The organism is Elusimicrobiota bacterium, assembly GCA_028718185.1.
In the GTDB taxonomy this organism is placed as follows: Bacteria; Elusimicrobiota; UBA8919; order UBA8919; family UBA8919; genus JAQUMH01.
The window spans coordinates 173014-225942 of the sequence record JAQUMH010000004.1; the positions used below are offsets into that span (position 1 = coordinate 173014).

Genomic DNA, 52929 nt, shown 5'->3' on the forward strand with positions numbered 1-52929 from the left:
ATCAATAGGTATGCGAGATGTCTCTACTATAGTTACCATAAAAAGAGCAGCCCCTGCAACTAAATGCGAAAGATTAAAAGAAAATTCCGTGCTTAAAACGTTTAAATCGGTAGTACCTGTTCCAAGACATAAAGCAAACACAGCAACAAAAAATGCGGGCTCAGTAAGTGCCGAGATGAACATCTCTCGTGAAGAACCCATACCGCCGAAAGAACTTCCTGCATCCAGCCCGGAAAGTGCAAGAAAAAACCTGCCAAGCGACAAAAGAAAAATCAAAGCAAAAAAATCTCCTACGTGATTTAAAGATATTCCCGGAAAAATACCGGGAACAAGCATTAGAGCAGTTAGCAATGACGCTAAAACTATGTAAGGTGTGAAAGAAAATATCCACGATGTGTGTTCCGAAACAATTTCTTCTTTTCCAAAAAGTTTGATAATGTTAAAATACGGCTGAAATATGCCAGGACCTTGACGCATCCGGAAGTTATTTTTTATTTTTCTTATAATCCCGCTAACAAGCGGTGCTATAATAATTAAAACAACAATTTGCAAAACAAATAATGTTATCTTCATAATTAAAAGTGACTCATAAAAACAATAAGTCCTACTATTGCTATAAAAATATATGCGATATAAAGATGAATGCTTCCTGCCTGTAAACGCCTGAACCTTTTTGCAAAAAATAAAATAGCTTTTAACAGGTTACCATACAAATAGTTCTTAATAACCGGTGTGGTGAAAAGCTCATATTGCTGGGTATGCAGGTGATAGACAGAATCCATTGTTTTTTTTGTTTTAATATACGGCTGTAAAAAGAAGCTGAATGCTATACGGAAAGGTTTAGAAAACCCGGTTGCACTGTATTCTGTTTTTGGACCTAAATTATAGTAACCGCAATCCCATGTTCTGCCAAAAGATATCTTTCGTTTCCCTGCCAGAATAATTACAGCAAAATATGTTAATGCCCCCACACAAATCAAAAACGCCAATAAAAGCGGGACAGAAATATGCGAGCCATTGGATGGTGTAAATGATAAAGAAAAATTGGTTAAACCGAAAGTCATTTGTGAAACATCAATAGATAAAACATTTCCGGATATTTTTACAAGGTATTTTAAAACCGGAGCAAAACCAAGTCCAAGCACTACCACCAAAAACGAAAGAAAGAGCATAGGACCGGTCATTGTAGCAGAAACTTCTTTTGCTTCAGCTGCTTTTTGACTCCTGGGCATTGCAAGAAAACTTATACCGAAAGCTTTCACGAAACATGCCGCTGCAAGCCCGCTTGTAAGAGCCAGAGCCCCGGTACATAGTCCAAAAAATATCTTATTAGTCCCGGAACTGCTAATAGCAGCGATGAAAAACGACTGAAAAGTGAGCCATTCACTTACAAAACCATTTAAAGGCGGCACCGCAGAAATTCCCAGAGCACCAATCAGGAAACAGACTGCTGTAACAGGCATTTTCTTGATAAGCCCACCAAGTTTTTCAATATTCAGCAAACCCGTCGCTCTTTGGATACTGCCAGCCCCTAAGAAAAGCAAACTTTTAAATACTGCGTGGTTAATGAGATGGTAAATCGCTGCAGATAACGCCAAAACTGATACGACACCAGACCCCTGATTAAGAAATATCATTGAAACACCGATTCCCAAAAGAATAATTCCTATATTTTCAACACTGTGATACGCAAGAAGCCGTTTCAAATCATGCTCCATCAGAGCATAGATTACGCCCACAAGACAGGAAACAATCGCAAATATTATTATTGTATATCCCCACCACGCCGGTCCCTGTCCGAGCATTATAATAACAAACCGCAGGATTCCGTATATCCCCATTTTTATCATTATTCCGGACATTATGCTTGATATATGACTTGGTGCTTGCGGATGGGCGTAAGGAAGCCACAGATGCATCGGCACCGCACCTGCTTTGGTTAAGAAGCCTATGATAAATAGAATAAATAGGGTGTTTTTTAGAGTAGCGGGCGCAGTTGTTAATACCGCCTTTATAGAAGATATATCCATACTGCCGCAAATATGATAGGAATAAACAAATCCTAATATCAGAAACGCTGTCCCGATATGTGTCATTACAATATAAATTATTCCAGCTTTTACTGACTTTTCTTTTTCAAAATCAAAAATTACAAGAAAAAACGAAATGAGCGACATCAACTCCCATGCAACCAGAAAAAGAAGTATGTTTGAGGAAACAACAACAAGGAGCATTGAAAGGATAAACCCAATAGATAACACCCATCCATAGCGCAAAGTAGCGGCATTATACCTTCCACGCATATATCCTATTGAATATATGAGCGATGGCAGCGATACAATTAGAATTAAAGCAATAAATAGTAACGATAGCGGGTCAAATTGCACCCACGAGTGAGGTATATCCATTTTTGTATTTTTTTAACGGGTAAGAAGGACACGTTTTCAATGAGGAACTAATTTGAAAACGCGGTTAAGCCTATGCTCGTCATTTTTGTTAATAATATATTCTACAAAATATTTTAAGAAAAATCAAACCTAAATTAAATCACAAGCTTCGGGGGGCATCCAGTGGGCTTCCTGACCTACCCATTTGACATTACAACCTATTGGATTTGTTTTGGTAATACTCACGGGTTTTCCTGAAGTAACTTCTTCAAGAGCTTCTTCAAGATTATTGGCAGTCATTTTGCCGGTTTCTCTCGGATTATCAACGCCCCTGCCGGTATATACTAATTCTCTTTCTTTGTTAAAAACATAAAAGTGAGGTGTCCGTAACGCTCCGTATGCCTTTGCAACACTCTGTGATTTATCCCGAAGATAAACCCAGGGAAACTTATTTTGTTTCATCCGCTCAACCATAGTAAAAAAATCATCTTCCGTATGTACTTGCTCACTGTTTGAATTTATACCGACAAACACGACCCCTTTCCCCTTATATTTCTCAGCAGTTTTTCTGGTAACCTCATCCGACCCGGTTACATAAGGACAATGATTACAAGTGAAAAACACAACAAGAACATTCGCATCAACAAAATCCGATAGCTGATAATTCCTACCATCTGTGGCAGATAAGTCAAAATCAGGTGCCTGTTCCCCAATTTGTAATGTAAAAGGCATTGTTTAAACTCCGATATGCTACGTTTTACTACCTCGGCATAAGTCAACCAATTAAATACTGACTCTAACCCGCCATATGTTCCCTAACTTGCTAAAAAAGAGTCAATTATTTCAATGAGTTTACCCAGATTCATAACTTTATTTTTTAAAGATAAATATATTTGATTATAGTCAAGTGCATTAATTGTTCTAACACAATTGTTTTTTTTCTTTGTATACGCAAAACCAACTGTATGATATATATTGTGTAAATCATCTGATGGTTTATCTCTATCTTCTACATTCTGTATTGTTGGGTCAAAGTTTATACAATTTAATATTTTTTTCAATGAAAGAGTAGTATCAATTTTCTGGAAATGTGTAGTTTCTGCTAGAAACCAAGCTTCAATTTCCATTATTGCTAATATTATATCTACTTTTATAGGCTTAGTTTTTACCTTATAGTTTAAATACTTTTGTAACTCAGGTAAATTAATACGTTTTGTTGGATACACATCTCTTAATCCTACTATTTTTTCATGACCTTTATTTACTAAAGAGTCATAATTGTCTCTAATATCCGATTGCACTTTAGAATCTCCACTACTATTATAAATTATAACATAAAATTTAGCATTATTTACTTTCCTTGATGATGCATTAATAATAGTAAACGAGCGATATCCTTTAGAACTTATTGTTTCTTCCATCTCTTTTATTATTATGTTGTTTTCTCCAGCAACTTCACGTAATAATTTAGCAACAAACAATTGTTCAGTTTGTCCTTCTACGAAAATTGCCATTTTTTTCATTTTTTGTTACTTCCTTTTGAATAAAATTCAGTTGACAAAAAATCAAAATTATTAAGGCCAGTATATGAAAACTCATCAAATATTTTTTTTGAATTTTGATAGTTGTAGACTTTACACAATTGACCTTTTCTTTGAATTAGACACCAATATTTAAGAGGCACATTATTCATTACAAATCTATCATTTGTTGACATAATTAGTTGAACAGAAGAAGATTTTGCTTTATCTATAAGAATTTTTATTAATGTTGAAGCTCTTTCATAATCCAATCCTTCACCTATATCATCAATAAGAATACAACTAGGCTTAGTTTCTAATTTAGAATAATTTAACTGTATTAAAAGAGAAAGCGCTCTAAACATACCTTGCGATATCTGATTCTGCTCTGTATCTACTGAAATATCCGATTCTTTAACAATTAGTCCAATTAAACCTGCCCCTTGCAATTTAATACTGTTTATCTGATTAACTTTAATGTCATCAATTTTATAACCAATTTCATTCATGTCATTAACTATGGATTTTTTATATTTATCTCTATATTTTCCTAATCCTTGTTTAAAAATACTAACAACTCTATGTGTATCTTTTAAATTAATTTCTGCTTTAATGTTTTCATCTTTTAACGAAGCATCAAAAATATCCTTTCCTAGTTGGGTGCCAAATAAATAATGAAACGTAGTTTTCCCCCATTGATATATATCATCAAAAAATGGATGTTGTAATGTGTCTCTTCTAACAACACAAGCTAATTCATTAGTAGGTGCTTGAAATTTCATAAATTTATGGAGCTGCTCAGCAAATATTTTGCTTTCCCCTTTTTCTTCTCTATTTAATAATAATCTACTATCAATTCTCAGTTTTTCAGTATTTACCTTCTTATTTTCAATAATAAGTGTATATTCTATGTTTTTCCTATCTTTATCATAAATTAATTTAAAATTCGCAGAATCATAAGTTGGTTTAATTTCTCCTGTAATTAAACGTGAAAGATTATTGATGACGTTAAGTGTTTTAGTTTTACCCGTTGCATTTTTACCAACAATTAAATTTATTTTATTAAGCATTAATTTCTCTAAAGACCATTCGGCAGGCTTTCCAATAAATTGACTGAACTCTAATGATTTTAAAAACATTATTCCTCCTTACTTCTCATATTATTAAATATACGACAGTTCCGATTTAACTAACATCTCTACTTATGGATTAAAGTTTTATTATTATCTATTTCCATTTTAAACTTGAGTAATCAGACAAAATTATAATTATATATTACTACTTTTTATGTAATGGGTTTCTCTTCTTTCTATGTGCTGTTATGTGATGTGCTTCTCGCTTTGCTTGATACTTTACTTTTGGTTCAAATAAAGTCATCTGTTGTTCTTCGGGTAATTGTTTCAAATAGTTTGAGATGAAAAGTTCTTTCCCTTTTTTGTCAGAACCTTTGGTTACGTTTCTCATTCCATAGGTTAAGTTCCAAGGGATTATGTTAGCAAAGGAGAATAACTCCCTGATATATTTACTATCATCATAAGTTATGAGCCATTTATGTTTGCAGTTACGCATTGTTTCTGCAAATCTCTTATGATCAAATGATTTATGCATGTTTCCATTCTTTCCGTATAGTGCAGATTTTGTCGCTGAAAAATAAGGTGGGTCAAGAAAAATAAAAACATTTTCCCCATCTTTTTTAACTAATTCTTCATAGTCAAGATTAGTGATAGTTGAACCGTTAATTACTTTGGCAAATTGGTTAAGTCGCTGAATACTACTTTTGGTAAAACGTCCCGTAAACGCTCCTTCACTGAAACCACCGCTTAAACTTGTTCCTGAAAATGTTATTCGATTGTAAATAAAAAAAGCTGCTGCTCTTTCCAAATCGTTAAATCCTTCTATGTTTTTATTTAAAAATTTATGCAATTCTTTCCCAACAGGATATTTATTCCGCCATTCATAAACTTTGTCAATTAAAACATCTACATCTTTTTGGGCCATTTCCCAAAACTTAAAAAGTTCTAAATAGAGGTCGTTAATCCAAAACTTTTTATTTGGAAATCGTTGTTTGACATAAATAAAAATAGAACCACCACCTAAAAATGGTTCTCTAAATTCATCAAATGCCGGCAAAAGAGTTGATATTAACTCAACTGCTCTGCTTTTTCCTCCCGGATATCTTAATGGACTTTTTATCATTTTGAGTGTTGTATTTTAATAATAAATTTATTTTGTTTAGCTTCTTTTATTACCGCTTCGATAAGAAGAATTTGAGTTTTTGAAAGATTATTAACCTTGAAGAATTTAGTCAGCTCAGTTTTTGTGCTATTAGATGAAATGGTTCCTTTAAGTTTTGAAGATGTCAAACATAGTCCTGCTTCACTTTCAATTTTTGTTCCGTTTGCTGTTACATCAGTTAGATTGCAATACAAAATCATTTTCAGCAAACCGTCTTTGATGTCACCTATACTAGGAAGTATTGCATTTTTACTATGTTTTCCTTCTAATAAACTTACTTTTTTCTTCGTAATTAGTATCTCATCAACAGTCCAAAAGTACTGTCCACCTAAATAGTTTGTTATTGTAATTTTTGCTTTTGTGAGTGTTGATAAGCTTTCTTTGGGTTGAAGTGTTACAAATTCTCTTGATTGTGCTTTTTCTGCTTTTCCTCTTGAAAATGCCATAAACAATGAAACATCTTTTCCAATCTTATTTTTAAAATTCCCCAAACCTCTTGAACCGTGAAGTTTTACGCCTGTTGATTTTTCAATTTTAGTGTAGAAAGATTTTACTTTATTAATAACGTTATGTAAGTTAGTATTGAGTTCGTTTAAATTCCAATGCAATGCCGAACTATGATATTGTTCAATTTCTTTGATTTTAGAAATGACATATTTATTGTCAAATTGTTGGTTGGTTATTTTTTGGTCTGCTTTTTCTGCTTTTGTATAATAAGCAAAAATTACAAACACGTCTAACAATGACATTAAAGAAACAGTGTCCCACTGTATAAAATCTCTGTCTCCTTTTGCTCCTTCGTCTTTTACAATTGGTATGACCGTAATTTTTTTTGAAATGTGTAGAGTATTAAAAACACGTTCAAATGGATATGAACGTGTGCGTTTTGGTGAAACCCATTTTGAGATAGCAAAACAATGTTTGTTATCTGTAATGAGACAAGATGACGGTGCTTCGTTGATATCAAAATTTTTGATGTCAACTTTCTTCAAGTTCTCGGATAGAACTATTTTATATTTTATACCTGTTATTTTACCTATTATATTCATTTTGTGTTTACCTATGCTTTTAATCATTTTTTGAACAACTTTTGTTCAAACCTTAAATAATCATGCAAATCCATAACCAATGACTTACTACAATTATATATTACTACTTTTTGCGCAATATTCAATTAAAATGTTTTAACTAAAAACAAATACATTCAAGTTAAGCACGCCAAGGGCGTGCAACTACAAAAATTGAAATTCCTATATGTAAATAAATAGATGCTGAAACGAGTTCAGCATGACAAAGTAGAGGTGTTATTCTAAAACATGACTTAAAAAGTCTTGTAGTCCCCCCTCATCTTTCATCTTCTCCCCTTTGGGGAGAAGAAAATATTGAGGAGATATTACTTAGCTTTTCATTGATTACTTTTATAATGAAAACTGAGAGTTTTAGGATTCTTGTGATTCGCCAGGGTTGTTGGATTAGACGGAATAGCCATTCTATTTGTAATTTTATCATCCAGATTGGTGCGCGTTTTAAATTGCCGGAGAATACGTCATAACTGCCTCCGACACCTACTGCAATCTTTGCACCGAGTGATTTCAGATTTTTATTAATCCATTTTTCCTGGAATGGGATGTTCAGACCGACGAAAAGGATATCTGCTTTTGATGTTTTTATTTTTGAAATTATCGATTCTTCTTTGTCTGAAAAGTATCCGTTATTATATCCTGCTATTTTCAGCTCAGGGAACTTTTCTTTTATATTTTGAACAGCTTTTGTTATAACTTCTTCTTTTGCACCGAGGAAGAAAACTGAATGGTTGTTTGCTTGTGCGTAATTCAGAAGAAAATTCATAAAATCTATGCCGGGGATTTTTTCTTTTAATGGGGTGTTTGAAAATTTGGATGCCCAGAATATACCTGAACTTTCAGGTAGGACAAGCGACGCTTTATCAAAGACATTTTTTAGAGCACTGTCTTTTTGGGCTTCTAAAAGCATTAACGGGTTTGCTGTTATTAGCTGATGCTGGCTACCATCGGTTAGGAAAGTATGTATTAGAGGAAGCGTTTCGTCAAAGGTGACTCTGTCAACTCTTATTGACAGTATTTTTATTGACTGCATTATGCGTTGGTACTAACGGTACTGAGAACCGGCTCCCGGTCTCCTTCAAGCTGAACAGATATTATTTTGGAAATTCCCAACTCTTCCATAGTTACGCCATAAAGAACATTTGCCGACTCCATTGTGCGTTTATTATGGGTTATAACAAAAAACTGAGAATTCTTTGCAAATTCTTTCAGCATTCTTGTAAATCGCAAAACATTTGCTTCATCAAGCTGACCGTCTATTTCATCAAGGATACAGAACGGCGCCGGTTTTACAAGATATAATGCAAACAGGATTGCAATTGCTGTAAGTGTTCTTTCACCGCCTGAAAGCAGAGAGATATGTTGTAACTTTTTTCCCGGCGGTTGTGCAATGATATCAACTCCTGTTTCAAGTAAATTACCCTCATCTGTTAAAATCAGGTCTGCTTCGCCGCCTTCAAAAAGCTGTTTAAATATATTTCTGAAATTTTCCTGGACTATTGTAAACGTTTTCTGGAAATACTGGCGTGTCATCAGGTTTATTTTGTTTATAGTATCGTGAAGGTCTGTTCTTGCTTTTTCCAGGTCTTCTTTTTGTTTTGAAAGGAAATTATACCGTTGTTCAAGCTGTTCATATTCCTCAGGTGCTGCAAGATTTACTGTGCCGAGCGATTCAATTCTTTTTTTAAGCCGTTCCAGTTCTTCCGGAGAAATCGCTATTTCCTGATAAGCGTTTATGGCATCTTGTATTTCTATTCCTTTTTCTTCTTTGACACGGGCTTCAATTTGTCTTATTTCAGATGATGTTCCCGACACGTGACGTTCAACGCTTCTGACTTCATCCTGGATTTTTTGCTGTTGAAACCTTAAATTTTTCAATTCGTTTTCAATGTCTAATATGGAGGTTTTTATATCGTCCCGTTCTTTTTCAATTTTTCTGAGGACATCGTCCATTGTGTCTTTTGAAACAACAATCTTATTGATTTCTTCAGATGAATCTTTTATGGTTTTTTCAAATTCCGCTAATTTTTCATTTGAGTTAACAAGCCATTTTTCGGCTTTTTCAACTTCAAAATTTGTAAAATTAATCTTATTGGAAATATCTTCTGCTTTTTCTTTTAGATGTTGCACTTGTGAATTTTTAACAGAAAAGTCAACTGTCATATCGGTAGTTTCATTTGAAACCTTTCTGAGTTCTTCCTGATATTTCTGGATTTGCTCTGTCATCTTAGATAATCTTTCTTTAACTGCTTTCTCAACATTAGCTTTTTCATCAAGCAGGTTATTTACTTCTATTGTGTTTTGCTCCATCCCTGCTTTCTGTTTCTGAAAATCATCAAATTCCGTAGAAAGAACTTCTAAGAAGTTATTGGTTGTCTTTAATGATTCGTCTGTTATCGATAAGTCCTTTGTCGTTGTGAATAAATCATTTTTATATGTTTCCACCAAATCAACATTACTTTTCAATGTTACATCAAGATTTGAAATTTCTTGTTGTAAATCATTGATTACTTTTTCTGACTTTGATACATCTTCATTAACGTTTAATATTTCTTTTTTCAGATGTTCGATTTCATTAGTTATTTCTATACCGCCTTTTTTCAATATTTCTTTCTTTCCGCCCTGGACTATTCCGGGGGTATAAATTATCTCATCCTGAATAGTAGCATTGCTTAAAAGGAACTCTATCACCTTTTTATATTTAGGGTCTTTAAACTCTATAAAATCAGTAAGTAATTTACCGGTGAAAGCACTGGGATAAGAAATATTCATTTTTTCAATATCGGATAATATCAAAAATGAAGCCCAGCCTTGATTTTCATTTTTTAACCAGTTTATTACTTCTAATGCCGTATTCTGGGTGTCGCAGATAAGATAATCGCTTTTTTCGCCAAGTACCGACTGGACAAACGGAATATCTTCCGGTTTCACTGAAATAACATCACTTACTGTTCCCTTAATTTTATCCCCGAATACTTCTTTTATTTTGGAAATTAATTCGTAATTAGAACTGTTGATAACTGTTTTTAACTGCACGCCAAGCTGAACAGAACTATTTTTCTTTTCAAAAAGTTCACTCTGGAGTTTATCAAATGTCTGTTTTAATTGTTCTTTTCTTGCATTTTGTTCACTTATTTCTTTTGTTTTCGCATCCAATAATCTCTCAGTTTCAGCGACCTTTTCTTTTAATCCTTTGAAGATTCCTTCTTTTTCAGTCTTCTGTATCAACAACTGCTCTTTCTGAACACGTATTTTTTCAACACGCTGTTCTATATCCTTAAGAAAATGAGCATTTGAGGATTTCTTGTTATGTAAATCAGATATTCCTTTTGCTATATTAAATATTTCCTGACGGACATTATCAATTTCACCGGTTAGTTTCAACGTTTCTGCTTCAAGATTGTTTTTTTCTTCTGTCTTTTTTGAAAGTGTTTCTTTGAAAGAAGAAATTACCTTTTCATATTCCGCTAAATTTTTGGTTACTTCTTCTTGTTCTTTTTTGTAATTTTCCAAATCACTCTTACCTTGCTTTATTTCAGCATGTGATTCTTCATTGCGTTTTAGAAAATCAGATTTACCTGCTTCTGCAGCTAAAATCCTCTCTCTCAATATCTGGATTGTGGAATCCACCTTTCCCGCTTCAGTCCGTTTTAAGATAAGCTCGTCTTCTTTAGATGCCAAAGTCAGCTTTAACTCGGAATATTTTGCATCTATCTTGTCTATTTCCATTGATACCTGCGATTGTTTTTCGTTTACAGCTTCTAATTCTTTTTGTTTTGCGGCATTTGTATTCTTAGCCTCAAGATACTTCTTAACAAGTGAATTGACTTCGTAATTTTTAAGTTCATCGAGATATTTCTGATATTGTTTTGCTTTCCTTGCCTGTGTGTCAAGTTTGCTTTTTTGTGATTCGAGTTCTACCAGGATATCATTAAGACGCAGCATATCCTGACCGACTTTCTCAAGTTTCCTGAGTGCTTCTTCCCTCTTTGATTTATATTTTGATACTCCGGCTACTTCTTCAAATAAAAACCTTCTTTCTTCAGGTTTAGATTGTAATACAAAATCAATTTTTCCTTGTTCCATTATTGAATATGAATCAGTACCAACTCCGGTATCTAAAAACAAATTTCTTATATCTTTAAGCCGGACAGGCACCTTGTTTAACAGATATTCGGATTCACCGGAACGATAAAGACGGCGGGTTACGCTCACTTCCGAATAATCAATAGGAAGAACGTTCTTGGAATTGTCAAACATAAGAGTTATTTCGCTGAGTGATGTCGCCTTTCTTGTTGTAGTGCCGTTAAATATTATATCTTCCATTTTTGTGCCACGTAATGATTTTGCCGATTGTTCTCCTAGCACCCATTTTATCGCATCTGTAATGTTTGTTTTTCCACACCCGTTAGGTCCTACGATAGCTGTAATACCTCCGCCAAATCCAAGAGTTGTCTTATCGGCAAATGATTTAAAGCCGAAGATTTCCAAATTTTTTAATTGCATGATTTAATACTCCTATTTTGTATTAACTGTCTTTTATTACCAGATTGGTATGTTCTTTTACCATCTTTTAGAAATTATATATAAAAAAATATATTTGTCAAGTGAAATATGGATTATGAGAATTTTTTATTTTTAGACCGTTTAAAAAGTTTAAACGGTCTTGATTACATTCACCCCGATGTTACATCGGGGCAGGAATTACGAGAAACGATTACACAGATTACCAGCAGGTCTTAATTCGTGTATTCTTGTTTTTAATCGGTATAATCAGAGATTGTAGGTTTTGAAAAATATTTCATTTTGTAAAGAGACTGTTAGCCAAATCAAATTCAGTTTTTGTTGGTGTCATTGCGAATGAAATGAAGCAATCTCGTAGTTTTTACGTATAGATTGCCACGGGCTTTGCCCTCGCAATGACTTTGGCAACAGCATTTAAACAAACACGGGGAATTAGGAAGAAATTATGATGAAGGTTATTACCTACTTTGTTAGTACCATCAGGGAATATCCACCTAATAGCCTGACTGCTATGTCTTTATTTAATTTATACATCATTTTACGCGGTAATCTTGCTAATGCTGACTTAAACGAGGTGGCAGGTAAATCAATAGAACAGGCAGTATAAAAATAATCAAGTATTTCATAACCGGTATCTGCTAATGTGGCTAATGCTGTTTCTTTTGTAAAATAGTGGATATGCCCCACTTTTTGCCGCTCCCTCATTATCGGGAAGCTTCTAAAAACAGATTGAACAGACAGGTTCAACGGAATATGAAATATTTTATATTGACCTTTTTTACGCAAATTTCTTAAAAAGCCAAAATAATCTTCTATATGTTCAAACACATCAATAGCTAAAATTAAATCAAAAAAAGCATTATTGTCCTGGAATATATCTTTTAATAAAAACTGAAGCCTGTCTTTTTTCCTCTGCTGGCATAACTCAAACGCTTGCGGTGATATTTCATAACCTGAAAAAGTTATATTTGTAGGCATCTGAGAATACAGTTGATTAAGTATTTCACCGGCACCACAGCCTACTTCACAGATTGTGTTTGGTTGAATGCAGTTTTTCTCTAAGATTTTAATTATTTGTCCGGCTTTCCAGGGTGAATCCTCGATATGCCATGTCGGATTATTTTTTAAATAATCGCCTTTCTTGTAAATTTCTTCTGTCATAATAATAACGATTTTACTTAATATTTTCTATAAATCAAGATTTTGCCGGTAGAAAATATTTCTTTTTAAAATACAAAGCTAAATTTACTAAGGTAATTAGAACAGGGACTTCTACCAAAGGACCAATTATTGCGGTAAAAGCAACACCTGAATTTATTCCAAAAACAGCAATAGAAACTGCTATCGCCAGTTCAAAATTGTTGCTTGCGGCAGTAAAAGAAAGGGTTGCAGTTTTACAGTAACCTGCACCAATCTTGTTTCCCATGTAAAACGAGACCAGAAACATAATTACAAAATAGAGCAAAAGCGGAATGGCAATCCTTAAAACATCCATGGGTATTTTTACAATATATTCTCCTTTAAGTGAAAACATTACGACTATTGTAAAAAGAAGTGCAATAAGCGTTATCGGGCTTATCCTTGGAATAAATTCCGCATGGTACCACTCTTTACTTTTGATTTTGAGCAATCTGAAACGGGTTATTATTCCTGCTAAAAACGGAATACCGAGATAGATAAAAACACTTTTTGCTATCTGCCCGATAGTTATATTTACAACTGCACCTTTAAGTCCGAACCAACCCGGCAAAATTGTTACAAAAACATAAGCATAAACGGAAAAAAACAGGACCTGAAAAATTGAGTTAAAAGCAACCAGTCCGGCACAATATTCTGTGTCCCCGCAAGCTAAATCATTCCAGACAATTACCATTGCAATACATCTTGCAAGACCAATCATAATAAGTCCGACCATATATTCCGGGTAATTTCTTAAAAATATTATCGCCAGAAGAAACATTAAAACCGGGCCTATGAGCCAGTTTTGAACAAGTGAGAGTATAAGAATTTTGACATCCTTGAAAACATCACCAAGCTCTTCATATTTCACCTTTGCCAAAGGCGGATACATCATAAGGATAAGACCTATTGCTATTGGGATGTTTGTTGTTCCAACCTGAAATTTATCCCAGAAACTAACAATATTCGGATAAAGATATCCTGAAAAAACACCGATACCCATTGCTAAAAATATCCATAATGTCAAATACCTGTCTAAAAATGAAATCCGTTTTATAATCCCTTCTGTCATCGCTGCCTCCAAAAGTGTGGGCTACCCCCCTAGTTTTGTTCTGCAAAACTGTCAAGGGGGTATTTATTTTGCATTCATGTATTTGATAAATTAAAAGGTTTTCTGCAAAAAAATATAAATTCCTGCTAAAACGACAAGTATACCGCAAATTTTCTTTATTATTATTGTGCCTTTAGATTTTTCGTTCCAATCCAGATATTTTTGAACAACCCCTGTAAATGTTCCTGCAAAAACTATTACTGATATATGACCAATCGCATATGCGAAAACAAGTGATACCGCAAATGCAATATTTTTACCTGCTACGGAAAACGCCACACCTAACAGAGGCGCCATAAATGCAAAGGTACAAGGTCCTAAGGCAATGCCGAATATCAATCCCATTACAAAAGCTGCGAACAACCCCTTTTTTGAAAAAGAAACCTGCGCTGAATTATTTAAAAACGGAAGAGAAATCACATCAAGCAGATATAATCCTACTACAAAAAATATTACAGCTACAAAATAATTGCCATAAACACCTACATCACCCAACATTCTGCCAAGCAATCCGGTTAATACTCCAATTACAGCAATTGTTATAAGAATTCCGGTAGAAAACAGCAGCGATATTAAGAAAGCTCTCTTTACAGGAACTTTACCTTGTCCGTTTATAAAACCGACTATCAACGGAATACTCGAAAGATGACACGGGGAAAGAAGAATACTTAATATTCCCCACACAAAAGCAGAAAAAACTGCAATATGCGGACTGGAATGCAGAGCATTTGTGAAATAAATAAATATTTTTTCTATCATTTTTCAAAAAAATCAGATAAGCATGTTGAATAAATAACCCATCAGAATAATCCCGACGGAAACAATACCGACAAAAACAGCAAGCAGTTTTGGTTTTAATACTTTTCTCAGCAGAATCATTTCAGGCAAGCTGAGCCCGGTAACTGCCATCATAAACACAAGCGATGTTCCCATTGCGACACCTGCCCGCGTTAATTCACTGACAAGAGGAATCACTCCCGCGGCATTGGAGTAAAGCGGAACTCCAATCGCAACTGCAATAAGTACTGCAAACGGATTGTCTTTTCCCGCATATTTTGCGAGCGCACCAGCGGGGATCCAACCATGCATGACTGCGCCGATACCTATACCTGCTAAAACATAAATATAAATGGATTTTATCAAATCAACTGTGAATAGATAAGATTCCGACACTCTGTTTTTTAATAATACTTTTTCTAAAGTTACTGCAGAAGCGTCTATTTTTATTTTATAAACATAATCTTCAACATATTTTTCCAGATTCAATTTGCCAATAACAATGCCGCTCACAATTGCAATAATCTCACCCGTTAGTACGTAAATCACTGCGATTTTAAATCCGAAAAGACTGTAAAGAAGACCCAGCGCCACTTCGTTAATCATAGGAGCTGCTACAAGATACGTGAAAGTGACACCCAACGGTATTCCCGCCTCGACAAAACCGATGAATAACGGCACGGCAGAACAAGAGCAGAACGGAGTTACTATGCCCAGCCCGCCTGCCAATAAATGACCGATAAAAGTGCTGCCTTTTTTTTCGGAGAGAATCTTTCGGGTTTTCTCAGGAGGAAAAAAACTTCTTATAAGGGTAATTAAATAGATGATGATAAAAAGGAGAATAAATATTTTAATCGTATCAAAGAAGAAGAAGTTCACTGCCGACCCGATAGAGTTCTCAGGAACAAGATTAATAACCTTATATGTAAACCAATCGACTAATATCTGTAACCAATTAAAAATAAAAGCTCCTTATTTCACGTTGATTTTTACACCATGAGCTCCAAATATCTTTAGTATTTCTTCTTTAGAAAAAAATCCCTCATGCCTGAAAAACTCTTTTTCTTTTTCATCAAGAAAAACCTGAGTAGGTATAAGATTTATTCTGTATTTTTCCACATACGGTCTACCTTCTTGTGTCCATACATCATAAAACACAACTTTTACCTGATTGCCGTATTCTTTTGTTATTTCTTTCATTACAGGTTGCATCATTTTACAAGGGATACAATTCACGGAACCCAGTTCTACAAAAGTAACCATTGTTTTTTGTTTTTCTGATGTTTTATCAACAGGTCTGCCTATCTGTGTTTTTTTTGTTCCGTTTTCAATTCTGACAGTTTGAGCAGGAGTATTTTTTGTTTCATTGATTGGTAACAGTTCATTTTTTTTATTACAACCGGTTAACACAAAACACAATAACATAATATATAATAATTTATTTTTAAATTTCATTTTATTACTCCTTCGTTTTAATGGTTACCCGCAATAGCAGCAATCACTAATATCATTTTTGTCTTTCTTGTTATATTATTTTTTTATCCAGTTTTTTATTTCTTCTTTTGACGGGATTCTTCCGGCTACTTTCACAACCCCATCAATTACAAGTGCAGGTGTTAACATAACACCGTAGTTCATAATATCCTGTATCTTATCCACTTTTACTATTTCTGCTGTTACCCCAAGTTCCCTGACAGATTCTCTCGTTAACTCAGTTAGTTTTTCACACTTAGGACAGCCAGTTCCAAGAATTTCAAGTTTCATAGACTTCCCTCTGTTAGTTCATAAACTATTTTTACCATTAAGTTAGTCATCTTCTTTTAAAAAGATTGAAAGTGTTTTATATCCACATTGTTTCATTAAGTTTAGTAATATATCCCTTTTTTCATTAAATTTTCCGGAAAACAAATCTGCACAAGTCATTATGTGCTTTTCTTCTGCTGCGAGTTTTATTGCAAATGCCGTACAGGTGATTTCACCGCATTTTTTACAATTCGTCAAAGGCATAAGTTTTAAAATGTCAAGTACCGTAAGTTTTTTTCTTCTTTCATAGTTAGGTTTTATAGCGTCCTTTTTGCTATAAGTGTTATTCACTAAATCTCTGAACCAATTTATCAGATTGTCGGCATCCTTTAGGTCAATTACTTTTCCTGCGGAAAGCTGTCTCCCGTGAATTCCTATTAACCTGTCATCTTTTTTAAGGGTTATATTATGTCCGTCATGATTATATATAGCTCCTTCTAAAACACTGTTAAGATACGGCAACACTTCAGATATATCCCTGTCAAGTTCAGATATAAATCTAATTGTTCCCGGTTTTGCTACACAGGGCAAAACACTAATAATCCTTATTTCATTTAAATATGCCATTTAATTTATAGAAATAGATTCAATAAGCTGAATTACATTATCTTTTATTTTATCTCTTATCATTCGGAATCCCGATAGTATCTCTTGTTCTGTTCCCTTAAACTGAGCAGGATCATCTAAATCCCAGTGCAATCTTATTGAGTTTCCGGGAAAATACGGACATTCTTGTCTTGCGCTTTCGCAAAGAGTGATTATGTAATCAAATTTCTGTCCGGTATATTCTTTGACATTCTTTGACTTTTGTTTCGAAATATCTATTCCGATTTCAGCCATAGTTATTATTGCATATTTATTAACATACGTCGGATTTATGCCCGCACTAAATGCCAGAACTTTATTTTTGCCATAAATATTTGCCAACCCTTCTGCCATTTGGCTTCTACAAGAATTTCCAGTACACAAAAAAAGTATTTTTTTAATATTCATTTTTTTACATCACTCTATGTTGATGTTGAGAATTATTTCCACAAAGGTGTCCTTTGGACAACAGACACTAACTAAAATAGTCCTGCATAAATCATTCCGGTAAAAGTCGTCTTTACCTTTACAAGTTATAATCAATAAATATTTTGCTCTTTCATTTGCATCCTTTTCTATTTTGCAGACAACTAACTATTATTTTCCCGTTTTTTCTCAATTTAAGACGTTTTTTCAGTCGTTCACTATCTTTATTAAAATTAGTTTGTGATATTGATTTTAATGTTTTCAGTATATTTTCATGAAACTTACTTTTCGGTTGAATTAATGAATAGAAAACATATCTTCCTTCTTTTTTTTCCTTTACAAGTCCTGCAATTTTGAGTTCCCTCACATGCTTAGAAACATTATACTGTGCCAGCTTAAGCGTATCCATTATTTCACATATACACAACTCGCATTTTGCCTTTAATAAAAGCTGTATTATCCTTATTCTCGTTCTATCTGAAAGTGATTTAAAAGTTCCGATATATTTATCCATAAAGCTCCTTATACTTATGCATATATGCCCATTTGTGCATATTATATAAAAAAATAAATAACTGTCAAGTGAAAAAAGTAATTAAATAAAAATGCGATTGCAGGACTTTGGCCTGTTCATATATGGCACGCCAAGGGCGTGCAACTACAACTTTGAAACAGCCTACAATGTCGCAAATTAAGTTAATAAAAACTGGTTTACAAATAATATCTTTTAACAATTATGATTATTGTGTAGATTAGAGAAAGTAATGAGAAACAGATTATTGCGGGATTACGCCATTTAGAACTAATTCGCATTTTTGTGTTATACAACAACATGAAAAAAAGCAGTGAAATAGATATAAAGTATCTTCCTTGCAGCCCCTGGATTCTCCCCCTTCCAACAGGCGTCCACGTAATATATTGTGACAGGCAGATAAAAAACACATTAAGCATAAATACCAGGAAAATTATTACTTTGTGATTTAAGCTTAGTTTTATATTTTCTCTTATATCTGTTAAAGATACAAAAATCAACATAAAAAAATATGATAATAGAAAAAACCACGACATATCCGTATCTAACCATCCAAGCTGGCCGACAAAATGAGAAATATATTTTTTACTTGATAATGTTTTAACTGCTGCCTCGAGAAAAGCCGTAGGATTATTCAAAACAAAAAGTATTTGCCCGCTAATAGAGATATCGGTTTTCAACGGGACCATCGTATCCTTTATGAGAACATACCAGCCTGCAATAACGGATAAACATAATACCAGTAATACAGTGAAAACAAGAAAATACTTAGTTTTATTACCGATTTTTTTTACCGGAATTAATAAAAATAATATTGCAAGAAGAAAATATATTTGTTTTGTAAGTGCAAGTATCAAAGATAGTAAAAATAAAACAAAAATTCCGGCGGCACCCACCTTATTGTTTTCCCCTAATGCATACTGAAAACATATAGCAATAAGAAGAAACGAGATACCGTTAGTAAATGTATCTGCAGACAAGGATGCTGAAAGAAAGATGGACATTGGCATTAATGCCAATAAAAAAAGCACATATTTTGAAATAGGTATTATTTTAATGGCAAAATAGACAAGCAAAACCCATATGAACAGGTTAAAAAACCTGCCCGCATACATAAGCATTAATGATGAAAAGTTAAATAATCTTCCGATTGAGATGCCAAAAGCCTGCGGAAAGTATGCAACTGGTGAATATCGTATTGTATTTGGAAATTCAACGAATTCTTTTTCTTTTGAGTCAAGAGGTATTTTAGAAGACAAAAGAACTTCATTAATAATTACTTTATTTTCGGGATGAAAAGGAACATTGCCTATAGTTTTATCCACAATTATTTTTAAACTTTTCGGTAAGTATCCCCCGGCTTTTTCTTCCTGTTTTTGTGAAATTACTTTTAATTCTGAAATTTGATATGCACGATAGAAATGTGCCGGTTCATCAGGTGTCTGGAAAGGCGGTGTTATAAACACAAACAACAACCCAAAAATTGCTGAAATAATAAGAAATATTTTTTCAATTGGAATAGTATTATCTTTTTTAAATTCCATTTGCTATATTATCCTCTCGGATGAAATTTATTGTGCTGATTTTTAAGGAATTTTTTGTCAATATGTGTATAGATTTGAGTTGTCGAGATTGATGCGTGTCCTAACATTTCCTGAATCGTACGTAAATCTGCCCCTCTTTCCAGGATATGCGACGCAAAGGAATGTCTTAATGTATGCGGACTTATCTTTTTTGTTATTCCGGCAATTTTTGCATATTTCTTAATAATTTCCCAAACTGAAATTCTTGATATTTTGTTATCAGACGGATTTAGAAAAAGCATTTTATTGTCGGTTTTTTTTCGCTTGTTCAAATAACTATTTATAGATTCAATTGCCTTTGAACCGATTGGAACGATTCTTTCTTTTGAACCTTTACCAAAACATTTAATAAAACCAACCTCAAAATTAACATCCGATATTTTCAGTTCAGTTAGTTCAGATACCCGCATTCCGGTTGCATAAAGCGTTTCTAATATTGCCTTATCCCGTAAACCCTTGATTTTCTTAATATCAGGCGTTGATAAGAGTTTATCGACTTCCTCAATTGACAATGTGTCAGGCAGATATTTCTCTAATCTCGGTGATTTTAACTGTCCTGCCGGATTTTGCTTAATGTATCCTTCAATAAAAAGAAATTTATATAAACTTTTTATTGATTCCTGTTCACGAAAAACTGTCTGTACAGATTTCTTTTCAAGTTTTCTTTCCCATAAATAATCAGTTATATTTTCTTCGGTAACATTAAGAAAATCTAAAAAGTGTTTTTTCAAATAAATAAAATATTTTTCTATGTCCCGTTTATAAGATATAACAGTATTTTTGGCTAGCCCCTTTTCTACCGATATATATGAAATAAAGCTATTAAGTAAATCGTTATGTTCCATAATTTTTGTTAACTATTATGCTACATTTGTCATTGCTAACACATTTGTTATGTTCAGTGTAAACTCTATAAATATCTGTCTTAAAAAATAAGATTGCTTCGTCGTCCCTGCAGGACTCCTCGCAATGACACCCCCTTAGAGAAACTATCTACTCTTGTAAAAACGGATTATTCTTTATTTCTTTTTCAACTGTTGTTTCATATCCATGACCCGGATGAACAATTGTATCCTTTGATAATATAAGAATTTTCTCTTTTATTGATTTTAAGAGTTCGGCAGTATCTCCTCCTTCTAAATCTGTTCGCCCTATAGAACTTAAAAAGAGCGTATCACCTGAAAAAAGATGATTTTCAATTAACATACAAATACCATCTGAAGTATGTCCCGGGGTAAAATAAAACCTTATATTAATTGAGCCAAAAGTTCTTTCTTCACTATCTTTTTCAGGAACAAATACCTTTATATTCATTCTTTCCATTATTATGTGATTTGCACCGATATGGTCAAAATGACTGTGAGTATTTATTATTACAAGAGGTTTTAATTTGTTTCCCTTTATTGCTGATATAATTTTTTCACCTTCATCACCCGGGTCAATAACTACAGCTTCTTTTGTTTTTTCATCAAAAACAACATAGCAATTAGCCTCAAGAAATCCAACGGGTATTTTTAATATCTTCATATCAACTCACAGAACTGACCTGCCTAACGGCATTCAGGCACAAAACTATCTTCTTTAAATGCTAAAGATTTTAATTGTTATTATTACTATTAAATTTGTAATGATTCCGGATAAAATATCATCTGCAAGGATTCCGGCGCTTCCTTTGTATTTTTGTACCGATTTTATGAAGAATGGTTTGACAATATCAAAAAACCTAAATAGAATTACAGTGCTTAATAGAACAAAATATGTTTTGGGCAGAAAAAGAACTGCTATGAAATAACCGATAATTTCATCAATTACAATACGTTTGTCATCTACTATTCCAAATATGTTTTCCGCTTCACCACATACAAAAACAGAAACAAGCAATAGAAAAATAAACACAATATAGAAAACCGGTTTCGGTAATATCCACCAAATCCCTGCTGCCAATATGGTTCCGAAGGTTCCTGGTGCTATTGGAATATATCCGACAAAAAAACCTGTAGCAAAAAACTTAATAAAATATTTCAGCAATTTTTCCATACGGTCTGCCGGCGAGAGTAACTATTGTTTTTCATTGAAAAGATACTTGTGCTTAAAAATATAACTTAAGCCGGAAATCAACGTAAGTATCGTAGTAATAAACATTAAGATAAAAGGTGTGAGCTTAAGCAAGGGATATGCAGTATATTCAATATTAAAATATTTAGCAAGCGCTGAATTTATAACTAAAATAAAAAGTATAAAAACAATCGCTATCATCTGAAATGTTGTCTTAAATTTTCCGGAGAGCGTAGCCGGTATTATTACGTCTTTTGATGCAGCCAGGGACCTTAATCCGGTAATAATGAATTCTCTTGAAATTATCGTTATTACCATCCACGGCGGTATGGATAGTTCTCTTATCTCTACGAATGAAATCAATGCGGCATTAACTAAAAGTTTGTCTGCAAGCGGGTCTATGAATTTTCCAAAATTAGTTATAGTTCCATGTTTCCTGGCTAAATAACCGTCAATTGTATCTGTGATTGAAGCAATACTAAAAATTAACAATGCTATTAACCGCATTAAAAAACTATCATATATCATAAAGTATATGAAAAACGGGACCATTAAAATTCTCGCTAAAGTTATCTTATTCGCTATATTCATGGTAATTTTATTTCTCCTATAAGTTTATCTTTTGAAAGTTCAACCGGTGCACCATTGAAAAATACTGCTATTCCGACCATATTACCTATCCTCAGACTGAACCTTTCACTTGATTCAAATATCTTTACTGTATTAGGCGGCATAATCCCTTCGAAAACCGGATTTTCTCCATCCCTGACTCTAATCCAGACATTTTCAGATGTCCGAATCTCAAGTTGATTTTTTTTAACAGCTTGCTGTTCTACTGTTTCAGTTTTTTCCGATTTTAACAACGGGTAAATAATCTTAAAAAAACCATAAATAAAAACAAGTGAAAATACAAGAATAAACGCTGGCGCTACCTTAAACTTAAATCTCCTGCTATGTGAAGCACAATTAACTTTTACCGAGGTAATTGAAGTTTGTTCTTTTGACGGATTATTCTTTTTATATTCAGCAATTATTTCATCAGTATTAAGACCTAAAGTGTTAGAATAGTTACTAAAAAATCCGAGCTTCATAACTTCTGTCGGAATATCCGCAAATCTATTCTCTTCAATAGCCTTAAGATATTTTACATTGATTAAAGTTTTTGCAGATATTTCTTCTAAAGATAATCCTAATTTTTCACGCTGCTCTTTAAATTTAGATCCTATATCCATAATAGAGTTTTAGAGTTTTAGAGTTTTAGAGTTTTAGAGTTTTAGAGTTAACGCTATAACCCTATAACACTATAACTCTATAACCCGATTTAAAAGGGTGATGTTATTATTTGTACGCCTTTTGGTATTTTGAATCTGAAAAAAGAATCTTTAATACCTTTGTTCGTTTTAATGCCTGATATAACTACTGTCGATGTAATTGTTTCAGTTTTTATCTCCGTTTTTTCCGCAAGATAGCTTTCTTTAGAAACCCAAAGCCTTATTTTTGTGCTTTGCGGCTGCTTTTCTTTTAATTCAAGCAGAATTACATAATATTTTGCAACCGGTTCAGTTCCGTTTTCTATAAGTGAAATATTATAATTCTTCCTAAGGTCAGGAATGGTTGATGTAAAATTAAAAATACCTTTCGGAAAACTACCCTTTTGGGAAAGCGATTTCCAGTCATCAATCATAACCTGATTAAATTCTTTTTGGTAAAAATATATCTTTTTTCCGTCAGATATAACAACTTGTTTTTCAGGTTCTTTATGTTCAATTTTAAACAAGTCCGGTTTTTTAAAAACAGCTTCTCCTAAAATATTTGATTTTTCAAGGGTGATTGTAACTAATATTTCCTGTTTGAAAGAAAACGACAAATCAGCAATTTTAGAATCTGCTTCTTCCATTCTTTTTAATATATCGTCAATATTTTCAGCTAATAAAAAGTATGTATTAGTGGTTAATAAAACAAAAATTATACTTAAAAACTTTTTCATGCTTTTTCTCTTTCTACTGACAGATATTCTTCTATTTTATCTACAAATACTTCCCACCTGTTTGTACCTTCCGGTTTTCTTATAAAACCTTCTACTTCAAGACGACTTAAAACATCTGCTGCGCGACTGCCGAAACCGTTTGTTTTCAGTAAGTCATATGAAATCCTTTTCCTTTCAAGTGCAAGTTCTAATGCTTGTACAAGTTCCTTTTTAGTCTCTTCAGAAGTCTCTTTCTTTTCACTTATCTCAATAGTTTCAAAAATATCTTCGTAATCCGGTTGTGCCTGCTTTTTAATAAATTTTACGACTTTTTCTATTTCTTTTAACGAAACATAATTTCCCTGTAAACGTAATGGTCTTGAATAACCTGTTGGCAGATAAAGCATATCACCTCTTCCAATAAGGTCTTCTGCACCATTAACATCCAACACAACACGGGAATCTGTCTTAGAAAGAACCTGAAAGGCAATTCTTGCAGGCAGATTTCCTTTAATCACACCGGTAATAACATCAACAGACGGTCTCTGTGTTGCAAGAACCAGATGAATTCCGACTGCTCTCGCCATCTGTGCTAAACGCTGGATAGACTCTTCGACTTCTCTTGAAGCAATCAGCATCAAGTCAGCAAGTTCGTCTATAATAACTACAATATAATATTCTTTCTTCCCGCCTTCTTTTTCTATTTTTTCATTATAACCATCAATGTTTCTGACCGATTTTTTTGCAAATGTTTTATAACGATGTTCCATAACTTTTACTAAAAGCCCGAGCGCTTTAGCTGCTTCTTTTGCGTCAGTAATTACTGTTGCCTCGCTTGCTTTTTTACCCGGGACGAAAAGATGCGGAATACCTTCATATACAGGAAGTTCCAACCGCTTCGGATCAATCAATAAGAATTTCAACTCGTCAGGTTTAGTTCTGCAAATTAATGACATTATTATCGAGTTTATGCATACCGATTTTCCGCTGCCTGTAGCGCCTGCTATTAAAAGATGGGGCATTGGTGCAAGGTCATCGCAAAATGGTTCCCCGGAAGTTGTCTTGCCCAGAGCAAACGTCAAAAGTGATTTTGATTCAATAAATTTTTTGGATTTCAGGATTTCCTTTAACCCGACAATCGCTTGTTTTGGATTAGGAATCTCAATACCAACCGCAGATTTTCCCGGAATTGGAGCTAAAACTCTTATGGACTCTGTTTTCATGGAAAGCGAAATGTCATTTGAAAGATTTGTTATTGAACTAACTTTAGTTCCAGGAGCAAGAACAATATCATATCTTGTTATTGAAGGTCCGGGATTTATAGCTTCAACTGTCGCAGTTATGTTGAAATCTGCAAGCGTTTTTATCAGTTTTTCAGCACATTCCCGCAGTTCATCTTCTACTACATGTGTTTCAACCGCTTTTGATTCATCTAAAAGATCAAGCGGCGGAAGTTCATATTTTAACTGTTCATTTACGATTTTCACTTCTTCAGTTTTTCTAACTATTGACGTTTTTTCAGCTGACGTTTTCTCTGCTGCAATTTTCCCGGTTATCTTGGCTATTGGAATTTGTTTTACCGGAACCTGTTTTGTTTCTTCTGTTTTAATTATTACAGGTTTGGGTATCAAGACCTTTTGTGTTGATACTTTAGGAGTTAACTCTTTGGACGTTAACGACCTTTCCGTTGCTTTCTCTTCCGCTTCCCATAATATTTTCTTCTTTTTAGGTTTAAAAATCTTTTTTAACAAATCCATAAAATCTTCAAAAGAAATACCTGTCGTAAGAAACACTGAAATAATTAAAATTCCAAAAGTAACAACCCACCCGCCGAATATTCCAACAATATTATTCAAACCTATCTCTGAATATTTTCCAATAAAACCGCCATAATTATTCGTTGCAGGTGTCGCTAAAGAAAAAATAGTACATATGGACCAGACAACAAATATATCAGAAATAAATTTTACGCTTGTAGAATTAAGTTTTTTATTAAAAATAATTTTTACTCCTAACCATGTAAGAACGATGGGAAATATGTAAGATGCTTGTCCGAATATTCTAAATAGAATTTTTGTCGTGTAACGTCCAAGTAATCCTGAATGCTGCGGGAAAAATAAAAACCACAAAATGAGAATTCCAATAATAAGTAATATTAAACCGCGTATATCGTTCCGTTTCATAAAATAGCACTCGCTTTGCTCGTGCACACGAATTATCACGAATTTTATCCGCTTTTATAGACCTCACAAATTTATTACGAATATTCGTGTTATATTCGTGATTTTTTATTATTCGTGTTTATTCGCGTGTATCGGATTCTGTTCCCGATACAATAAAATTCCGATACTATAAAAATATCAATCCCACAATACCAACTATCCAGAGATAATATGAAAAAAGATGAAATTTCCTGCTAATTAGAATTTTTGACAAAACATAAAGCGACAAAATTCCTGAGAGCATTGCAATAATTCCGCCGGCAAGTATGTCAGTGTTGATAGAAAAATGCTTAAGTTCTAATAATCCCGCACCAAGAATTGCAGGAACCGACAAAAGCATTGAATATTTGAATGCATATTTCCTATTGAATCCTAACAAAAGTGCTGCGGAAATCGTAATTCCTGCCCGTGAAATCCCGGGCATTATTGCAAACCCCTGAAACAGACCAATCAGCAGAAAATCAGATATTTTTGCAGTTGAATAATCTTTATCAATACTGTCCGATTTGGAAAACTTAGATGAAAACCACAGAATTAATCCGGTTAAAATTAACATTACTAAGACAATTCTTGGTTGGGAAAACTTTTCTTCAAAATATTTTTTAAATAAAAGTCCTATGACTGCAGTAGGAACAGAAGCTACTATAATTCCTATTAAAGTTTTTAATCCTTCTTCGCTTTTCCCAAATATTCCTTTAAGGATTTCTAAAATATCATTTCTAAAATAAATCATAACTGCGAAAAGAGTCGCAAAATGCAAAAAAACATCAAACTCAATCTGATTGCCTATATTTAACAATTTTTGAAATATTATAAGATGTCCGCTGGACGATACAGGAAGAAATTCGGTAAGCCCTTGTACGAACCCAAGAAAAATCGATTTAAAAAAAGTCATTATTATTATTTATTTATTGATACTTTGTAACCTTTTGCATATTCAGTTATACTAATCTTACTTTCACGTGCAAGCCAACCGATACCCATATATAAAACAGTATTGGTAATTCCCAATGCCGATTTTAATTTTAATGCTGACACCTCACCGTTCTTTTCAAGATACTTCCAGATATCGCCGGCAGTTAAACCAATTTCTTGCAACATAATACATAACCTCCTTAAACATTTTACTACAACGTTTATGTGCATTTATATACATTCTATCAAATTCTTATACGGGTTTTACCAAAAAAAGCACTTCGCCGCTGGAAATAGATTTTTTATTAACAGCCAGTATTTTTATAATTTTACAACTAAAATCTGCTTTTATTTCATTCATAATTTTCATAGCTTCAATTATGCAAAGAGTTTTTCCCTCTTCCACAACATCACCCACATTGACAAAAGGCGGTTCCCCGTGTTTAGGTGAACAATAAAAAGTTCCTGAAAGCGGCGACTTAATACTTGCCGCATCAGAAATTTCTTCTTTTTCCTGTTCGTGTTCAACAACAACAGGGTGACTGCGCGGTATGATGCTGTCTACTTTTCTCTTAATATGAAATTTGATATTATTAGCATCGAATTCAATTTCAGAAAGTCCTTCAACTTTCATAAAATCATATGCTGAAATAATATCTTCTATTTCTTTTATTTTTTTGCCATTTCTCTCGTTGCCTGCTTCTTGGAGAGGTTGATTCTGCCTTGTTTGTCTATTTCCATTACTTTCACCCATATTTCATCACCTATCTTTAAAACATCCTCCACTTTTTCAACCCGCTGTTCCTCTATCTGCGAAATATGAACTAATCCGTCTTTACCGGGAAGTACTTCAACAAAAGCCCCAAAGTTTGTTATTGAAACAACCTTGCCTTTATATAATTTACCAACCTCAGCGTCCGCAGTAAGATATTCTATCATCTGTTTAGCATGATTTAATGATTTTTCATCTTCTGCTGATATAAATATTTTACCGTCGTCTTCAACATTAACTTCGGCACCAGTTTCACTGATTATCTTCCTTATAGTTTTACCACCGGAACCAATAACATCTTTTATCTTTGAAATACTCACCGTTAAAGTAATCATTTTGGGTGCATAAGATGACATCTCGCTTTTTGGTTTCGATATCGTCTTATCCATAATATCTAATATTTTCAATCTTGCTATCTTTGCTTTTTGAAAAAGTTCTTCAAGAATCTTCATGTCAATAGATTCAATTTTTATATCCATTTGTATAGCTGTAATACCATTCCTGGTTCCTGCAACTTTTAAGTCCATATCTCCAAAATGGTCTTCAAGCCCCTGTATATCAGTTAATATTACATGCTTGTCCCGTTCTATCATAAGACCCATCGCTATTCCTGCAACTGCCGCTTTTATCGGAATTCCGGCATCCATTAGTGCAAGCGAACCGCCACAAACAGTCGCCATTGACGATGAACCATTTGACTCAAGAATATCTGAAACAATTCTTATTGCATATGGGAAAGTTTCTTCTGAAGGTAACACTTTTTCCAGTGATTTTTCCGCAAGAGCTCCGTGACCGATTTCCCGTCTCCCCGGTCCTCTTTCGGGTTTAACTTCTCCAACAGCAAATGACGGGAAATTATAATGAAGCATGAATCTCTTTTTATATTCGCCTGCGAGCTCGTCCATTATCTGCATATCCTGAGGTGTTCCCAGTGTTGCGGTTACCAGTGCCTGTGTCTGTCCGCGTGTAAAAACCGCAGACCCGTGTGTGCGAGGTAATACACTTAACTTACAATCGATAGGTCTTATTTCATCAGGCTTTCTACCATCGGACCGGACACCCATATTTATTATTAAATAACGCGCTACTTCTTTAACCAACTCTTCAATAATTTTCTCAACAATGTTCTCTTTTTCCGGAAAATCCAACTTTGCTGTTGCTTTTATTTCAGCAAGCTTTAATTCCCTGTCTTTTTTTTCATGTATTTTTACCGCTATTTCAATTTTCTCTTTATATTTCCGGGTTATTTCAGATTTTATTGTATTATCAATTTCCAAAGCACCTGTAGTCCTTTTGTTTGTTGCTAAGAATTCTCTTTGGCAATTGATTATTTCAGGTATATATTTAAGCCCGAAATTTATTGCCGACAATATAGTATCTTCATCTATTTCGTTAGGACCACCCTCCATCATTACAATGCCTTTTTCAGTAGCAGAAATTATAAGGTCAACATCAGATAACTCTCTTTGTGAATATGTAGGATTTACAACAAAGTCTCCGTTTATTCTGGCAATCCTAACCGCACCAACGGGTGTTACAAAAGGAATATCCGACTGCATGAGTGCCGCGGAGGCACCTATTACTGACAGCACATCCGAATCATTCTCAATATCTGATGAAAGCAACGTAATTATGATTTGCGTTTCGTAAAAATATCCTTTAGGAAAAAGAGGTCTTATTGTCCTATCAATTATTCTTGAAGTCAATATTTCTTTTTCGCGAGGTCTTCCTTCTCTTTTAAAAAATCCGCCGGGAATTTTCCCTGCGGCATAAGTTCTTTCACGGTAGTCAACAGTAAGCGGCAGAAAATCAACATTTTCTTTTAAAGTTAATGCTGAATTCACTGTCGCCAAAACTATTGTGTCACCGTACTGAACCATCACTGCCCCTGACGATTGTTTTGCTAATTCACCGCTTTTTAATATAAGAGGTTTACCATCAATGCTAATTTTAATTTCTTTCATTTTTTATTTAATCCTTCCACAAATACATTACTGTTTGTGGTTTTTCCGAAAAACACTATTTCCGAATATCAAGTCTTCCTATAATTTCCGAATAACTTTTCGGATTATTCTTCTTCAGATAATTCAAAAGTTGCCTTCTTCTACTAACTAACATAAGAAGACCTCTTCTTGATGCATGATCTTTAGGATTTTTCTTAAAATGTTCACTACTCAGCTGATTAATCCTGTCTGTCATAACTGCAATCTGAACATTAGGCGAACCGGTATCAGTTGGATGAATTTTAAACTCTTCCAAAATCTTTCTTTTTCTTGATTTTTCAATCATATTTTTTCCTCCGTTAACATTATTATATAAAATAAAAAAAATAAATCAAGTTATATCTGTAATTTTAGCATTAAATTTATAATTGCTAATAATCCTGACTAAACTCAAGCTTACCTTCTTTATTGTATTTTTTTCTATTTATTTTTACATCATTTCTGTAATTATCTTTATATAAAATACTGCCGTCTTCAACATATATTTTACCTACCCCTTCCCGCTTATCATTAATACAATTTTGTTCTTCTCTTAGTTGTCCGTTTTCATAATATCCCCTGCTGATACCCTCCAGTTTACCGCCCTTATAATTCTTTTCTTCTTTTACCTTACCATTTTCATAATATTCTTTTCCGGTGCCGTCACGTTTATCATTTTTATAGTTCCACTCATTTTGCAATTTGCCACTTTCAAAATATTCTCTGCTAATACCTTCCTGCTTGTTGTTTTTATAATTCCACTCTCCCTGCAATCTGCCACTTTCGAAATAAACTTTACTTATACCTTCTAATTTATCATTCCTGTACATCCACTCCCCGTGCAATTTGCCGCTATCATAATATACTTTGCCTATTCCATCCTGTTTATCATTACTGTAGTTCCACTCACCATGCAACTTACCGCTCTTAGAATATCCCTTACTTATGCCTTCACGTTTATCATTTTTATAATTCTCTTCAACAAACAACTGACCGCTTTCATAATATCCTCTGCTTATACCTTCCCGTTTATCATCTTTATAAATCCACTCTTTAATTAACTGTCCACTTTCAGCATATACTTTAACTATGCCGTCACGTTTGCCATCTATGTAATTTTCTTCCATAAATAACTGACCACTTTCATAATATACTTTGCTTATCCCTGCTAATTTGTCATTTTTGTAGTTTTTCTCTTCTTTTATTTTACCATTATCATAATACAATCTACTTTGACCTTCACGTTTATTGTCTTTATAATTCCATTCTTCCTGTAACTTGCTATCTTTTGTTGAATATCTCTTTGTAATTCCATCTAATTTATTATCCTTAAAATGCATCTCCATATTCAATTGACCGCTATTGTAATATTCCTTTACTACACCATCCGGTATTCTTCCGGTTTTTTCAATAGTTTCATTATAATAATTAAATTCTCTGGCTACTTCTTTTCCGTTATCATAGTAAATGACCTTCTTTACAATTTTACCACCAGTATATCTTTGCATTACTTTTCTTGTAACTTCCGAAAAAAGACCAGTTGAAATTAATATTATTGACAAAAATACTATTATTTCCTTCACGATTTTATCCTTTACATCTTAATCAGGGAATTCTACTTGAAAAAAATATTTTACATGATTTAAATTAAAATAAGATACTTATTTGATACTTTATGACATGGAATCATCGATTAATATTTATCCGAAATTAAATACTGCAGCAACATACCGGTGATTACTCAACAATTATTTTTTTTCGTCTATGTACATTAAAAAATATACAAGAGCAACAGTCCAACCAATACTCGAGAACAGATCATGTCTCCTATATTCCGAAATAATAGTTATAGTCACTATCACTATAAAACATATATTAAACACACCTTTTAATTTCATTTCAAATACTTTTTGTTTTAGTTCCTTTAATTTTTATAACAAATATTACTCATTATATGGGGTGAGCGACGGGACTTGAACCCGCAACCTCCTGGGCCACAGCCAAGCGCTCTAACCAATTGAGCTACGCCCACCACTATAACTAATAACTATAAGTTACTTAAGTTGTTTTAACTTGCGCCTGGCGTGACTCGAACACGCGACCCTCTGCTTAGAAGGCAGATGCTCTATCCAGTCTGAGCTACAGGCGCACTTTCTACGAACATTTTGAACATTTGACCCCTCCGATTGAAAATCGGAGTGCTCTATCCAGTCTGAGCTATAAGTGCAGAACTAATCAATCTTTCAATAAAAAATTTGCTTTTTTGTTTCTTTATGTACAGCTCAAAATCTAAAGCTTCTATTTTTGTTGAAAAACTCTTATTGTAAACTAATATTAAGGGTCGTCTATTCTTCGTTGCTAACGACCTTCCATCAAAATGCCTTTTTAATCTATCTTTTAAATTTCCAGTACTCCCTGTATAATATTTACTATCTTTTAAACTTCGCAATATATAAACTTTGAACATTTTTGAACATTTGACCCCTCCGATTAAAAATCGGAGTGCTCTATCCAGTCTGAGCTACAGGCGCACTTTCTAATGTTTTATATTTATTAATCTAAGTTTTTAATTATACATATTTTTTAATTTCAAGTCAAGAAAATGTAACCCCACAAAAAAAGGACAATATGTTCCTAAATAATTTATCAAAATACTAATTTAAACTTTGATTCCGTTTCATAATTTTTATTGACATCGCTTTCTATATTAATATAATCCTTAATTATACCTATGGAATATATTAATATAATCCTTAATTATACTACAGAACTATGTTAATATAATTTAAATTATGAAGCAAAAAACAACACTTTTATTTTTACTCATATTTTTTTTCAGTAAATCACTTCTAGTATCAAGGAATACAGATTATGTATCTGACCATATAAAATATGATAGAATATTTTATTTAGATGAAAACTATAATTTTAATGAAAAAGACAGATACTCTACAATAGTCAATGAGGAACAGGTTGATGAATTATACGTACAGCAAAATGAGTTCTACAAAATGGTGGACGACAGAAAACTGTTGCTTAACAAAACAGCAGACGGTATTTCTTTAAATATCTTTCACTTTGCAGAATTATCACAATTACCTGATATTTTATTAAAAGAAAAAAAATATTTAGATATGGAATTATATACTGATTTGGCATTTGATATTATTAATTCCAAAAAGCTAAAAGCAGACAACGGAATTATTTGTGATTTCCACATACACACTGTTTATTCACACGATTCAGCATCTGATATTGTAAGTTTATTAAAAAAATCCAGCGAAAAAGGTTTTGGAGCAATTGCAATTGCAGACCACAATCGAATGGACGGCGTCAGAAGAACTATTGAAATTTCTGAGCATTTAAAAAAGGAAAAAACAATAAACCCGGATTTTATCATTATACCCGCAGAAGAAATTTCCGTAAATGACGGCTCGCACATAGGCGCTATATTCATTAACACATATATAGAAAAAGGAATGACAGCTGAAGAAACAATACGTGAAATTCACAAACAGGGCGGATTAGCAATTGCATTGCATCCCGGAAAAAAAACTGAACTGGGAATTAAACTGGCGAGAAATTTAGATTTTGACGCTGTTGAAGTAGGAAACAGTTCTGACTTTTTACCCTACGATTTTTACAGAAATAAATCATTGAATAAAAAATTAAAGAAAACTAAAGTTTTCGGCAATAATACGCACATGAGCCAAGGTATAGGTTTCCTGGGTTACAATGTTGTATTTACTGATAATAAATCTATTGAAGGAATAAAAGAAAGCGTTGCTCAGGGGAAAGTAAAACCTGTTTTCACAGGATTATACTACGGATATTATAATTTTTTTGAATTTAAACCGGTAGATTTTTTATATTCCACATTTGACATATATGATACAGTAAAAAGAAACCTTGAATATTCAGCCGGTAAGCTGCTTTTTTCAAATGATTTTACGGTCAAAACAACAATAGATGATCCGTTGTATGATATCTTTAATGTTTTTCAAAGCCACAAATATATAAACAAAAAAGATGATAACCCATTCCGGCAACCAGTTAAATTTTTATATATTTCTATTTCATACGGAATGTTTAACGTAACTTATAATTTTCCAGAAGAGAAAACAAAATCTTTTGTAAAATTTATGTTTTAATTAATTACACAGGATTCAGGATTCAGCACTCAGGATTTGGAATTAAGATGTGAGATAGTAATCTTACTGCTACAAAAACATCGGCAAAGCAAGCTTTGCCACTACAACTCTATAACACTATAACCCTATAACCCTATAACACTATAACCCTATAACCCTACAACCCTACAACCCTATAACTCTATAACTCTATAACCCTATCCTCTTTTCTATTCTTTTTTTGCCGGTTCTGCTCCGAAACGCCAATACTTCTCAAATAAAAATTTATTTTGCCTGTCCCCATACTGGTCCTTATTCAGTTCTTGTATTGTTGTAAATAATATTCCATTTTTAAGAAGGTATGAGAGTTGTATCTCGTGTGTTAATGAAAGTTTATTTTCGAACTCATCAAATTTTATCCCGTAATTAGCTGAAAGTCCGCGAGCAAAAGATTGTCCGAATGAAAGTTTTGTTCCTTTATACAAGTCCACAATCGACGGTTGTGTCCCTTGTGGAAGAGGTATTGACGACGTATCTCTTTTTATAGAAAATTTATCGATAAAACCAATTTTTTTAAATAGCGATTTTACAAATGGTGTCGTTAAAAATGTGTCAACCATTTTAGAAATCTCTTCTGCTGAAAAAGGCTGTTTTTGTTTTGTATCTGTTAATCCCAATGCAGACTGAGTCGCTAATTGCTCATTCATCTGTGGATTTGTTTTTGAAGAAAACCTTGGTTTAACATTTTCAAGAGGTCCTCTGTCGAGAGTTAAAATTATGGTATCAGGAATATACTCTATTATCATTTGGTGAGTTGCAAGGTCTTCCCGTCTGCTCTCTACCTCAGTATCTGATTCAGCAATCCCTGATAAAAACAGTTTGCTTTTTTCTGCTTCGAAAACTGCTTCTTTTATCGTAAAATCTCTCCCTAAATAACTTAAATCACCCCTCACTGCTTCTACTTTGCCGCTTACATGAGGAGAAACTCCCCTATCATGTAGAAGTAACTCACCTTTTATTTCAACTGATGCAAAATCATTCTCATACCAGCAATCTTTTCCGGTAACAATTTTAAGGTTCCAATTCGCAAATTTTAAAAAATCCCAGGCTCCCTCATTTTCCCCAATGCCAGGATATGTAAATTTTGCATCGGAAATCTTCATATAGCCGTCAATATTCCATGATTCCGTTGTTCCAAAAAATCGCATATCTGCTTTTACTTTTGCTTTTGACGGATTAGAAAAAGTAGCAATATCGGGAATTACAGGGATTATTTTACCGACACCTCCTGATTTAATCTGCAAATCATTAACTATAACTGCTATACCGTCACTCGGAGTAAAGATATGAACATCAAAATCACCGATATTAAAACCATCGGTAATTGCAGCATAACCGCTTAACACAAGGGGTTCTTTTTCAACTAAAACATTTAATTCCTGTATTTCTATTTTTTTTCCTGAAAATATTATCCCGCATTTAAAATCTGTCAATTTTCGAAAAATATCTTTCATTAAAATCTCATCTGCGGTAGCTTTAAATTCACCCGAGACATCGGGTTTTTCTAAAGTTCCTTTTATATTAAGCAAAGTTGAAAATTGTCCTTTTGCACTTTTTACAGATTTCGACAATGCAGTAAGTATTGCCATATTACCGTTAGTCACTTTCAATAATATGTCTATCGGATATCCCGAAAGCTTTTCTTTCATTTCTGCTGTTAGGGGTAGCGGGGTTTTACCTTCACCTTCAATTGAAAAAATATTTTTTTGAGATATTTTTAATTGTTTCAGTTCCAAGATATTTTCATTTATCTGAAAAAAAAGTGACGCAATATCAAACCCAATATTCTCTATATTACCATTAGTTGAGTTTAAGATGCATGTAATTGCAGGATCTTTTATTTTGCCTGAAACTTTTACATTAAAATTTGTATTTCCGGATGCAACAACTTTTAAATTAAGCAAATTTAGTATATTACCAAGCGAAACATTTGAACCCTCTGAAGTTATTTCCAAATTATCATCTTTTTGCGAACCATTTATGAAAAACAAGCGTTTTCCAGCCTCAAATATTGAAAAATTATATATTTTTAGTTCATTCGGTCTTGAAAAATCAATTATCCCTGTTATCTGCGTTGGCTTTCCATTTTCAGGTATAAAATTTAAAATACCTTTGGAATATTCAATATAGTATTTTTCATTTTTAAGTTGAAGTTGATTCAGCCATAAGCCATTTGTTGAAATGTCGGCTTTTATTGAATTATTCCATCTACCTTCTGCTATTACACCACCGAATAAAACGATTCCCGGCAACTTAATATTTCTTATTTCCGAAATAACTTTAAAAACTATTTCTTCTTTGAAATCAACATATGTATCAGGAAGAATCCTTATTTGTGCTTCACCCCATTTAATATTCCCTTTTGTAAAAACAATCCTTTTATTCAATAGTGTAAATTTACCATCAATAGAATCAATTATCTTATCTTCAATATATACATTTTCTCCGGAATATCCGACTGAAACTTGCGGATTATCAAAACCACCGGCGATATTTACTTCAAGATTTTTTAAAACACCTGATACCGGCAGAGTACTTTTGCATAAAGTATATATTGAATCCATTTTTACGTTATTTGCTGAAATATTTAGTTCGTTAAACTCTCTTTTTCCCAAATCAAGTTCACCGGAAACTTCAGCTTGCGAACCATTAACTAAAAATTTCGTATCTTCTATTTTCAAAATATTTTGATTAACCAGGATTTTCCCGGATCCCCTGGTTAACAGATTATAAATATTTCCCCGATATTTATAATCTGTTAAAACTGAAGGGGTTCCTACATTACCTCTTATCGTCACTTTACCCGTAATTTTACCCGTTATATCTTTATTCAGCAATTGTTCTGTATCAAATTCATAATCTATATCTGATGACAGATATTTTGATGGAACAAAATATTCAAGATTACCGTTTATTGCATCACCCCAAACAATCTTGTTTAAAACAATTTTTTCGGAATTGTAACTTCCTGTCGCTGAAAATTTATTAGAAATATTATCAATCGCTAAATTCGGTGAAACAATTTTGCAATATATGTCTTTATCCGTTTTTTCTCCTGAAAACATTATATCTCCCCTAATTGTTCTTTTTGCAACCACTAACTCATTAAGCTTTAGTGAAAGATTAAATCTATCATTTTCAATTTCCCCCGATAACTTAAGGGATGTTTTTGACGCTTTTTGCTGTAATACCAATTCCCTAATTATAAGTTTAGATAATTTAGTTTCAAAGGAAGTTACAATTAAATCATACGGAATATTTTTCATAATATTTCCATGATTTATTACTATCGTTCCATATGGATTTGGATTATTCATCCTGCCATTCCAATTTATTTTACCTGATATGCTGCCGGATATAATTTCAGGACCTATACCGATAAACGGAAAGACAAGATTACTATTGCACTTCGATAGCGTCAGATAACCAGTTGTCTCTTTTTTATCCGGCATTATTTTTATATCCCCGGACAAACCATCAAGCGATAGATTCTGTATGTGCATGCTGTCTTTGGAATATGAAATGATTCCGGATATTGAGGTAGAACTCCTGTTTATCGTAATAAGTGGAGATAAAAAATTAGCATAAAAATTATAATTGCCTGAAAATACATTTAAAACACGGCCCGAAAGACTTATAAAACCGGAAAGATTTTTATTAAAAAGTGAAGCATCTATGTTTTCTGTTTTGAAATTAATTTTATCATACTTCCCTGAAAGCGTTACGATTGTTGCATCATATTTTATTTTACAATTTGATATTTTCTTTTTATCAGCTTCTAAATTAACCGAAAAACCCGAACCATTAATCTTCAGATAACCGAGATCATTTTCCCAGAAATATTTACCATATGCACTTTTAGGTGATTTTTGCCCTATTGCAAATTCACTTGCAGTTATTTTCCCTGCAATTTTTGGTTTTGAGACAGTTCCCGATATCTTTGTACTTAAAGATATTTTTCCTGCAAAATAATCAGACTTAATGTTAAGATTATTGGCATATAAATAGAGGTCAAGAATATCCTTTGATATTTTACCATTAAGGACAATATCACTATTTAAAACTGTTGCAGTAGAATTTATTATCCATTCATCTTTATAGTAATTTAAGCTGGTTTTCATATCCTTAATGTTTATTGCGTTGTCTGTTGATTTGATATAATCTTTATTCAAATTAACATTTAGTTTTAAATCCGGAAATTCAAAATAACCGTCAAAAGATAAAGGTCCATCCAAAATATAAGGATAGGTCGTATATGACAGAAGTTTACCGGTAAACGATTGCAGATTATAAATATTACCGGATAAATAGGACGTAAATTTAAGGTCTTTTAAATTTAATTTTGACTTCATTTTGACAACAGCTTCTTCTGATTCCATATTTCCGGATAGATTTAAATTATTTATATCACCATTAATGTTAATGCTACCATTAAACGGTTTTATTTGTTTGAAAACCAAATCATTTGCTTCACATTTTAACTTTAACATCATCAAATCTTTACTTATAGTTCCTGCCAATTTCATATTACCTGAAAAATAGCTTTTATCTTTTATCACTATGTAAAGATTTGATTTAATAGCAAAAATATTTCCTTTTGGTACTGCTTCAACATAAACGTTCGTTATGTCAAAACCATCGTAAGATATCGCACCGCTGTTAATAAGTATACTTAAAACCGGAGATTTGCTTTTTGATTTGGAGGGAGTCCTTTTTTGTAACAGCTCCTTAATTATACCATAGTTGATTTTCGGTGAGTTAAGAGTTATTTTTTCAACTGAATTTATACCTCTATTTATTTTTTTTAAGTTGAAGCTAACAACTACTTCATCGCATGAAAAACCGTCGAAAGCAATTTTTTTAAATATTATTTTGTTGAAGGGTAGCCAAGTCGCTTTTTCTATTTTTACATTGCTCTTTATGATACCGGTAAGTTGTGACTGGGCAAGATATTTTAATGATGTGGTAAATATTTCGAGCCGTTCAAAATAATATACACCAATTGTCAATATTATTATCAGCAATAAAAACAAAATTATTTTTTTCATTCATTTAAATTTCGTAAAAATAGTTTTTGTGCCTATTTCAACAAAAACTAACATAAGAAAACCTTACTTTTTCCTTTTCCTCAAAAGAACAAAAATGTCAATCAATGACATTGTTAACGATTTTAACGTTTTTTTTGTTTTCGACGAATCTTTACACACAACGCCGTAACGCTTATAATAACTTTCCCTGAGTTGTTCTTCTTTTTTAAATTGTTCCATTTGTTTTCTATTGTGTTTTCATTTCTGAAAGCACTGAACTAAATGTAAAAGTTTTTTGTTCATCTGAATAATTTACTTTTATTTTAGTACCTTTTGGTATTTTTTTTGAAAGGATTTCTTCTGCAAGACCGTCTTCAAGATGTTTTGAAATTATTCTATTTAGTGGCCTGGCGCCATATTGCGAATCAAATCCTTTTTCAAGTAAGAAATTTTTTGCACTTTCTGATACTTCAATCACAAAACCCTGCTGTTTAGTTTTTTTAGATACTTTTTCAAGCATTAAGTCCAATATTTTCCTCATATGTTCTTTTTCAAGCGGATGAAAAACAATTATATCATCCAAACGGTTTAAAAACTCCGGATTAAAAGCTTTTTTCAATTCTTCCATTATAGTTTCTTTCATTGAAGAAAAATCTTTCTGTGCATCTTCCTGCACTAAAAATCCAAGTGACTTACCTTTAGAAATAAGTCTCGCACCGATATTTGATGTCATCAGAATTATAGTATTTTTAAAACTAACTTTGTGCCCGAGATTATCCGTTAATATACCGGTATCCATTATCTGGAGCATAATATTCAGCACGTCCGGATGCGCTTTTTCTATTTCATCAAGTAAAATTACCGAGTATGGCTTGCGTCGAATCTGATCCGTAAGATGTCCTCCTTCTTCATATCCGACATAACCGGGAGGAGCACCTATTAGATGTGAAACAGAAAATTTCTCCATATATTCAGACATATCAAACCGCACCAGTGCATCTTCCTGACCGAACATAAATTCTGCAAGAACTTTTGCAAGTTCTGTCTTGCCCACACCTGTCGGTCCCAAAAAAATAAAAGTCCCTATTGGTTTTTTAGGATCTTTAAGCCCCGTTCTTGTGCGCCTTATAGCATGCGATATTGAAGAAACTGCTTCATCCTGACCAATTATACGCCCATGAAGTTCATCTTCCATTTTCAACAAGCGTTCTGATTCTTTTTCAGTAAGCTTCATAAGAGGAATATTAGTCCATTTAGAAACAATGGATGCAACATCTTCTTCAGTAATTGAGGGTTTAATATGGTTCATATTTTGGCGCCACTTCTTTTTTTCTTCTATCAGATTTCCTCTTAACATCTCTTCTTTATCTCTTAGTTTTGCAGCCTTTTCAAATTCCTGAGAATTTACTGCTTTGTCTTTTTCTATAACAACATTCCCAATTTCAACTTCAATTTCCTTAAATTCGGGCGGAAACGAAGTTGTTTTAAGATGCACCCTGCTACCCGCTTCATCAAGCAAGTCAATAGCTTTATCCGGAAGATATCTGTCAGTTATGTATTTATCCGATAACCTTACAGCTGCAACAATAGAATCGTCAGAATATTTTACTTTATGATGCAGTTCATATTTTTCTTTAAGACCTTGAAGAATCTTTATTGTCTCATCAACTGAAGGCGGATTTACCGTTATCGGCTGAAATCTTCTTTCGAGAGCAGCATCGTGTTCTATGTGCTTTTTATACTCTGAAAATGTTGTTGCACCTATACACTGTAATTCACCGCGTGCTAATGCAGGTTTCAGCATATTTGAAGCATCAATTGCACCTTCGGCCGCTCCTGCCCCTATTACAGTATGAAGTTCATCGATAAAAAGAATTATATTGGTTTTTGACTGTTTTATTTCATCAATTATATTCTTTAACCGCTGTTCAAATTCCCCCCTGTATTTTGTCCCAGCCACAACTCCGGATAAATCCAGCGTAATAACTCTCTTATTCAAAAGTATCTCAGGCACTTCCTGTGAAACAATTTTCTCGGCAAATCCTTCAACAATTGCTGTTTTGCCTACACCGGGATCGCCTATTAATACCGGATTGTTTTTTGTTCTGCGTGATAAAATCTGTATTAACCGTTCAATCTCGCTTTCCCTGCCTATTACCGGATCCAATTTTCCTTCTTTTGCAAGTTCTGTTAAGTCCCTGCCAAATTCATCAAGAGTAGGTGTTTTTGATTTATGTCTATGCTGAGGTAAAGGCGGTGGTGTTGAATCGCCTATTATATTAGCTATTTCTTCTTTTACAATATCATAATTAAGTCCAAAATTCTCTAAAATTGTTGTAGTTTTTAATTCCTGATTTTTTAAAAGCCCCAAAAGAATATGTTCGGTACCAACATAACTATGTGCCATTTTCTGTGCTTCTTCAATAGCATATTCAAGTACTTTTCTCGCTTTCGGAGTAAGAGGCAGTTCACCGTATTGAAGTAAATTATCACCTAATGGAAGAGTTTTCTCAATTTCAATTTTTATCCGCGAAGTATGAACACCAAGATTTGATATTATCGTTGCTGCCACACCATCATCTAAATCCAAGAGCCCAAGTAAAATATGCTCCGGTGTTATGGAATCATGATTTAATCTTTTGGCTTCTTCCTGAGCAAGCCGTATTGCACGCTGAGCCCGTTCAGTAAATCTATTATACATAAATTGCCTCCAAATAATTATAGTTTTAACAGAGATTGTTGGAATCTTTCGGAAAACAATCTCATACTAACTGCCCGTCAATTATTTTTAATGTTCTTGAACACCTGTTAGCAACCTCATCATTATGGGTTGCCATTACTAAAGTAAAATTATAATCTGCCTGAAGCTGCATTATTAAATCCATTACATTCTTTCCCGTTTGTTTATCTAAATTTCCTATCGGTTCATCTGCTATAAGTATTTTAGGCGAATTTATTAATGCTCTTGCAATTGAAATCCTCTGCTTTTCACCGCCTGAAAGTTCGGAAGGTAAATGTCTTGCTCTATTAGAAAGCCCGACTTCAGAAATAAGCTTTTGCGCCTTCTTTTTTGATAACTGTTCATCTTCACCATAAATCATTGACGGCATCATAATATTTTCAATCGCAGAAAACTCAGGGAGAAGATTGTAAAATTGAAAAACAAAACCAATAGATTCATTCCTATATTTTGTTAATGTTTTTTCATCTGTATCATTATCCAAACTATCAACAAAAATCACTCCTGAAGTAACTCTATCCATAAGTCCCAAAATATGCAAAAGCGTTGATTTACCTGCCCCGGAAGGACCTACAAGCGATACGGTTTCACCTTTTTTTATATTTAAAGAAACCCCTTTAAGAACAGATATTTCTACTTTATCACTAATATAATTCTTAACTATATTTTCCGTTCTTATAATAAAACTATTCATTACCCCTCACTTTGTTCGGGAACACGAATTATCACGAATTTTTAAAAATATCACTAATAAATCATCACGAATTTTATGACACTCACGAATAAATCATCACGAATATTTGCGATTACTCGTATCTTAAGGCTTCGCCTGGTTCTATTTTGCTTCCTTTCCATGCAGGGTAAGATGCCGCTAAAAGGGTTATAATTATACTAACAACAACTATCAGGAGTATATCTGAAAAAACAATTTTTACCGGTAATCTATCAATATAATAAACATCAGCAGGCAGTTTTATAAATTTATATCTTTTTAAAATAAACGATACGAAAATACCTAAAACACAACCAACTGTTGTACCAATTATTCCAATTATAAAACCAAGATTTAAAAATATTTTCATAATTGATGTCGATTGTGTCCCGATTGCTTTCAGAATACCTATTGAATGTATTTTTTCAACTGTAGTTACAATTAAAAGGGAAATTACGTTGAAAGTTGCAACAACAACTATAAGAGTTAATATTAAAAACATCATGAATTTTTCAAGTTTTAATGCCGAAAAAAGATTTTTATTCATTTCACCCCATGATTTTACTGTATAACCAAAATCTAATTTTTTCCTGATTGCCTGCGATATTTCATCTGCTTTGAAAAGATCATCTGTCTTTAACCCGACTCCGATAATCCCATCTTTTCCAAAAAGCCGCTTCCCATCAGACATATTTAAATATACAAGTGTTGAATCATATTCATACATACCTGATTCAAATATATCAGCAACAGTAAACATTTCCATCCTTGGTATAATACCGAAAGCAGACGTTTCACCAAAAGGAGAAACAAGTATTATCTTATCACCGATAGAAATCAGCAGATTTTTTGAAAGTTCCGAACCGATGAAAACCGTTTTTTCTTTTAGTACATTTATATTTCTGTTTCTTAGTGTTTTTTCAAGTGAAATTATGTTCTTTTCTTCGTCCGGAATTATCCCTTTTACAATTACACCCGAGGCATTTCTGCCTTTTCTTAAAATCATCTGACCATAAACAAATTTTGAGGAATTTTTTATACCGGGTAAATTAATGGCTTCCTTTGGAATTTCCGAATCGGAGTAAATCGTAATATGCGGACTTAAGGATAAAATCTTTTCTTTTATATCTGACTGAAAACCATTCATTACAGAAAGTGTAATCACGAGCGCCATGACTCCTACTGCAATTCCTGAAATAGAAATTATTGTAAGTAACGCACTGAAAAACTTTCTTCTTGTTGCCCAAAAATATCTTAATGCAATAAATCTTTCAAAATTCATTTTATCGGTTTAAGCAAAGGGAATAGAATTACATCCCGTATTGATGGTGAATTTGTGAATAACATTACCATTCTGTCAATACCTATGCCTAAACCGCCTGTTGGAGGCATACCATGTTCAATTGCGATTAAAAAATCCTCATCTAACTTGTCTTCATTCCCGCCTTTCACCTGTTCTTCTAAACGTTTCCGCTGTTCAACTGGATCATTTAATTCAGAAAAAGCATTGCCCATTTCCCTGCCGTAAATAAAAGGTTCAAAACGCTCAACAAGACCCGGGTTGTCTTTCTTCTGTTTTGCCAGCGGAGATATTTCTACCGGGTAATCTATAATAAAAGTCGGCTGGATTAAATTCCTTTCCACCTCTTCTTCAAATATAATATTTATCAATTCCCCTTTGCTTAATTTATCAAGATTTTTCAAATCTATTTCCCATGCCTTTTTCTTAATAAACTCTTTTAATTCAGATTCTGTACTTGTTTCGGTATCAATTCCCGCATATTCCTTCACCGACTGGAACATTGTCATACGCTTCCACGGCGGTTTAATGTTTATTTTTTCATTCTGGTATATAATTTCATGACTTCCGGTTATCTTTACTGCAACCTCACTAAAAATATCTTCTGTAAGTTTCATCATATCATTGTAATCAGCGTAAGCTTCATACAACTCAAGCATAGTGAACTCAGGATTATGTTTTATTGATATACCTTCGTTTCTGAAATTGCGGTTGATTTCAAAAACTTTTTCAAAACCACCTACTATTAACCGCTTTAAATATAACTCAGGTGCTATTCTTAAAAACAAATCAATATCAAATGTATTATGATGAGTAATGAATGGTTTAGCAGCGGCACCACCTGCAATGGGCTGCATCATAGGGGTTTCAACTTCTATAAAACTACGGTCTTCTAAAAATTTCCTTATAATATTAATTATTTGACTTCTGACAAGAAACGTATTCTTAACTTCAGGATTTGCTATTAAATCAAGGTATCTCTGACGGTATCTAGTTTCAACATCTTTTAATCCGTGCCATTTTTCAGGAAGACTTCTCAATGATTTAGATAATAATTCAAATTTTTCAACACGTATTGTTGTTTCACCGGTTTTTGTCTTAAACACGGTACCTTCAACACCGATAAAATCGCCTATATCAAAAAGTTCAAACACTTTATATTTTTCAATTCCAACAATATCCTGTTTAATATATAATTGTATTTTTGACGAGAAATCTTCAATTATCAGAAATGCTGCTTTTCCCATTTTCCTGATAGCTAAAATTCTCCCTCCTGCTGAAACGTTGCCGGAAGGAATTTCACTAAGTATCTTTGCGGCTGTTGTTGTAGCAACAAATTTATTCGGGTACGGGTTTATTCCGTAGGTTTTTAATTGCTCTATTTTTTCCAGACGCTGTGTAAATATTTCTTCTTCAGCCATTATTTTAATACCCCCTACTTTAATATCCCTTACTTTAACACACCCGCAACTTTTGCCCTTAATATTTTCGGGTCAAACGGTTTTTCTATATACGCAACAATATTTTTTTCTAATCCAAATAAATCCTGCATACCGGTTTTAGCAGTAACTATAATTATCGGGATATTCGCAGTTTTTTCATCTGCCTGAAGCCGTTTATGAACACTGTAACCATCCATTTTCGGCAGCATTATATCAAGCAAAATCAAGTCCGGCTTGTAAGATATAACACATTTTACCGCTTCCTCGCCATCATAAGCAGTAAAAGCTTTGTGTCCATCCTTCTCAACTAAGAAAACTAATAAATCCGAAACTGATATTTCATCTTCAACAATAAGTACCTTTTTTTTTGTCATAAAACAAACACCCCAATATAAAATTACAGTACAACCGCCATTGCAAACTAATTGCTATAGTAATTTCAATAACAAAATTGCCCTCAAGAACATTTTGGGTATATAAATAAGTATTATTACTAACGGTTTATTATAGTAAAATTATACGGTTTTGTCAAGGCATTTTTGGGTCTTCTGCGAGAGGTAGGAATTAATGAACGGATCAATATCTCCGTCCATTACTTTTGAAATATTACCTGTTTCATAATCAGTCCTGTGGTCTTTCACCAATTGATAAGGCATAAAAACATAACTCCTTATCTGGTTTCCCCATGCAATACTTCCTTTTTCATCATAGTGTTTCTCTACTTTTGCACGTTTTTTTTCCTGTTCTAATTCATATAGTTTCGCTTTTAAAAGTTTCATAGCAGTCCCTTTATTTTTAAACTGAGAACGTTCATTCTGAGATTGAACAACTATATTTGTCGGTAAATGTGTTATTCTTACCGCTGAATCAGTTTTCTGAAGATACTGACCGCCATGACCTGAAGCTCTATAAGTATCAATTCGCATATCACTTTCAGCAATTTCTATTTTTATATCGTCTTCCATTTCCGGAATTACATCAACAGAGGCAAAAGATGTATGCCTTCTCTTGTTTGCGTCAAACGGTGAAATTCTAACTAACCTGTGAACACCTATCTCAGCCTTTAAATATCCATAAGCATATTCGCCTTTAACTATAAATGTTATTGATTTTACGCCAGCTTCTTCACCATCAAGGATATCAACGATTTCAACTGAAAAACTTCTCTTTTCCGACCATCTCAGATACATTCTCAAAAGCATTTCCGCCCAATCACAGGCTTCCGTACCGCCTGCACCGGAATGAATTGATACGATTGCATTGTTTTTGTCAAACTCACCGGAAAGTTTTAGCTGTAAATCCATTAAAGAAACTTCTGATTCAATTTTTTCAAGTGAATTTTTCATATCATTTTCCATTGAAGTATCACTTTCAACTTCTGCAATAGAAAGCAATTCTTCAATTTCAATAATTTCTTTTCTTACTTTTTCATATTTTGTAATTTGTGATTTTAACGCGGTTAGATTTTGCATTGTTTTCTGGGCTTCAAAAGGATTATTCCAGAAGTCTGGCTGGGAGGTTTTTTTTTCGATATCCGAAATTTCTTTATTTTTACTTTCTACATCAAAGATACCTCCCAATATTATTAGTTTTACTTATTAACTTTTTGACTTGTTCTTTCAATTCTGATAACATTTATTATCTTACCCCATTTTTAATTTTCAATAAGGTCTTCATTACATGATACAAATTAGACGAGAACTCTTTTGTACCAAAAATATCATGCAATTGCTTATATAATCCGAATAATTCCCGGTAAATTTTGTGATTTTCAAGATTAGGCTGATATTCAACACTTTTCAAACCGCACATAACCGCCTGTGCTTCTTCTACAGTATCGTACCCGCCTTTTTCCCTGCCTGCTGCAACTGAACCAAAAATTGACGCGCCTAAAGCACAAGTCTGAGATGACCGCGAAATCTTCATCGGCCTGTTAAATACATCCGCATATATCTGCATTAATAAAGGATTTTTCTCAGCAATACCGCCGCAATTTACCACTTCTTTTACCTTAACTCCATATTCCTCAAACCGGTCAATAATTATTCTCGCCCCAAATGCTGTTGCCTCTATAAGAGCACGATAAATTTCTTCCGGTTTTGTATGCAGCGTTTGCCCTATAAGTAAGCCTGATAATTTTGCATCAACCAATACTGTCCTGTTACCATTATTCCAGTCAAGCGCAATTAGCCCGCTTTCTCCAGGAAATAATTTGGATGCTTTATTGGTAACAATCTGATGTAAATCCGTTTTTTTGGAACTTACTTTAAAATATTCCCGTGACACATAATTCTTTACAAACCAATTAAAAATATCACCGACTGCTGACTGTCCGGCTTCTAAACCGAAATATCCAGGTATAATTGAACCATCAACAATACCGCATAAACCGGGAATATCCGCAAGCTTTTCTGTATTTGGTGCAACCATCATATCACAAGTTGAAGTACCAATAATTTTAGTCAATGTACCAGGTTTTATACCTGCACCTACGGCACCCATATGGGCATCAAAAGCACCTACACTTATCGCTACATCTTCTCTTAATCCGAACTCCTTAGCATAGTGAGAAGAAATTGTTCCAGCTTTAACACCGGCAGGATATGCTTTAGTATAAAGCCGGTTTCTAAGTTCTGATAATTTTGGATTCAGTACTCCAAGAAATTCTTTAGATGGTAATCCGCCCCATTGTGAATTATACATCGCTTTATGCCCGGCAGCACAAACACTTCTCATAAGTTCTGTCGGTTTTTGCCGTCCTATCAGAAGTCCAGGTATATAATCGGCAAACTCTACCCAACTATATGCCGCATCAAAAACAGCAGGAGCAACTCGTGAACAATGAAGTATTTTAGACCAAAACCACTCGGAAGAATACACATTGCCGCACTTTGACAGATAAGGTTCATTACGTTCTTTTGCAAGCTTAGTAATTTCTTCTGCTTCTGCATAACCTGAATGGTCTTTCCATAACCATGCCATAGCATTAATGTTACTCTTAAATTCTTTACTGAATGCGATAGGCTGTCCCAGTTCATCTACAGGAATAGGTGTACTTCCGGTCGTATCAACACCAATACCTATTATATTCTCTTTATTAAATCCTTTAATTTTTCCTGTAGATTTTAAAACACCTTTTATTGATATTTCAAGACCTTTTACATAATCAACAGGATGCTGTCGTGCCACATTAGGATTTTTAGTATCTAATATTATCCCGTCAATCCCTTTTTCATAATTAAATATGCAAGAACCTATTTCTTCACCATTACCAATATCAACTATGACTGCTCTTACTGAATTAGTCCCGTAATCTACCCCGATTGTATATTTTTTACTCATCGTTCTACACCCCCAATTTAAAAGATAGTGTGATGAAACAATATAGTGCGATATTGCGGTAGTGCGATGGTTTTTCTTATGCAATTACACTTTCTACTTCAACAGGTCGCAAATATTTATGTTTTTTAAATCTACAAATTTATCGAAATCTTCTTCTGTGTCTTTATATTTTTCTTTAATTTCTCTAACATCATCAATATTCGCTAAAAAAATATCTACAATCTCTGCATCAAATTGTTTGCCGCTTTCTTCTTTAAGTATTTTAATCACTTTTTCTTCAGGAAATGCTTCTTTATAACACCTTTTTGAAGAAAGCGCATCATAAACATCAGCAAGAGCAACAATTCTTCCTTCGATAGGAATTTCCTCACCTTTTAACCGCTGCGGATAACCCGTACCATCAACTTTTTCATGATGAGATAATGCAACAATTCTTGATTTCTTTATAACGTTTACTTCAGAATCTTTTAACACCATTGCTCCGATAACAGTATGTTGTTCCATTGTTTTTCTTTCTTCCGGAGTAAGTATGCCCGGTTTCTGAAGGATTGAGTCCGGTATACCCAATTTTCCTATGTCATGCATAGGGGACGACCAGAAAATTAAATCTGTTTCTTCTTTTGAAAAGCCTTTTTTTTCTGCTATAAGTTCAGAATAATAACTTACCCGCTTAATATGATTTGCTGTTTCTTTATCTCTATATTCCGCTGCTGCACTAAGACGAAAGATGGTATCCACATGGGCACTTTTTAAATCACTTGTAAGTTTAGCGTTTTGAATTGCTACCGCTGCCTGGGAAGAAAAAGAAGATGTTATTTTTTGATGCGCCTTAGTAAAGGGAACAACAAGATTTCCTCGCATAGAGTTTATTAATTGAAGCACTCCTATAATTTTATCGTCACAACCCAGCATAGGGACTACAAGCATTGAAATTGTTTCATAACCGTATTTCCTGTCAATTGTTGAATAGTACTGGTATTCCGTATCGGCAGGAATATTTTGAACATTTGGTATATTAAGCGACCTGGAAGTAAGAGCTACATACCCGGATATGCTTTTTTTTGTTATTGGTATCTCAAAACTTTTAAAAATTTCACGGGTTTTCTTTTCGCCCCATCTTTTAAAATATGTGTTTGACCGGCTTGTCTTAAAAATAAGCTTATCGCCTTCCACAAGATAAATGGAACCGCTGTCCGCATTCGTCAATCTTTGTGCTTCCGAAAGAATCATATCCAGAAGAGTATCCAAATCATGAACGGATGAAAGTGCAATTCCAACATTTAACAGTTTTTCAAAATCTCTTGATAACATATTTTACTCTTTAAAACTTTTTTAGAACTTTTTTAAATTCGACTTTATTTTTCATCTCACTGAATTCGTATGAATTTTTTGCCAGGTCAACATATGTTTTATCTAATGAAACCGCTTTACCAAGCAATGAAATTGCTTTTGAAGTATCATCCTGAAGAGCATATAACTGTGCAAGATTAAAAAATATTCTCGCCGATTGAGGATTTATATTCAGTGCGTTCTGATAACATTCAATTGCAGGAGTATAAAATCCTTTCTTCCTATAAATAAGCCCGAGCCACTCATAAGCCTGTGCAAAATCATTTTTCCTGACAATTGCTTTAAAAAAATTAAATATTGATTCGTCTTGTTCCTTTTCATTTTCCATTATTCCCATTTCAAAATATTCAACTGCAGTTTTTTGTAAATTCGCCTTGCTTAAATATAATATTGCATTTTTATAATAACCCTTAACTCCGTAAACCTTACCAATCGATAAATATACTTCATCTTCTAATTTTAAATCAGAGGGTATATTTTTAAATACATTCACCGCTTCGTCATAATTCTTATCTTTTTCATAACAAACTCCAAGATAAACCTTAGCGTCTGTGTTTTGAGGTAAAATATAGTTTGCTTTTTTAATGCAAATAAACGCTTCTTTTACCTTATTAAACCTTATATTTAATTTTCCAAGTTCCATAAGTGCAGTAAACATATCAGGCTTTATTTTAACAATTCTCTCATACTCTTTTTCAGCGTTAGCATACATTTTCATCTTGTTATATACTTCCGCAAGTTTTAAACGCACATTTATATCGTCCGGCTTATATTTTAATACAATATTATAATTACTTACAGCCGAATTATAATTAGAAACTAGAAATTTATTCTGAGCATTTGCAATAATAATTTCCGTGATTTTATCTTTTGAGAAAAGTCCTACTATTAAAATAAAAACAAAACCCAAAAACACATAGTAGCCTGGATGAATATTATCCCGACTGCGTTCCCTAATCACTGATTTCACATCAGGTGTTTTTGCTGCGGACGAAAAACCTATCTGCTGTAAATCTTCCTCTTCCGTTTCTTTTTCCACCTTCATAGTCGTTGACTGAATATTTTGTATGCTTATTTCAGATGTATCTTTTTCGCCATCAGTTGTTGTAATTAATCTATTTTCTTTGTTACACAATATTTTAAACTTACACTCTTCAAAACAATAATTTTTATCTTCACTACTTCTTTTTTTTATACATCCATCATAATTCCCGGCAAGGAGAGTCAGCATTTCAACGGTTGGTTCATCTATTTCAGTAAACAGGACCCCCACTTCATATTGACTTATACCTTTTTCAAGACGAATAACCTTCCCTTTTACTTCAAAAGATTTAATACCCCTCAAACGAATATAAAGTGAAAAAATAAAATATTTCGGTATCGGTTCATTTATAATCAATCCAATCCCGCCCGCAGATATCTTTACAATTTTCCCAATAATAGGTTCCTGAAAAAACGGCGGTGAAAAATGAATTTCAACCGGTTCGGAAATATTTTCGATTACAGGAAATCTTATATGTTTTCGCCTTTCATTTATATCAGCCATATTGTTAAAATACGCGGCTTCGCCGCAAGATTATCCTTAGACTCTGAAGGCCTCAGGACCAAAGGGCGCAGATTTTAAAAGAGACTACACAGATGACTATAAATTGTGTTTCCTTTCGCCTTTTATCAAGGTGGTAAGCTTGTCGAACTATAATCTGTATAATCTGTCGTTTAATCGGTGTAATCAGAAATTGTTTGGATTTTCAAACTATTTAAATATACAAATTTTATTGACAACTGTCAAGATATTTTATAGTATCTTAGTAGTAAACGCGAATGAACGCAAATAAAAAAGGAACGCAAATATATGCGAATAATTCGCGACAATTCGCGTTGAATTGGCTATCATTTACGTTTCTGAACGAACCTGCCTAACGGTAGGCAGGAGTGAGGATTATCTCATGAAATATATTTTCGGACCTATACCATCAAGAAGATTCGGATTATCGTTAGGTATTGACATTATTCCTTTCAAAAAATGTACACTTGATTGTATTTACTGTCAAATTGGAAGAACAACCGACCTTACACTTCAAAGAAAACCATATGTTGCAGTAAAACCCATACTTGAAGAATTAAAACAAATCCTTAAATTAAAAACCAAAATAGATTGTCTGACATTTTCCGGAAGCGGCGAACCTACATTAAATTCAAATATCGGCAAAATGATATCTGAAATAAAAAAAATTACAAAGATCCCTATAGTTGTTATCACTAACGGAACTTTACTTTACAGGAAAGACGTAAGAAATGATTTATTAGAAGCAGATATCGTAGCACCTTCACTGGATGCTATTTTAAGTTTCAAGGAACTCAATAGACCACACAACAAACTTAATATCAGAAATATTATTGACGGTTTATCAAAATTCAGTGAAATATTTAAAGGTAAAATCTGGCTTGAAATATTACTCGTAAAAAATTATAATGATTCAGAAACAGAAATCAAAACACTTAAAACGGCAATACAAAAAATTAAACCCGATAAAATACATCTAAATACAGTTCTTAGACCCCCATCTGAAAACTATGCAGAACCATTATACTGGGATGAAATCATGGAAATTAAAAAGACATTAGGGAAACACTGTGAATTAATTATAGATAAAAAATATACCAGAATTAAGTCAAATACAAAAAACACTTCAAAAACAATACTTGAGATGCTAAAAAGAAGACCTATGCGACTTGTAGATATTGCAAGTGTTGTCGGTATAGATAAGAAAATTATTTTGAAAGAATTGTGGCTTTTGGAAAGAAAAAAAATAATTTCCTACCAAAATAACTGGTGGAAATTAAAAACCAACTAACAACTTTATAATCGACCTAAACGAACATTAGAATCGGTTGTCTATATTATTTTTGACTATTTATGGCACCATGAGATGGTGCTGCTACAAAACAATAAACTGTTTATTTTGTTTTTCTTTCTGCTGTTATCTTTATTTTGCGGTCTTCTACTTTATCTTCAGAGACTGCTTTTATATCAAATACTTTCTCACCATCAGGAAAATCTACCCTTATAGAAAATGTCCCGTCAGGATTCAACTTTACCGCTTTCCCGTTTATCGTTAGCGCTGCTGTAGGCTCTGTCGCTCCATATACTATCAATTCTGCATCCGCCA

At 33.3% G+C, this 52929-nt stretch carries 46 protein-coding genes and 2 tRNA genes (1 of these 48 only partly in view); 2 read left to right on the forward strand and 46 right to left on the reverse strand.

The window, feature by feature from the left end:
- The 35 genes from PHE88_07460 to PHE88_07630 all read right to left on the reverse strand — a co-directional run.
- Window positions 1-573, reverse strand: the 5' portion of a protein-coding gene (locus PHE88_07460) for an NADH-quinone oxidoreductase subunit H (GenBank protein MDD5687650.1). Its footprint begins 348 nt before the window's first position; 573 of the gene's 921 nt are visible here — the first part of the coding sequence; the start codon lies at window positions 571-573; the stop codon falls past the left edge of the window.
- 2 nt (window positions 574-575) lie between these two features.
- Window positions 576-2408, reverse strand: a complete 1833-nt coding sequence (locus PHE88_07465; GenBank protein MDD5687651.1) for a proton-conducting transporter membrane subunit — start codon at window positions 2406-2408, stop codon at window positions 576-578.
- 129 nt (window positions 2409-2537) lie between these two features.
- Window positions 2538-3119, reverse strand: coding sequence for a thioredoxin family protein (locus tag PHE88_07470; GenBank protein ID MDD5687652.1), 582 nt, complete (start codon window positions 3117-3119; stop codon window positions 2538-2540).
- Between the two features lie 83 nt (window positions 3120-3202).
- Window positions 3203-3910, reverse strand: coding sequence for a DUF4276 family protein (locus PHE88_07475; protein MDD5687653.1), 708 nt, complete (start codon window positions 3908-3910; stop codon window positions 3203-3205).
- Entirely contained in the window at window positions 3907-5046 is a 1140-nt protein-coding gene (locus PHE88_07480; protein ID MDD5687654.1) for an AAA family ATPase, read from the reverse strand. Before PHE88_07480 ends, PHE88_07475 begins: the two co-directional genes overlap by 4 nt.
- A gap of 139 nt (window positions 5047-5185) precedes the next feature.
- Window positions 5186-6103: a DNA adenine methylase gene (locus PHE88_07485; protein MDD5687655.1), complete on the reverse strand. Its 918-nt coding sequence runs from the start codon at window positions 6101-6103 to the stop codon at window positions 5186-5188.
- The gene (locus tag PHE88_07490; GenBank protein MDD5687656.1) at window positions 6100-7218 is read right to left on the reverse strand and encodes a hypothetical protein; all 1119 of its coding nucleotides are present in this window, start codon (window positions 7216-7218) and stop codon (window positions 6100-6102) included. The genes PHE88_07485 and PHE88_07490 overlap by 4 nt, the downstream gene beginning before the upstream one ends.
- Window positions 7219-7486: 268 nt before the next feature.
- The gene (locus PHE88_07495; GenBank protein ID MDD5687657.1) at window positions 7487-8257 is read right to left on the reverse strand and encodes a WecB/TagA/CpsF family glycosyltransferase; all 771 of its coding nucleotides are present in this window, start codon (window positions 8255-8257) and stop codon (window positions 7487-7489) included.
- Complete coding sequence (locus PHE88_07500) at window positions 8257-11730, reverse strand: chromosome segregation protein SMC (protein MDD5687658.1); 3474 nt, start codon at window positions 11728-11730, stop codon at window positions 8257-8259. Before PHE88_07500 ends, PHE88_07495 begins: the two co-directional genes overlap by 1 nt.
- A gap of 480 nt (window positions 11731-12210) precedes the next feature.
- A complete protein-coding gene (locus tag PHE88_07505; protein MDD5687659.1) occupies window positions 12211-12909 on the reverse strand; it encodes a class I SAM-dependent methyltransferase in 699 nt (232 codons plus the stop codon).
- A gap of 34 nt (window positions 12910-12943) precedes the next feature.
- Complete coding sequence (gene arsB, locus PHE88_07510) at window positions 12944-13999, reverse strand: ACR3 family arsenite efflux transporter (protein ID MDD5687660.1); 1056 nt, start codon at window positions 13997-13999, stop codon at window positions 12944-12946.
- A gap of 90 nt (window positions 14000-14089) precedes the next feature.
- Window positions 14090-14797, reverse strand: a complete 708-nt coding sequence (locus tag PHE88_07515; protein ID MDD5687661.1) for a cytochrome c biogenesis protein CcdA — start codon at window positions 14795-14797, stop codon at window positions 14090-14092.
- Between the two features lie 12 nt (window positions 14798-14809).
- Window positions 14810-15760 (reverse strand): permease, encoded by a 951-nt coding sequence (locus tag PHE88_07520; protein ID MDD5687662.1) that lies wholly within the window; start codon window positions 15758-15760, stop codon window positions 14810-14812.
- A gap of 27 nt (window positions 15761-15787) precedes the next feature.
- Window positions 15788-16270 (reverse strand): thioredoxin family protein, encoded by a 483-nt coding sequence (locus PHE88_07525; GenBank protein MDD5687663.1) that lies wholly within the window; start codon window positions 16268-16270, stop codon window positions 15788-15790.
- A gap of 75 nt (window positions 16271-16345) precedes the next feature.
- Complete coding sequence (locus tag PHE88_07530; GenBank protein ID MDD5687664.1) at window positions 16346-16579, reverse strand: thioredoxin family protein; 234 nt, start codon at window positions 16577-16579, stop codon at window positions 16346-16348.
- Between the two features lie 42 nt (window positions 16580-16621).
- Window positions 16622-17185: a (Fe-S)-binding protein gene (locus tag PHE88_07535; GenBank protein ID MDD5687665.1), complete on the reverse strand. Its 564-nt coding sequence runs from the start codon at window positions 17183-17185 to the stop codon at window positions 16622-16624.
- Window positions 17186-17611: an arsenate reductase ArsC gene (locus PHE88_07540; GenBank protein MDD5687666.1), complete on the reverse strand. Its 426-nt coding sequence runs from the start codon at window positions 17609-17611 to the stop codon at window positions 17186-17188. It abuts the gene before it with no gap.
- A gap of 151 nt (window positions 17612-17762) precedes the next feature.
- Window positions 17763-18143, reverse strand: a complete 381-nt coding sequence (locus PHE88_07545) for a metalloregulator ArsR/SmtB family transcription factor (protein ID MDD5687667.1) — start codon at window positions 18141-18143, stop codon at window positions 17763-17765.
- Window positions 18144-18340: 197 nt separating this feature from the next.
- Complete coding sequence (locus tag PHE88_07550; GenBank protein MDD5687668.1) at window positions 18341-19705, reverse strand: DUF2142 domain-containing protein; 1365 nt, start codon at window positions 19703-19705, stop codon at window positions 18341-18343.
- Between the two features lie 8 nt (window positions 19706-19713).
- Window positions 19714-20589 carry a site-specific tyrosine recombinase XerD gene (xerD, locus tag PHE88_07555; protein ID MDD5687669.1) on the reverse strand — a complete coding sequence of 292 codons (876 nt, stop codon included), beginning with the start codon at window positions 20587-20589 and terminating at the stop codon, window positions 19714-19716.
- 148 nt (window positions 20590-20737) lie between these two features.
- Entirely contained in the window at window positions 20738-21271 is a 534-nt protein-coding gene (locus PHE88_07560; protein ID MDD5687670.1) for an MBL fold metallo-hydrolase, read from the reverse strand.
- 54 nt (window positions 21272-21325) lie between these two features.
- Window positions 21326-21781: a phosphatidylglycerophosphatase A gene (locus PHE88_07565; protein MDD5687671.1), complete on the reverse strand. Its 456-nt coding sequence runs from the start codon at window positions 21779-21781 to the stop codon at window positions 21326-21328.
- Between the two features lie 21 nt (window positions 21782-21802).
- A complete protein-coding gene (gene pgsA, locus PHE88_07570; GenBank protein MDD5687672.1) occupies window positions 21803-22390 on the reverse strand; it encodes a CDP-diacylglycerol--glycerol-3-phosphate 3-phosphatidyltransferase in 588 nt (195 codons plus the stop codon).
- A complete protein-coding gene (locus PHE88_07575; protein MDD5687673.1) occupies window positions 22387-23031 on the reverse strand; it encodes a DUF4115 domain-containing protein in 645 nt (214 codons plus the stop codon). The genes pgsA and PHE88_07575 overlap by 4 nt, the downstream gene beginning before the upstream one ends.
- Window positions 23032-23120: 89 nt before the next feature.
- Complete coding sequence (locus tag PHE88_07580) at window positions 23121-23786, reverse strand: outer membrane lipoprotein carrier protein LolA (protein ID MDD5687674.1); 666 nt, start codon at window positions 23784-23786, stop codon at window positions 23121-23123.
- Window positions 23783-25948 (reverse strand): DNA translocase FtsK 4TM domain-containing protein, encoded by a 2166-nt coding sequence (locus tag PHE88_07585; protein ID MDD5687675.1) that lies wholly within the window; start codon window positions 25946-25948, stop codon window positions 23783-23785. Before PHE88_07585 ends, PHE88_07580 begins: the two co-directional genes overlap by 4 nt.
- Before the next feature lie 166 nt (window positions 25949-26114).
- Window positions 26115-26882 (reverse strand): undecaprenyl-diphosphate phosphatase, encoded by a 768-nt coding sequence (locus tag PHE88_07590; GenBank protein ID MDD5687676.1) that lies wholly within the window; start codon window positions 26880-26882, stop codon window positions 26115-26117.
- A gap of 5 nt (window positions 26883-26887) precedes the next feature.
- Window positions 26888-27088, reverse strand: a complete 201-nt coding sequence (locus PHE88_07595) for a winged helix-turn-helix domain-containing protein (protein ID MDD5687677.1) — start codon at window positions 27086-27088, stop codon at window positions 26888-26890.
- Between the two features lie 67 nt (window positions 27089-27155).
- Complete coding sequence (locus tag PHE88_07600) at window positions 27156-27656, reverse strand: acetyl-CoA carboxylase, biotin carboxyl carrier protein (protein ID MDD5687678.1); 501 nt, start codon at window positions 27654-27656, stop codon at window positions 27156-27158.
- Window positions 27572-29638, reverse strand: coding sequence for a polyribonucleotide nucleotidyltransferase (locus tag PHE88_07605; GenBank protein MDD5687679.1), 2067 nt, complete (start codon window positions 29636-29638; stop codon window positions 27572-27574). Before PHE88_07605 ends, PHE88_07600 begins: the two co-directional genes overlap by 85 nt.
- A 55-nt stretch (window positions 29639-29693) precedes the next feature.
- The gene (gene rpsO, locus PHE88_07610; GenBank protein MDD5687680.1) at window positions 29694-29963 is read right to left on the reverse strand and encodes a 30S ribosomal protein S15; all 270 of its coding nucleotides are present in this window, start codon (window positions 29961-29963) and stop codon (window positions 29694-29696) included.
- 85 nt (window positions 29964-30048) lie between these two features.
- Window positions 30049-31239: a toxin-antitoxin system YwqK family antitoxin gene (locus tag PHE88_07615; GenBank protein ID MDD5687681.1), complete on the reverse strand. Its 1191-nt coding sequence runs from the start codon at window positions 31237-31239 to the stop codon at window positions 30049-30051.
- Window positions 31240-31611: 372 nt separating this feature from the next.
- Window positions 31612-31688, reverse strand: a tRNA-His gene (locus PHE88_07620).
- Window positions 31689-31730: 42 nt separating this feature from the next.
- A tRNA-Arg gene (locus PHE88_07625) sits at window positions 31731-31805 on the reverse strand.
- 54 nt (window positions 31806-31859) lie between these two features.
- The gene (locus PHE88_07630; GenBank protein MDD5687682.1) at window positions 31860-32123 is read right to left on the reverse strand and encodes a GIY-YIG nuclease family protein; all 264 of its coding nucleotides are present in this window, start codon (window positions 32121-32123) and stop codon (window positions 31860-31862) included.
- 325 nt (window positions 32124-32448) lie between these two features.
- On the opposite strand from PHE88_07630, the gene PHE88_07635 reads away from it, so the two are divergent.
- Window positions 32449-33807: a PHP domain-containing protein gene (locus PHE88_07635; GenBank protein MDD5687683.1), complete on the forward strand. Its 1359-nt coding sequence runs from the start codon at window positions 32449-32451 to the stop codon at window positions 33805-33807.
- A 209-nt stretch (window positions 33808-34016) separates the two neighbouring features.
- Here the strand turns inward: PHE88_07635 and PHE88_07640 are convergent, their stop codons facing one another.
- The 10 genes from PHE88_07640 to PHE88_07685 form a co-directional block, all read right to left on the reverse strand.
- A complete protein-coding gene (locus tag PHE88_07640) occupies window positions 34017-38894 on the reverse strand; it encodes a hypothetical protein (protein MDD5687684.1) in 4878 nt (1625 codons plus the stop codon).
- 226 nt (window positions 38895-39120) lie between these two features.
- Window positions 39121-41574 (reverse strand): ATP-dependent Clp protease ATP-binding subunit, encoded by a 2454-nt coding sequence (locus PHE88_07645; protein MDD5687685.1) that lies wholly within the window; start codon window positions 41572-41574, stop codon window positions 39121-39123.
- 61 nt (window positions 41575-41635) lie between these two features.
- Window positions 41636-42307 (reverse strand): ABC transporter ATP-binding protein, encoded by a 672-nt coding sequence (locus PHE88_07650; protein MDD5687686.1) that lies wholly within the window; start codon window positions 42305-42307, stop codon window positions 41636-41638.
- Window positions 42308-42419: 112 nt separating this feature from the next.
- Window positions 42420-43607 carry a lipoprotein-releasing ABC transporter permease subunit gene (locus tag PHE88_07655; GenBank protein MDD5687687.1) on the reverse strand — a complete coding sequence of 396 codons (1188 nt, stop codon included), beginning with the start codon at window positions 43605-43607 and terminating at the stop codon, window positions 42420-42422.
- The gene (lysS, locus tag PHE88_07660) at window positions 43604-45046 is read right to left on the reverse strand and encodes a lysine--tRNA ligase (protein MDD5687688.1); all 1443 of its coding nucleotides are present in this window, start codon (window positions 45044-45046) and stop codon (window positions 43604-43606) included. The genes PHE88_07655 and lysS overlap by 4 nt, the downstream gene beginning before the upstream one ends.
- Window positions 45047-45075: 29 nt before the next feature.
- The gene (locus PHE88_07665; protein MDD5687689.1) at window positions 45076-45441 is read right to left on the reverse strand and encodes a response regulator; all 366 of its coding nucleotides are present in this window, start codon (window positions 45439-45441) and stop codon (window positions 45076-45078) included.
- 141 nt (window positions 45442-45582) lie between these two features.
- A protein-coding gene (prfB, locus tag PHE88_07670; protein ID MDD5687690.1) for a peptide chain release factor 2 occupies window positions 45583-46702 on the reverse strand; the annotation gives its coding sequence in 2 pieces (ribosomal slippage) (window positions 45583-46644 and window positions 46646-46702; 1119 coding nt in all).
- Between the two features lie 3 nt (window positions 46703-46705).
- Window positions 46706-48409: a ribulokinase gene (locus PHE88_07675; GenBank protein MDD5687691.1), complete on the reverse strand. Its 1704-nt coding sequence runs from the start codon at window positions 48407-48409 to the stop codon at window positions 46706-46708.
- Between the two features lie 93 nt (window positions 48410-48502).
- Window positions 48503-49720, reverse strand: a complete 1218-nt coding sequence (locus tag PHE88_07680) for an HD domain-containing protein (GenBank protein MDD5687692.1) — start codon at window positions 49718-49720, stop codon at window positions 48503-48505.
- A 10-nt stretch (window positions 49721-49730) separates the two neighbouring features.
- A complete protein-coding gene (locus tag PHE88_07685) occupies window positions 49731-51305 on the reverse strand; it encodes a tetratricopeptide repeat protein (protein ID MDD5687693.1) in 1575 nt (524 codons plus the stop codon).
- A 400-nt stretch (window positions 51306-51705) separates the two neighbouring features.
- Here PHE88_07685 and PHE88_07690 point away from each other — a divergent pair, with 400 nt between their 5' ends.
- Complete coding sequence (locus tag PHE88_07690) at window positions 51706-52614, forward strand: radical SAM protein (GenBank protein MDD5687694.1); 909 nt, start codon at window positions 51706-51708, stop codon at window positions 52612-52614.
- A gap of 103 nt (window positions 52615-52717) precedes the next feature.
- On the opposite strand, the gene PHE88_07695 is transcribed toward PHE88_07690, so the two are convergent.
- Window positions 52718-52929: hypothetical protein (locus PHE88_07695; protein ID MDD5687695.1), on the reverse strand; the 212-nt coding region annotated here is incomplete at its 5' end.

What these genes read in the sequence shown, in the direction of transcription:
- PHE88_07690 (MDD5687694.1), top strand. Translation starts at nt 51,706, where the DNA reads ATGAAATATATTTTCGGACCTATACCATCAAGAAGATTCGGATTATCG.
- PHE88_07685 (MDD5687693.1), bottom strand. Translation starts at nt 51,305, where the DNA reads ATGGCTGATATAAATGAAAGGCGAAAACATATAAGATTTCCTGTAATC.
- PHE88_07475 (MDD5687653.1), bottom strand. Translation starts at nt 3,910, where the DNA reads ATGAAAAAAATGGCAATTTTCGTAGAAGGACAAACTGAACAATTGTTT.
- PHE88_07635 (MDD5687683.1), top strand. Translation starts at nt 32,449, where the DNA reads ATGAAGCAAAAAACAACACTTTTATTTTTACTCATATTTTTTTTCAGT.
- PHE88_07505 (MDD5687659.1), bottom strand. Translation starts at nt 12,909, where the DNA reads ATGACAGAAGAAATTTACAAGAAAGGCGATTATTTAAAAAATAATCCG.
- lysS (MDD5687688.1), bottom strand. Translation starts at nt 45,046, where the DNA reads ATGGCTGAAGAAGAAATATTTACACAGCGTCTGGAAAAAATAGAGCAA.
- rpsO (MDD5687680.1), bottom strand. Translation starts at nt 29,963, where the DNA reads ATGATTGAAAAATCAAGAAAAAGAAAGATTTTGGAAGAGTTTAAAATT.
- PHE88_07630 (MDD5687682.1), bottom strand. Translation starts at nt 32,123, where the DNA reads ATGTTCAAAGTTTATATATTGCGAAGTTTAAAAGATAGTAAATATTAT.
- PHE88_07490 (MDD5687656.1), bottom strand. Translation starts at nt 7,218, where the DNA reads ATGATTAAAAGCATAGGTAAACACAAAATGAATATAATAGGTAAAATA.
- PHE88_07560 (MDD5687670.1), bottom strand. Translation starts at nt 21,271, where the DNA reads ATGAAGATATTAAAAATACCCGTTGGATTTCTTGAGGCTAATTGCTAT.
- PHE88_07480 (MDD5687654.1), bottom strand. Translation starts at nt 5,046, where the DNA reads ATGTTTTTAAAATCATTAGAGTTCAGTCAATTTATTGGAAAGCCTGCC.
- arsB (MDD5687660.1), bottom strand. Translation starts at nt 13,999, where the DNA reads ATGACAGAAGGGATTATAAAACGGATTTCATTTTTAGACAGGTATTTG.
- xerD (MDD5687669.1), bottom strand. Translation starts at nt 20,589, where the DNA reads ATGGAACATAACGATTTACTTAATAGCTTTATTTCATATATATCGGTA.
- PHE88_07565 (MDD5687671.1), bottom strand. Translation starts at nt 21,781, where the DNA reads ATGGAAAAATTGCTGAAATATTTTATTAAGTTTTTTGCTACAGGTTTT.
- PHE88_07600 (MDD5687678.1), bottom strand. Translation starts at nt 27,656, where the DNA reads ATGGGTGAAAGTAATGGAAATAGACAAACAAGGCAGAATCAACCTCTC.
- PHE88_07680 (MDD5687692.1), bottom strand. Translation starts at nt 49,720, where the DNA reads ATGTTATCAAGAGATTTTGAAAAACTGTTAAATGTTGGAATTGCACTT.
- PHE88_07675 (MDD5687691.1), bottom strand. Translation starts at nt 48,409, where the DNA reads ATGAGTAAAAAATATACAATCGGGGTAGATTACGGGACTAATTCAGTA.
- PHE88_07470 (MDD5687652.1), bottom strand. Translation starts at nt 3,119, where the DNA reads ATGCCTTTTACATTACAAATTGGGGAACAGGCACCTGATTTTGACTTA.
- PHE88_07540 (MDD5687666.1), bottom strand. Translation starts at nt 17,611, where the DNA reads ATGAATATTAAAAAAATACTTTTTTTGTGTACTGGAAATTCTTGTAGA.
- PHE88_07645 (MDD5687685.1), bottom strand. Translation starts at nt 41,574, where the DNA reads ATGTATAATAGATTTACTGAACGGGCTCAGCGTGCAATACGGCTTGCT.
- PHE88_07585 (MDD5687675.1), bottom strand. Translation starts at nt 25,948, where the DNA reads ATGAAACGGAACGATATACGCGGTTTAATATTACTTATTATTGGAATT.
- PHE88_07580 (MDD5687674.1), bottom strand. Translation starts at nt 23,786, where the DNA reads ATGAAAAAGTTTTTAAGTATAATTTTTGTTTTATTAACCACTAATACA.
- PHE88_07485 (MDD5687655.1), bottom strand. Translation starts at nt 6,103, where the DNA reads ATGATAAAAAGTCCATTAAGATATCCGGGAGGAAAAAGCAGAGCAGTT.
- PHE88_07545 (MDD5687667.1), bottom strand. Translation starts at nt 18,143, where the DNA reads ATGGATAAATATATCGGAACTTTTAAATCACTTTCAGATAGAACGAGA.
- PHE88_07655 (MDD5687687.1), bottom strand. Translation starts at nt 43,607, where the DNA reads ATGAATTTTGAAAGATTTATTGCATTAAGATATTTTTGGGCAACAAGA.
- PHE88_07665 (MDD5687689.1), bottom strand. Translation starts at nt 45,441, where the DNA reads ATGACAAAAAAAAAGGTACTTATTGTTGAAGATGAAATATCAGTTTCG.
- PHE88_07515 (MDD5687661.1), bottom strand. Translation starts at nt 14,797, where the DNA reads ATGATAGAAAAAATATTTATTTATTTCACAAATGCTCTGCATTCCAGT.
- PHE88_07575 (MDD5687673.1), bottom strand. Translation starts at nt 23,031, where the DNA reads ATGGATATAGGATCTAAATTTAAAGAGCAGCGTGAAAAATTAGGATTA.
- PHE88_07550 (MDD5687668.1), bottom strand. Translation starts at nt 19,705, where the DNA reads ATGGAATTTAAAAAAGATAATACTATTCCAATTGAAAAAATATTTCTT.
- PHE88_07465 (MDD5687651.1), bottom strand. Translation starts at nt 2,408, where the DNA reads ATGGATATACCTCACTCGTGGGTGCAATTTGACCCGCTATCGTTACTA.
- PHE88_07525 (MDD5687663.1), bottom strand. Translation starts at nt 16,270, where the DNA reads ATGAAATTTAAAAATAAATTATTATATATTATGTTATTGTGTTTTGTG.
- PHE88_07640 (MDD5687684.1), bottom strand. Translation starts at nt 38,894, where the DNA reads ATGAAAAAAATAATTTTGTTTTTATTGCTGATAATAATATTGACAATT.
- PHE88_07595 (MDD5687677.1), bottom strand. Translation starts at nt 27,088, where the DNA reads ATGTTGCAAGAAATTGGTTTAACTGCCGGCGATATCTGGAAGTATCTT.
- PHE88_07500 (MDD5687658.1), bottom strand. Translation starts at nt 11,730, where the DNA reads ATGCAATTAAAAAATTTGGAAATCTTCGGCTTTAAATCATTTGCCGAT.
- PHE88_07650 (MDD5687686.1), bottom strand. Translation starts at nt 42,307, where the DNA reads ATGAATAGTTTTATTATAAGAACGGAAAATATAGTTAAGAATTATATT.
- PHE88_07535 (MDD5687665.1), bottom strand. Translation starts at nt 17,185, where the DNA reads ATGGCATATTTAAATGAAATAAGGATTATTAGTGTTTTGCCCTGTGTA.
- PHE88_07530 (MDD5687664.1), bottom strand. Translation starts at nt 16,579, where the DNA reads ATGAAACTTGAAATTCTTGGAACTGGCTGTCCTAAGTGTGAAAAACTA.
- PHE88_07605 (MDD5687679.1), bottom strand. Translation starts at nt 29,638, where the DNA reads ATGAAAGAAATTAAAATTAGCATTGATGGTAAACCTCTTATATTAAAA.
- PHE88_07495 (MDD5687657.1), bottom strand. Translation starts at nt 8,257, where the DNA reads ATGCAGTCAATAAAAATACTGTCAATAAGAGTTGACAGAGTCACCTTT.
- PHE88_07590 (MDD5687676.1), bottom strand. Translation starts at nt 26,882, where the DNA reads ATGACTTTTTTTAAATCGATTTTTCTTGGGTTCGTACAAGGGCTTACC.
- pgsA (MDD5687672.1), bottom strand. Translation starts at nt 22,390, where the DNA reads ATGAATATAGCGAATAAGATAACTTTAGCGAGAATTTTAATGGTCCCG.